Here is a 55,814-nt window from a genome sequence, read left to right on the forward strand (position 1 = left end):
TTGCCGTACCGCGGCCGGGACCGCGCCCGCCGCCCGGGCGGCGGCCGTGCCGACAGCAACCACCCTCACCTGACAAGGAGTCACTCATGTCCGTACGCACCATCGCCCCGCGTCTGATCGCCGGCGCCGCCGCTCTCGCCGCTCTCATGGGCACCGCGGCCACCCCCTCCGCCACCGCTGCCCCCGGCCGGGCCGCGCTGGCGCAGCAGATCCTGGCCACGAAGGGGATCGCACCGGCCACCGCCCACGTCGGCGGCCGGCACGCCGCGTCCACCGCCCGGCAGAACCTCGTCGACACCGCCCACGGCAAGGGCGCGCTCACCAGCCGCTGGGGCGACCGGCCGAACCGCCGGGTCGCCCTGGACACCCGGATGCTCAACGGGATGCTGAAGCTGCGGACCCGGTACGGCTACCGGATCGCGGTCTCCGAGATCGTCGGCGGTGACCACAGCAGCCGCTCCCGCCACTACGCCGGGCTCGCCTTCGACATCAACTACATCAACGGCCGCCATGTCGGCAGCGGCGCACCACACCGGAACCTGATGGCCGCCTGCCGGAAGCTCGGCGCCACCGAGGTCCTCGGGCCGGGGAGCGCCGGGCACGCCACGCATGTCCACTGCGGCTGGCCCCGCTGATCCCGCCGCGGCCGGACCGATCCCCGCCGGTGCCCGGCCGTCCGGAAAGGGCGGCCGGGCACCGGCATGCCGTCCCGCGGTGCCCTGATCAGCGGGAGCCGGCCATGACGAAGACGCCGACGAAGAAGACCATGTAGAGCAGCAGGATCGCCGCCGCGACGGCCGCCACGACGAGGACGCCCTTCATTACGGTGCCCGCGGTCCGATGGGCGTCGGCGGGTCGCGCAGGGACTTCGGGGGACAGCTCGTGCTCGCTCATGGAGCCATCCTGGGGAGCGCGGGGGCGGGAGGCCATCCGTAGACCTACTCAGATGTGCCGGGCTGCTCAGACCGAGTCGTCCGCCAGCTCCGCCACGCCCGTGATGCGGTGCAGCGGGTACGTACGCACCTCGTCGGAAGTGTGGTCGTACGCCGTCACAAAGCCGCCCTCGACCCGTACGGGCGCGATCACGCGCTGGCTGGCGGCTCCGTCGGCGTTGACATAGCCGATCCAGAGCGCGGAGTTGGTCAGCACCGCGGCCTGCATCGTGGCCAGGGTCTCGGCGGAGGTGGTGCGGGGGAGGGCACCGGGGGCCGGGGCGGGCGCCTGGACCGGTTTGCGTTCCGCGGTGGCCGCGAGGTCGCCGGCGCGGATGGCGCGGACCGCCGCCGAGAGCAGGGTGGGGTCGGGGGACGGCGGGCCGTCGGGGACCGGGGCGGGGGCGGTGCGCGGCGGGGTGCGGTAGGAGTCGGCGCGGGCGATCAGGACGTCACCGGCGGCCGACTCGGCGGCCGGGGCATAGCCCATCGCCCGGAGGCCGTCGAGGAGTTGGTCGGGGGAGGTCTGGGCGGCGAGCACGGTCGGGGCGAGGCGGCGCAGCCGGAGGGCGGCGGCGCGGCGGTCCGCGAGGATCTCGGCGAGCAGCGCGTCGTCGTCACAGCGGACATAGGCGGCGGCCGCACCGATCCGCAGCTGCCCGTGCTTACGGGCCACGTCGTCGATGAGGTAGGCGAGCGGCTGGGGGACCGGGGTGCGGGAGTGGGCGGCGAGGAACTCCTGTAGCTCGGCGGCCGAGCGGCCGGCGTCCAGGGCGCGGCGCACGGAGCCGGGGGTGAAGCGGTAGACCGTCGCACCGCCCTTGGACTCGATGTCGGCGAGCACGCCGAGCGCCTCGGCGAGCGGGCGGCGCAGCGGGCCGGGCGCGACGGCGGTCAGGTCCGCCTGGAGGAGGACGTGGTCGACGGGCTCGGGGAGGAGCGGGGCGAGCAGGGCGGCGGCGCGGGTCGCGGCGGCGGTGGTCTCGGCGGGGGTGGGGGCGGCGCTGTCCGACGGGCTGTCGATCAGGGTGCGGCCGTGGGTGGAGAGCGCGCCGCGTCCGGTCACGCCGAGCAACTCGGCCTCGGCCAGGGCCCATTGGGCCAGGCGCGAGCGGAGGTCGTCGGCGGGGTCGGGGCCGGGCGCGGCCGTGGCGCCGTCGCCGGCCGGCAGCCGGCCCGCGGCCGGTGCGCCGCTGCGCAGCGGCCGCTCCCACCGCAGCCGGGCCAGGACCGCCGACGCCGGGACGGCGGTGCCCGGCGGCAGCGCGGCGAGCAGGGCGAGGGCGCGGCGGCGGACCTCGGGGGCGGGGGAGCGGTCGAGGTGCGGGCCGAGGGCGGCGAGCGCGCGGCCCTTCGCGTCGGCGGTGCCGACGACCCCGGGGGTGCGGGTCGCGGCGAGCCAGCCGGCCGCCAGCGCCGCCCAGCGCTCGTGGTCGGGCAGCTGGAGCCACTCCTCGGCGGCCGGGGTGGCCGCGAACCGCTCGTCGGCCTCGCCGTCGGAGGCGATCAGCCCGGCCGCGTAAGCGAGTTCGAGCCAGAAGGCGGCGAGCTGCTCGGTGGTGTCCAGGGCGGTGGCGGTCCGCTTGAGGTCGCGGACGCTCATCCCGCCGGCGCGCAGGACGGCCGGCCCGCCCAGGTCCCACTCCTTGAGCAGCTCCTCGACGGTCGCGAGCGCGGTGAACGCCTGGCTCGCGGCGGCGTTGTCCACAAGCTGTGGATCGCGTTCCGTGGCGGGCGAGAGCGCGGGCGGGACCGGCTCGGGGGTGTGATGGGCGCGGCCGCCCCGCAGATGCAGCGCCGCTTCCCGCGGCAGCACGACATTCCGGGCGCCCGCCGGGATCAGCAGGCCCCGGTCCAGCAGCCATTGCAGATGCGGGGCCGGGCGGTCGGTGACCGCGCCGTAGGGTGGCCCCCACAGCAGCTTGTCGAGGACGGCGACGGAATCGGCGGGCGCGGTGTCCAGCAGCGCCGCCATCCGGACCCGGTCCGTGAACAGGCCGGCCAGCGCGGCGACCGCGGTGACCGGATCGTGGGTGGTGGGCAGCCCCGCCGCGGCGATGATCTCCTGGAGCCGCCCCGGCGACATCCCCGCCATGGCCTCGGCGACGGTCGGGCCCAGGCCGGTCGGCGACGGGTGCGCGGGGCTCGGCGTGAGCAGCTCACGGGCCGTCCGCACCAGCCGCAGCCGGTCGTCCGGGCCCCACACCAGCGCCTGCGCGCGCAGCTCCGCCACCGCCCGGGGCAGCTCGGCGGCGACCGCCGGGTCCCCGGCGTCCCCGCCCATCAGCGCGCCCAGCGTGTCGTACGGGCACGGGTCGGGCGCCACCGCCAGCGCCTCGGCGGTCTGGAGCACGAACCGGTCGAGCCGCTCCACGGCGCGGACCACCGACGCCCGCGTCCCGGCCCGGGTCGCGAGCTGGGTGACATCGCCCGGCACCGGATTGAGCAGGTCGGGCCGTGCCCGCAGCAGCCCGACGAGCCCGCGGTCGGTGCGGGTCCTGAGCTCCTCGGCGAGGGTGCGGGGTGTACCGGTCATTCGTCCTACGTTAGCGGGGCCGGGAAGGACGGGGGAGCGCGCGGCCGCACGCCGCCGCCCCGGTCCGCCCCGATCCGTGAGACACCCGCTGCGCCGCCCCCGGGCCGCCTCCGGCCCGGCCGCCGGTCGAAGCGGTACCGTCGGAGCAGCAACCAGCGGACGCCGCAGGGGATTTCGTGGGGATCGAGAGTGATCAGCTCGTCTTTGACTATCTGAGCCGGGTCGGCGACCTGGCCCAGCAGCGGGGGCTGCCCGCCGCCACCAGGATGCGGCTGGTGACCGGGCTCCGGGCGGAGATCGACGGCGGGCAGGCCGATTCGGTGTCCGGGGTGAAGCGGCTGCTGGCCCGGCTGGGCACCCCGGAGGCGGTGGTCGCGGCCGCGGGGAGCGCGGAGGACCGGGTGCCGGGGGCCGCCTGGAGCGGCGCGGCGCCGCGGCAGGAGCCGGGTGCCGGGGCCGCCGACGGGCCCGCCGTACCGCTCGGCCCACGGCCCGCCGAGCCGCCCAGGCGGTGGAGCGGCGCCCGCGACAAACTCACCGGCCTGGCCGCGCGCAGCGGACTGACGGGCAAGGCGGCCGGGAGCGGCGAGGCGTCCACGGGCGGCTCGGTCCCCGCACCGCGCGGCGGGGCGCCGGACCCCGCGCCGACGGTCGGCCTGCCCCCGCATCTGGCCGGCGCCGACGAGCTGGGTGACGCCGAGGACGCACCGGACTGGTGGCGGGTCGAGCCGGCGCCGTTCGGGCCGGGCGAGACGGTGCCCGGGTTCGTCGGCGGGATCGAGATCCCGGAGATGTGGGACCGGCCCGAGGACGAGCGCCCGCTGTCGCTGACGAAGGACGGCACGGACGGGGCCGCCGGGGACGACGGACAGGCCACGGCCGAGGACGCGTCGGCGGAACGCCCGCTGCCCCGTATGCTGCGGCGCGCGCTGGGCCGCCGGCGCGCCGCCCCCGCGCCCCCGGCCGAGGCCGAGGCCGCGGAAGAGGTCGTGGCGGTGCCGGCGCGGGCCCCGCTCAGCCCCGTCCTGACGCTGGCGGTGCTGCTGCTGGTGGCCGGTGCGGCCCTGGGCTCGTGGCTCGCGCTGGCGGGCGGCTGGGGGCTCGCCTACGTCTCCCAGCGGCTGACCCGCGCCGAGGCCAAGTTCGCGGCGCTCGGTGTGCCGGGCACCGTCGTCGGCGGCCTGGTGGTGTGGCTGTGGGGCCGGTTCGACGGGCGGTGGGGCGAGCCCCTCGCCCAGGGCCGGCTGGGGGAGGAGATGCTGGCCGGGCTGCCGGTGATGGCGCGGGTGGCGGCCGTCGCCTCGGCGCTGTTCCTGGTGTGGCGGATGCGGCGGATCCCGCGGTGAACGGGCGCGGTGCACCGGGCCGGGTGACCGGCGCGGCGCCGCAGGCACAATGGCAGGCATGGCTGCACACACCCTGACGGTCGGCTTCGACCTCGATATGACGCTGATCGACTCCCGCCCCGGCATCAGGGCCGCCTACCACGAGCTGTCCGCCCGGACCGGCACCTTCGTCGACGCCGACCTCGCCGTGAGCCGGCTGGGGCCCCCGCTGGAGGAGGAGATCAGCCGGTGGTTCCCCGAGGAGCGGGTGGCGGAGATCGCCGACCTCTACCGGTCGCTGTATCCGGAGTTCGCGGTCGCGGCGACGCCCGCCCTGCCCGGGGCCCGGGAGGCGATCGACGCGGTGCACCGGGCGGGCGGCCAGGCGATCGTGGTGACCGCCAAGTACGAGCCCAACGCCAAGCTGCACCTGGCGCACCTCGGGCTCGACGTGGACGCCCTCTTCGGCTCCTTGTGGGCGGCCGACAAGGCCGAGGCGCTCGACAAGCACCAGGCGCAGGTCTACGTCGGCGACCACATCGGTGACGTCGTCGGGGCGCACACCGCCGGCGCGCTGTCCGTCGCGGTCGCCACCGGCCCGTGTGACGCCACGGAACTGCGCGCGGCCGGCGCCGAGGTGGTGCTCGGCGACCTCACGGAGTTTCCGTCCTGGCTGGCGCGCTATGTGGCGGAGGGGGCGGACGGGGGCGAAGCCGCCGCCATCTGACGGCGCTGCGCGACCACGGAACGGATCACTCCGGCCGCCGCCACGAGAAAACCGGCGCCCATCAGCATGCACACGCCGTAGAAGGCGGACGGCAGCGGATCGGTTCCCAGGAACAGCGGGGCCACCGTGGCGAGAGTGGCCGCTGCGCCAACTAGGAACATGATCGCGCCGATTCGGACCAGCAGATCCCCGGCAAGGGGCGTTTCGTCAGACACCTGACCAGGGTAAGTCCGGGCCAGAAGCACGGAGGATCCACCCGGCGGCGTCTTGTCACCGGCCTTGGGACCATTAGCCTTGGGGTGGCGGGTCCTGCGGCCCGCTGCATTGCTCTCCAGACCTCTCCACCTCGGCCCCGCCCGGGCGGAGAGGAAGCCAGCCCGCAGATTCCGCAGTAGACCCGGCCCAGTTATTTTCCAACGAGTACGAGGACGAGGACAGACGTGCCTACCGGCAAGGTCAAGTGGTTCAACAGTGAGAAGGGCTTCGGCTTTCTCTCCCGCGATGACGGCGGTGACGTCTTCGTGCACTCGTCGGTGCTGCCCGACGGCGTAGCCGCACTCAAGCCTGGCCAGCGCGTCGAATTCGGCGTGGTCGCGGGCCAGCGCGGCGATCAGGCGCTGACCGTGACACTGCTCGACCCCGCCCCCTCGGTCGCCGCGGCGCAGCGCCGCAAGCCCGATGAACTCGCCTCGATCGTCCAGGACCTCACCACGCTCCTGGAGAACGTCACCCAGCAGCTCGAACGGGGCCGTTACCCGGACAAGGTGCACGGCGCCAAGATCGCCGGCATGCTGCGCGCCGTCGCCGACCAGCTGGACGTCTGACGCGCACGGCCGCGGACCGGCGCATCCCGCCCGCGGCCGTCACACCCGGCACTTCTTACACAAAGCTCAGCGCATCGCGGCCGAGGGGCGGAACGAGCCCCTCGGCCGCGGCGCGGGTGAGCAGCCCGCGCACCGCGGCGTAGCCGTCCTCGCCGAGGTCGGCGGTGAACTCGTTGACGTACAGCCCGATGTGCTGGTCGGCGACCTTCGGGTCCATCTCCTGGGCGTGCTCCAGGACGTACGGCCGGGACGCCTCCGGATCGTCCCAGGCCATCAGGACCGAACTGCGGATCGCCGCCGCGAGACCGCGCAACGTCCGTTCGCCCAGCGACCGCTTGGCGATGATCGCGCCGAGCGGGATCGGCAGCCCGGTGGTGTGCTCCCAGTGCTCGCCCATGTCGGCCAGGCAGCACAGGCCGTAGTTCTGGTACGTGAAGCGCGCCTCGTGAATGACCAGGCCCGCATCGACCTTGCCGTCGCGCACGGCCGGCATGATCTCGTGGAACGGCAGCACCACGATCTCCCCGACGCCGCCCGGCACCTCGGCCGCCGCCCACAGCCGGAACAGCAGATACGCGGTGGACCGCTCACTGGGCACCGCGACCGTCTTGCCCGCCAGATCCGCCGCCGCGCCCTGCTCCCGGGTCAGCACCAGCGGCCCGCAGCCGCGCCCCAACGCCCCGCCGCAGGGCAGCAGCGCATAGTCCTGGAGCACCCACGGCAGCACCGCGTACGACACCTTCAGCACATCGAACTCACCGCGCTCGGCCATGCCGTTGGTGACGTCGATATCGGCGAAGGTGACCGCCAGCTCCGGCGCGTCCGGGACCCGGCCGTGCGCCAGCGCGTCGAAGACGAAGGTGTCGTTCGGGCACGGCGAGTACGCGATGTTCAGCGGCCGGGTCACGGGGCCCTCCTCGGGACGTGGGAGTCCCCCCGCGTGAGCGAAGCCGAGCGTGGGGGAGGTTCCGGAGCCGGTCCGGCGGGGGCCGTGAGGGCTTCGGGGAGCGTACGGAAGGCGCCGGTCAGCGCGGTGAGGGCGTCCCCGATCCGCCAGGCGGCTCGGTCGCGGGGGCCGACGGCATTGGAGACCGCCCGGATCTCCAGCACCGGCACCCCGTGGGCGGCGGCCGCCTCGGCGACCCCGAAACCCTCCATCGCCTCGGCCAGCACCCCCGGGTGACGTTCCGCCAGCTCGGCGGCGCGGGCCGCGCTGCCGGTGACCGTCGAGACCGTGACGACGGTGCCGGCCGCCGCGCCGGCCGCCGCCGCGACGGTACGCACCAGCGCCGGGTCGGGGCGGTGCGCGACCGTCCCGAAGCCGAGTTCGGTGACCGGGACGAAGCCGTCGGGGGTCTCCGCGCCGAGGTCGGCCGCGACGATCGCGTCCGCGACCACCACCGACCCCAGCGGCGCGCCGGAGCCGGGACCGGGGGAGAAGCCGCCGCCGATTCCGGCCGAGACCACCAGGTCGTACGGCTGCCCGGCGAGGGCGGCGGCGGTCAGCGCGGTGGCCGTCCCGGCGGCTGCGGCGGCCGGACCGACGCCGGCGGCCAGCACGTCGAGCGCCACCGGAAGCCCGGCCGCCCGCCGCAGTTCCTGCCCGCCGGGCAGCGTCACCGCCGCGCAGGATCCCGCCACGGCACACACCGCGTCACGCTCGGCGGCCACCGCCGTGACGACCAGCACCCGCGTCATGCGGCCGGCGCTCCTAGTTCTCCTGCTTCAGCGTGAAGTGCCACATCGTCTTGGGTCCCTCGCCCGCGCCCAGCTCGGCGACCTGGAGGGTGACGTCCTTGGAGTACGTGGTCTGGCCGGTCTGCGGGTTCTGCTGCATGAAGAGCGTGTCCGCGTCGAAGCTGCGGTACGTCTGCTTGCTGGGCTCGCGCATGACCGGGCCGGCACCGATGACGATCCAGCCGGACTTGGCGACCTCGGGGTCGACGCCGACGCGCACCTTCTCACCGGGGTGCACCGTGATCGTCTTGCCGCCCTTCTTGGTCAGGCAGGCCGAGACGTCCTTCTTGGACAGGACCTTGCCGTCACCGTCGCAGCCGGGGGTGGCCTCGGCCGTCACGGTCGACGAACCGACGGTCACGGTGGCGAGCGCGGTCGGCTTCTCGCAGGCGGAGAGGGTGATGAGACCCAGGGACACGGCACCGATGGCGGCAGCGGCACGGCGGCCCTTGCCCCAGGAGATCAACGCAGCGGTCATACGGGCAGGCTATCTGGCGCCTCAGCTCACGCCACGCCCGGGTGCGGCGTGCCGCGCCGCCCGTCGCCGGTCAGGCCACCCGGGCGCTGCGCGTACCGCCCCGCCGGGCCGCGCTCAGCAGTCCCCGTACGGCCAGCGCCACGCCCAGCGCCACCAGTCCCGCGGCCACCGCCAGCCCCAGCGTGCCCATCAGCGGCAGCGAAATCCCGATCGCGCCGCCCACCACCCACGACATCTGCAGCGCCGTCTCGGACCGGGCGAACGCGGAGGTACGCACCTCCTCCGGCACATCGCGCTGGATCATCGCGTCCAACGACAGCTTCGCCAGCGCCTGGCACAGTCCCGCGGCGGCCGCCGCGGCGGTCACCACGACCACCGCCACCGCCTGGTAGAACACCGCCGCGAGCACCGTCGCACAGAGCGCCAGCCCCAGCATCGCGGCGATGATCCGCTCCGGTCCGCGGGCCTTCAGCCAGGCGCCGACCGCCGTCCCCAGCGCATTGCCGGTACCGGCCGCCACGACCACGAGCCCGAGCGAGGCCGCCGGACCCAGCCCGCCCAGCGGATGCTCCCGCAGCAGGAAGGCCAGGAAGAACGTCAGGAAACCGGAGAGCGCCCGCAGACAGGCATTGGCCTGGAGGCCGTGCAGCACCGACGGCCCGACCGTGCGCAGTCCGGGCTTGCGCCCGCCGCCGGCCTCGCGCGCCACCGCGTCCCGGGACGCCAGCCGGGCCGGGCGCTCGCCTTTCGCCGAGTCGACCTTGTGCGGCAGCGAGAACGACAGCACCGTCCCGGCCACGAACACCACACACGCCCCGTACAGCGGCCAGCCCGGCCCGATCAGATGCAGCCCGGCCGCCGCCGGGGCCGCCGCCCCCGTCGCCAGCAACCCCGCGAGCGTCACCCGTGAATTGGCCTTGACCAGCGAAATCCGCGGGGGCAGCAGCCTCGGCACCACGGCACTGCGGACCACCCCGTACGCCTTCGACGACACCAGCACACCCAGCGCCGCCGGATACAGCTCCAGCCCCCCGGTGGCGACCGCGCCGGACATCGTCAGCGCCAGCAGGGCCCGCGCCAGCATCGCGCCCGCCATCGCCGCCCGGCGGCCGTGCGGCACCCGGTCCAGCAGCGGTCCGACCACCGGTGCGAGCAGGGCGAACGGCGCCAGCGTGACCGCCAGATACAGCGCGACCCGGCCCCGCGCCTCATTCGTCGGCACCGAGAAGAACACCGTCGAGGCCAGCGCGACGGTGATCAGCATGTCGCCGGCGGAGTTCACCGCATGCAGCTCGATCAGCTTGCCCAGGCCCGACTCCCCGGCGCCGTGCGCATGCGTGGCGCGCCGCACCCCGCGCGCCGCGCCGGTGAACGGCCGGTGCAGCGCTCGGCCGACGGCCCGGCCCGCCCGGCGGACCCGGCCGGTCCCGTCCCCGCCGCGCGTCGAGGCGCGCGAGGCCCGTGACGATTTCCCTGCTGTCCTCGACACCTTCGACACCTTCGACGCCCGTGCGGCAGCCATCCGGTCATAGTGCCCCAACTCGCCCAGGAGGGGGCACTTTCTCCGCCCTGCCGCGCGGGGCGTACCGGCCCGTGGTCGCGGCCGGGGACATTTGCCGCTCCCACCGAGGGGTCGTCCACCGTTGAAGGGGTAGCGTGTGTAGCGCGCCACCGGCGGTCGTTCTTGGCCGCGTGCCTCCGCGCGATCCCGCAGAATGGGACGTAAGAGGTGCGCTCGACCGAAACGACCGGGCGCGGACGTCGACGCGGTCCCCAGGTCCGCTCCGCCCGCCCCGGCACCGCCGGTCGTCCGGACAGGACAAGGACAGCTCCGGCTGGCGCACTCGTGAGACGGCGTGGAAGAGAGAATCGATTCTTGTGAGTGCTGCGATGCGAAGCCGTACCCCTGACCGCCTGTGCGCCGAGGCGGTTGACCTTGCCAGGGCGGCGGCGGAGGAAGCCGCACTGCCCGGCATGGTCGGCGAGCACATCGAGGCCGTTGCCGACGGAGACCGCGTCGTCACCCACCTCTTCGCCTGCAACGAGCCCGGCTACCGGGGCTGGCGCTGGGCCGCGACGGTCGCCCGGGCCTCCCGCGCCAAGATCGTCACGCTCGATGAGGTGGCCCTGCTGCCCGGCCCCGACGCCCTGCTCGCGCCCGAGTGGGTGCCATGGAGCGAGCGGCTGCGCCCCGGCGACATGGGCCCCGGCGATCTGCTGCCCACCGAGGCCGACGACCTGCGCCTGGAGCCCGGCTTCACCGGCGAGGACATCCCGCCCCCGAACTCCGTGGTCGCCGAGGGCATGGCCGCCGACGTCGCCGACTCCGAGGAAGCGGACGTCGTCCCGGGCTCGCCCGCCGTCCAGCCCGCCCCCGAGCGCGGCAGCATCGCGGCGGTCGCCGAGGAACTGGGCATGCGCCGTGCCCGGGTGCTCTCCCGCTACGGTCTGCACACCGCCGCCGACCGCTGGGAAGAGGCCTACGGCGCCCGCACCCCCATGGCCCAGGCGGCCCCCGCCACCTGCGTGACCTGCGGCTTCCTCACCACGCTGCCCGGCTCCCTGGGCCAGGCGTTCGGCGTCTGCGCCAACGAGTTCTCCCCGGCGGACGGCCGGGTGGTCTCCCTCGCGTACGGGTGCGGGGCGCATTCCGAGGCGGCCGTCATGCCGAAACCGCCGCGGCCGGCCGCGCCGGTTGTGGACGAGACGGTTGTCGAGCCGTTGTCGCTTCGTCCCGAGCGGGATGGTGGGTCCGTCGAGGAGACCGGGCCTGCTGAGGAGCTGGGGCACAGCTAAGCGCTGGGGGCTCATTCCCACGTTTTCGGGTGGCACCGCCGTGCCTGTTTTCGCCTGTCGGCGGGGGTGGGGGTGTTTGGGCGGGGGCCGCGGTTGTTGGTGGTGGGTGGCGGGGTCGGTCCTCCGGGGGCGGGTTTCCGGACTGCTTCGCTTTACGTCCGGAAACCCGCCCCCGGAGGACCGACCCCTCCCGTACGGATGGCGGCCTCCGTCCGGTGGGGGAGTTGTCAAAGACCAGTAGTGCGGCCGCATGGTGGTGCGGCTGCGGGTGCTGGTCTTTGTCTTTCCTTCACCTCCACCCCGGAGGCCCCGCCACCGGCACCCACCACGAACCGGGGCCCCACCCCGAACAACCCCCTCCCCGCCGACAGGCGGGGAAACAGGCCGCGGCGGGCCACCCGACAACGTGGGGCGATACCGTCGGCCCACCGACATTTAAGGGAGACGGACAGTGACAGCGACGTCGTGGGTGCGAGGCGCAGCCGGAGACCCGTTCGGGACGGCCCGACTGCGGCGTGGCGTGCTGGATGCCTGGGCCGCCTCGCCGGCCCGGTTCCGGGAGGACGCTAACGCCGAGGAGGACCTCGCGCTCGGCGGCTACCGCGACCGGCTGGCCGTGGAGCTGGCGCAGAACGCGGCGGACGCGGCGGCCCGGGCCGGCGTCCCCGGCCGGCTCCGGCTGACCCTGCACGCGGCCAACGGCGACGCGCCCGCCGTACTCGTCGCGTCCAACACCGGTGCCCCGCTGGACGCCACCGGCGTCGAGTCGCTGTCGACGCTGCGGGCGTCCGCGAAGCGGGAGCCCAGTGTGGCGGCCGGTGCGGTCGGCCGGTTCGGTGTGGGCTTCGCCGCGGTGCTGTCGGTGAGTGACGAGCCGGCGCTGGTGGGCCGTACCGGCGGTGTCCGCTGGTCGCTGGCCGAGGCGCGGGCGCTGACGGAGGAGGTGGCGGCGCACAGCCCGGGGCTGGGTGGTGAGTTGCGCCGACGGGACGGGCATGTCCCGCTGCTGCGGCTGCCGCTGCCCGCGGAGGGCGGGGCGCCCGAGGGGTATGACACCGCCGTCGTGCTGCCGCTGCGGGACGTCGCGGCGCAGGATCTCGCCGAGCGGCTGCTGACCGGGATCGATGCGGCGCTGCTGCTGACGCTGCCGGGGCTGGCCGAGGTCGTGGTCGAGACCCCGGAGGGCGTACGGGAGTTGCGGCGCAGCCAGGACGGCCCGTACGTCCTGATCGAGGACAGCGAGCGGGGCGCGACCCGGTGGCGGGTGGCGAGCGACGGCGGGCCGCTGGATCCGGCGTTGCTGGCGGACCGGCCGGTCGAGGAGCGGCTGCGGCCGGCCTGGTCGGTGACCTGGGCGGTGCCGGTGGACGACGAGGGCGCACCGGCCCGGCCGGGGACCGCGGCGGTGGTGCACGCCCCGACGCCGACGGACGAGCCGCTGGGGCTGCCCGCGCTGCTGATCGCGTCGTTCCCGCTGGAGCCGACCCGGCGGCATGTCGCGCCGGGTGCGCTGACGGACTTCCTGGTGGGGCGGGTGGCCGCGACGTATGCGGCGCTGCTCGGCGACTGGCAGCCGGTGTCGGTCGGCACCCTCGATCTGGTGCCGGGCCCGCTGGGCAAGGGCGGTCTGGACGGTGAGCTGCGCCGCCAGGTACTGGAACTGCTGCCGCGGGTGCGGTTCCTGCCGAGCGCGGGCGCCCCGGCCGGCGGGCGTACGGCGGAGCCCGAGGCGGCGCCGGCGGACGAGTGGGACGAGGGCGACGGCGGGGTGGACCGGTACGTCCTGCGCCCGGTGGACGCCGAGTTGGTGGAGGGCGCGGGCGCGGCGGCCGTGGCCGTGCTGGCCGAGCTGTTCCCCAGCCTGCTGCCGGCCGGGCTCGAACGCCGGCCGGAGCTGCGGGCGTTGGGCGTGGCCCGGGTCCCGCTCGGCGAGATGATCGACCGGCTGGCGGGCGTCGAACGGTCGCCCGGCTGGTGGTGGCGGCTCTATGACGCGCTGGCCGGTACCGACCCGGACCGGCTCAGCGGGCTGCCGGTCCCGCTCGCGGGCACGGCCGGTCAGGGCCCCGGCGGCGCGCAGGGCGGCGTACGGACCACGATCGGGCCGCGTCAGGTGCTGCTCCCGCTGCCCGGCGGCGGCCCCGAGGAGGACGCCGCGGCCCGGCACCGTACGCTCGCCCGGCTCGGTCTGAAGGTCGCCCACCCCGACGCGGTGCACCCGCTGCTGGAGAAGCTGGGCGCCACCCCGGCCGCGCCGCGCGCCGTGCTCACCACGCCCCAGGTGCGGGCGGCGGTGGCGAACTCCCTGGAGGCCGACGAGGACGCGTACGACGTCTTCGCCGACGAGCTGGGCGAGGGGCCGGGGGCCCCGCTGGGCGCCGAGGAGCTGGCGGAGACGGTGCTCGGTCTGGTCCGGGACGCCAATCTCACGCCGGGCGACGAGCCCTGGCTCGGGGCGCTCGCGCTGCCCGACGAGGACGGTGAGCTGGCGCCGGCCGGCGAGTTGGTCTACCCGGGCAGCGCCTTCGAGCGCGTCATCCGGGAAGGCGAGATCGCGGCCTGTGACGCGGAGTGGGCCGGACGGTGGGGCGAGCAGCCGCTGACGGCCGTGGGCGTCATGGCCGCCTTCGCGCTGGTCCGGGCCACCGATGTGGTGCTCGACCCGGACGAGATGGAGCCCCGGGAGGGCGACTTCGCCGAGCCGGACGATGTCGGACTGCTGGACGCGGTGGACGTCTGGTGTGAGGACATCCTCGACGCGCTGCCGGAGACCCCCGTCCCGCCGGTGGTGACCGAACTCGTCGCGGTCCGCGACCTCGACCTGGTCGACGACGACGCCTGGCCCCAGGTGCTGGCGATGCTGTCCCAGCCCCCGCTGCGCGACGCCCTGACCGCGCCCGTCCGGGTCCTGCTCCCCGACGGCACCACCGAATCCGTCCGCCCGTACACCGCCTGGTGGCTGCGCGGGCACCCGGTGCTGGACGGCCGCCGGCCCGCCGGTCTGCGGTCGGCGGGCGGCGACCCGCTGCTGTCCGGGCTGTACGAGTCCGCGGACGCGGGCGATGTCGATGCCCAGGTGCTGCGGGCCCTCGGCGTCCGCACCTCGGTCGCCGCGCTCCTCGACGAGCCGGGCGGCGCGGCAGAACTGCTGGCCCGGCTCGCCGACCCGGACCTGACCGTCGGTGCCGCGCAACTGCACGCGCTCTACGGCCTGCTGGCGGATCTGGACCCCGACCAGGTGACCCTCCCGGACGAGTTGCGGACCGTGCGCGACCAGGAAGTCCAGGTGGTCGACGCGGCCGACGCCGTGGTCGCCGACGCCCCGGACCTGGTGCCGCTGGCGGCCGGCCGCGCCCTGCTCCCCGTACGCCCGGCCCGCGCCGCCGCGCTGGCCGAACTGCTCCAGGTACGGCGCCTGAGCGAGGTGGTCAGCGCCGAGGTCCGCTCCGAGGGCGTACGCCACGAGGTCCCCGGGGCCGTCCGCTCCCTGCTCGGCCCCGCCACCCCGGACACGTACCTGGAACACGAGGAACTCCTCGTCGGCGACGGCCCCGACGACACCGCCGAACTCGACTGGCGCTACACCCCCGACGGCACCCTCCACGCCGCCACCCTGGAGGGCGTCGCCGCCGGCCTCGCCTGGTCCACCGGCCAATGGCCCCGCCGCTTCGAGGTCGCCGCCCTCCTGGAAGACCCGGACCGGGGGGAGGAGCTGGCGCGGGCGCGGTGGTTCGACTGAGGGAGGCGCAGTCGGTCCCCGCTGTCGCTTCGGTCCTGTTCCGGCTCCTCCGGAACGGGAGGGCGGAGGCCAGCCGATGTTGGCGTTTAAGCCACGCCCTCACAGGGGTCGACGTCCTGCTTCTTGGAACAGGACTCGAACCGCTTGGCGTACTCCTTGACGGCTGACTCGAACACGTCCGTGGAGGAGACGATCGTCCACTGCGTCGTTTGCACACCGAAGTCGCGGTCGAGCGTCAGCCGGGTTCGATCTTCGGAGAGGGCGCCCGTGACGACCCCGTAGTCGGTCAGTCCGTCGAACTCAAACGTGCTGTCCGAGCCGCGTCCGTTGAAGTCGGTCTTCTCCCGGACTTCCTTGCCCTGCCCGTCGAAGTGCACCATCGTGTACTTCCCGATCAGCTGGCCACCCTCGGGGTGGACCTGGAAGGCCAGCATGGCGTGCAACTCCCCGTCCACGGCCATGGCGGCATATTTGCGGGGTTGGGCTGCCTGCGTCGTACTCGTGGCTCGGCTGTCGGCGGCCGAGCCGGCGTTAGCAGCAGGTTGCTTGTCGCCGCCGGAGCAGCCAGCGGCCGATGCAACCAGCAGTGCAGTCAGACCTACGATGGCGGCAGCGTGCATCCGCACGCGCAGGAGCAGACGCCGTAACTTCGTTACCCGACCCACGAGACCCCCGGTGTTGCAGTCGCTGGAGTGACGGTCTACGGCTGAGCAAGGTAGCAGCGCCGCCGACTGACGTCGATTGCGTCGGCAGCCGCACCGTGTACACCTCGCGGCAGTTGGGGTATACCCCAACTATTGTGTCGGTGCAGGAAGTTGCCGGCGAGGCCCGCACGGGCTGTTTGGCCTCTGCGCGACGCACGTGGACCGGCAGCAGCAGTGGGGGTGCTCAGCACGGTGGTCGACGATCGACCTGATGCAAACACACCTGGCCAGGGCGACAACCATGTGGACGGTGCACACCGTGCATCGGCGCCCCCACCGCCGGCAGACCCGCCGACGCCGGACGGTGGGCAAGGCGATGGTGCGGGTGGAGGCTGGTTCAGCAGACATCAGCAGGCAGCCTGGATCGCTGCCGGGGCGACGGTCCTCGCCGCCCTGATCACGGCGGTGGTGCCTGTTCTCGGCTCCTCCGGTGACGACAACGCCGACGGTGCCCAGACCATCGTGCCGACTTCATCGACTCCCACTTCGGCGCCCGAATCCATACCCGCCTCCGGCTCGCCATCGAAGCAGACCGGGACGCCCGAGCCGGATCACAGTTCTTCGCCCGCGGGAAGCGAACTTTGGCGAGGCTCATTGCTGCTGGACACCGTAGCCAAGGACCTGGACGCCGGACAGCCCGTCGCTGTTGGCTATGCCGACGAAGGCGATGTGTACATGACGCCGGAGAACCAGATCAACGGTGGGAACGGCACCGTGATCTCTCTCTGGTCAGGAGGCACGACCAGTCTCCCTGGATATGAGGAGTGCTCGAAAACGATCACTGCGGAAGGAGCCAACGAGCAGCAACTCACCAAGAACGTAGTGCTGTGCATACGCACCAGCGCCGGGAACATCGCCCGGCTCAAGCTCACTGAGCTCGGCTCCAACGGCATTGGCAGCGATTACCGCAACAAGTTCGACGCCGTCATATGGGACGCGAGCTGAGCCGGCTGCATGGTGCTGGATCTCGTCGCGGTCGACGTCGGTGATCGGTCGCCTCGCCAGGGCGGTCAGCCGTTCGTAGTCGCGGGCCAGCCGACGGTTTCGGACCAGCCAGCCGAAACTTCGCTCCACCACCCAGCGGCGGGGCAGGACCTTGAAGCCCTGACGTCGTCGGTCCGCTTCACGATCTCGACGACGATGTCCAACGCGTCGCGGGCCCATGAAAGCAGAGCGGAATCAACGGAGTTGGCGTATCCGCCGTCGGCCCACGCCAGACTGATCGTGCGGAAGCCGGCCGCGAGCTGGGCCAGGATGGCGTGGCCGCTCAGGGAACGGGCTTGAAAACTGTTGGTCGCCGTCCGGGTCCGTGAGCGATGCTGCACGCGTGATGGAGCGAGATGCCGCCGTTCGGTTAGTCGAAGAAGAGCTGGAACGCGACTATCAGCGGGAGCTGTCGGCGGGGCTGGACCCGATGCGGATGGCTGTGGCGCACGTACGGGAGCACGAGCTGGCGTGGATCGTCTCGTGGACGTCCGAGGAGTACCTGCGGACCGGCAACTCACGCTTCATGCTCGCCGGAAACGGGCCGTATCTGGTTGACCGCGTCGACGGGGGCCTGCACCGGATCGGCGTCGTCTCCGCGGTCAGCGGGGCCTGGGAGGTGGACTACCGAGTCCGCATCCGAGGTCAGGCCGTACGGACCGCGGTGGACGAGCTGCACGAGGAAGTGCGGGCCGTGGCGGCCGCCCGGGCACCACTCCGGGACCGGGAGATGATGCCGCCCATGCCTCTCGCGATCACTCCCGCCCTCCCCGCCGGAGACCTCTCGGCCACCCCGCAGCCTTCTCTCCCCTCACCCGGCGGCGAGTTGCTGTTGCGGCCCTGGGAGACGGCCGACGCCCCCGTCCTGCAAGCCGCCTACCAGGACCAGGCGATCCGGCGCTGGCACATGCACCACGTCACGTCCCCGGCGGAGGCGCGGGAGTGGATCGCGGCCTCCCACCGCTCCTGGCAGCAGGAGCGGGACGCCCAGTGGGCCATCACCCGGGCGTCCGACGGCGAGATCCTCGGCCGGGCGGGCCTGCGCCGGATGGACCTGGACCACGGCGAAGCCGAGTGCGCGTACTGGGTCCTGCCGCCCGCCCGCGGCACCGGCATCGCCCCGCGCGCCCTCGCCACGCTGGCCGCCTGGGCCCTGGACGAGGCCGGCTTCCACCGCCTCGAACTCGCCCACTCGACCGCCAACGAGCCCTCGTGCCGGGTGGCCACCAAGTCCGGCTTCACCCTGGAGGGCACCCGCCGCAGCGCCCATCTCCAACAGGACGGCTGGCATGACATGCATCTTCATGCCCGTGTGCAGGGCGATGTGTGAGGGGCAGGGGGCGGCCCCCGTCGCGGTGGGCGTGACGGGGGCCGGTCGCGCGTGATGCGTGGTGCGGTGGCTCAGTTGCCGAACTCGCCGCCCTTGACGGCGTTGAGGAAGGCGGACCAGCCGGCTTCGGGGAAGACGCAGGCCGGTCCGTGCGGGTTCTTGGAGTCACGTACCGGTACGGCGCCGGGCACGCCGTCGGCCACCTCGATGCACTCGGCTCCTTCGCCGTTGCTGTAGCTGGATTTGCGCCAGCCGGTCAGAGCGGACGCGTCAGGAATCGTCATCATCCTCGTACTCTCGCAGGTAATCGCGAATCAGGTCGAGAGTTTCACGTTCCGGCAGCGCCTTGGAGCGAGCCACGTCAAACCTCTGCGTGAGCTCAAGAATTCTTTCCGGTGACTCGACCGGCAGGCCAGAGGCGAAGCTTTCGACATAGGCGAGAGTGGACCCGTTCCGCAGGGTGTGCAAGCTCAAGCTTCCACCCAGCATGGGGTGCGCGCCCTGCGCAAACGGCAACACCTGCACCGAGACGCGGGGTGACTCAACTGCTTTGAGCACATAGCGAAGTTGAGTCCGCATAGTGGAAATGGGGCCGATCGGACGCTTTAACGCCGCTTCATCCATGATTGCCCAGTAGTACGGCGCTTGCTCCTTCTCGAAGACGCGCTTACGGCGCATTCGCGTGGCGACCCGCCCGTTTCTCCGCTCCTCGGATTCGCCGGGAAGTGACTCGCGAAACAATGCGTGCGCGTAGTCCTCGGTCTGTAGAAGTCCTGGAATCAGACTGCTGCCGAATACCTGAATGCGAGCCGCCTTGCGCTCGCTGTCGACGACGGCCCGGCCGTAATCCGGGATCGAGGCGTCCTGCGCCATGGCGAGCAACTCGACAAGGAGTCCATCCGTGGCGAAATGCGTGTCCAGGTGCTCGGCGAGCGCCTCCGACGGCAACTGCTCCCCCCGCTCCACCCGGCTGAGGTACGTATGCGGGTAACCGACCTTGTCGGCGAGGGCGCGCTGTGAAAGGTCAGCGGCCTCCCGCAGGCGGCGTAAGCGCCGCCCGAGTACCGAGCGCGGGGTGGCCCTGTCGTCGTCCTCGTTGTTCAGCTCCATTGCTCGAACACACCTTCAACTCGCTGTCCACTGACGGACTTTGGTGACGTCTCTAGCGTGCACCCAGCGTATTTCGTCGGCAATGCTGAGTAACGACGGAAAGCCCCCGCGACCGCTGCAACGGCCCGGGGGTGTGGTCATCAGCCCCGATGAGGTCGACGACATGAATCACGATATCGCGAAGCATTTCGAGCCTTCGTCCGAAGGCGATGGTGCGGTCGAACATCCCGACCCTGCCCGCCTCCTGCCATGGTCCAGCGCCGACGGCAACCCCTGCTATCTCCTGGGGGACGGCACGGGCCATGTCTCCCGTGTCGCCGATGACATCGAGCGCCTTCAACTCGGCATGGCCGACGACCTCATCGGTCATGCGGACCAGCTGCTCGCCTGTCAGGGGGCGAGCACCCGGGAACTGCGCTTTCTGGCCCGGGGGCTGACCGACTCCCTGCGGGATGTGCGGCGCGTCGCGGAGAGCCGGGGGGCGCGGCTGCGTGCCGTTGGCCGGTCGTCGGGCGACGAGGGCGGGAATCGGGAATGAGGGTGGGGAGGAGAGGTAGGGGCGGGCTACGCCGCTGGCGTGGTTCGCCTCCGGCGGCGCCAGATGATGAGCGGCACCGCGCCCGCGAGGCCCAGCGCGGCCGGAGCCGCCGCGACGGCCTTGTTGAGTGCGGGCTGGTCGAAGGTGTCCGGCACCGGCAGCCACGACCAGCGGTTGACCGGCCATGCGATCGTGAAGGCACGGCCCACGACCTGCTTGGTCTCGACGGTGCCGTTGCCCTTGAGGTTCATGTGGTACCGGGAGTCCTGGGACCTCTGCCGGTGGTCACCCATGACCCAGATGCTTCCCTTGGGAACCTTGATCGGCCCGAATGCCTTGTCTCCGCAGGGGGTGTTGCCGGGGAAGAGGTACGAGTCTTCCTTGAGGGCCTTGCCGTTGACCTTGACCGGGCCGGTGCCGTGGCACTCGACCGTGTCGCCGCCGACTGCGATCACCCGCTTGATCAGGTCCTTCTCCTCCGCTGACGGCATCAGGCCGATGAAGCTGAGGACCTGCTGGACAGCGTTGGGCTCAGCGGGCGGCGTCTCGTTGAGCCAGCCGCCCGGGTCGTGGAAGACCACGACCTCGCCGCGCTCCGGCTCGGAGCCGAACCATGGCGTCAGCTTGTCCACCAGGACCCGGTCCCCGCGCTGGAGGGTGTCCTGCATCGAGTCGGACGGGATCAAGAACGCCTGCACCAGGAAGGTCTTGATCAGCAGGGCGAGGAGAAGAGCGACACCGATGAGTATCGGCAGCTCTTGCCAGAAGCCACGCTGCCTTTTGGCCTTCTTCACGCTGCCGCCCGCTTCCTCGTCCCATGGCCGTTCCTGGTCCGTCGACACCCCCCCCGGACCGGTCGGTCCGCCCCGGGCCCGCCAACAGACGCACGTATCCCGCACGTTAAGCGGCACGTGTCTCGATCGTCCCGAGGCCGTGTATCAGGCATATCTCGATCTTTTGCCGGGATCGTGACAGCCAAGCCACCGGGAACGGCGTCCGGCCCGATGCGCCGGCTGCACCCCGGCCGTCACCGTCCCCTCAGTCCGAGCTGAACTTCTTCACCAGCGACCAGATCACCGCGACCGCGCCGACGACCAGGATCAGCCACTCCCACCAGTGGAGAACGCCGTCGCCGCCGGAGTGGTAGTGGTGGGAGTGATGGGTGCGGGCCAGAACCTCGTAGGTGAGGTCCCCGTGGAGGAAGGTCATGGGGCGGAGAGTAGGGGGAGGGGCGGGGGGCCGCCATGGCGGGGCGGGTTCTGTGACCGGGCCGAGACGCGGTATGTGGCGGCGGTCGGAGAGCCGTGCGGCGCGGCGGTCCAAAGGTGCGCGGCGGCGGTCGGAGAGCTGTGTGGCGGCGGTCAAAAGGGTGCGCGGCGGCGGTCGGAAAGGTGTGCGGCGGTGGTCGGAAAGGCCTCAGGCCGGGAAGCGGCGGCCCACCCAGCGCCAGGTGAGCTCCAGCAGGACGGCCGCCAGTACGGCGATGGCGACGGCGGCCCAGGGCATGGTCGTGCCGACCAGGCGCAGGGCGAAGAAGGTCTGGAGCCAGGGGGTGGCCAGGACGATGAGGAAGGCCAGGCCCATGGCCAGGACCAGGGCGATCCGCCACCAGGTGTAGGGGCGGGCGATGATCGCCAGGACCCAGATCGCGGTGAGGAAGAGGGTCAGCGTCGCGGCGCTGGTCTCGGCGGGCAGGGCGCCGGGGCCGGTGTAGTAGCTGCGGGCGAGCAGGTAGGTGACGAAGGCGGCGGCGCCGGTGATGAGGCCGGACGGGATCGCGTAGCGCATCACCCGGCGGACGAAGTGCGGGCGGGCGCGTTCCTTGTTGGGGGCCAGGGCGAGGAAGAACGCGGGGACGCCGATGGTGAGGGTGGAGAGCAGGGTCAGATGGCGGGGGAGATACGGGTAGGGGATCTGCCAGCAGGCGACCAGGATCGCGAGGAGGACGGAGTAGACGGTCTTGGTGAGGAAGAGGGTGGCGACGCGGGTGATGTTGCCGATGACCCGGCGGCCCTCGGCGACGACGGACGGCAGCGTGGCGAAGCTGTTGTTGAGCAGCACGATCTGGGCGACGGCGCGGGTCGCCTCGGAGCCGGAGCCCATCGCGACACCGATGTCGGCGTCCTTGAGGGCCAGCACGTCATTGACGCCGTCGCCGGTCATCGCGACGGTGTGACTGCGTGTCTGGAGCGCGGCGACCATGTCCCGCTTCTGCTGCGGGGTGACCCGGCCGAACACCGCGCCCGCCTCGATCTCGGCCGCCATCGCGTCCCGTTCGCCGGGCAGTGCCCGCGCGTCCACCGGGGCGTCCGCGCCCGGCAGCCCCAGCTTGCCGGCCACCGCGCCCACCGACACCGCGTTGTCGCCGGAGAGCACCTTGGCCCGGACGCCCTGCTCCTCGAAGTAGCGCAGGGTGTCGGGGGCGTCCGGGCGCAGCCGCTGCTCCAGGACGACCAGCGCGGCGGGCCGTACGTCCCGGGTGACGTCGGGGTCGTCCAGCTCCCGTGTGGCGCGGGCCAGCAGCAGGACGCGGAAGCCCTGCGCGTTGAGCGCGTCGGTCTCGGCGAGCCGCTGGTCACCGGCCGGCAGCAGCACGTCCGGGGCGCCGAGCAGCCAGGTGCTGCTCTCGCCGTCCGGGTCGTTGAAGGCCCCGCCGCTGTATTTCCGGGCGGAGGAGAACGGCAGTGACTGGACGCAGCGCCAGCCGCCGTCCGCCGGATACGCCTCGATGACCGCTTGGAGGGAGGCGTTGGGCCGGGGGTCGGACTCGCCGAGTGCGCCCAGCACCTGCCGGAGGTAGCCCTCGTCGCCGTCGAGCGTCCGCAGCCCCTGGACGTCCATGCCGCCCTCGGTGAGCGTGCCGGTCTTGTCCAGGCAGACCACATCGACCCGGGCCAGGCCCTCGATCGCGGGCAGCTCCTGGACCAGGCACTTCTTGCGGCCGAGCCGGATGACGCCGATCGCGAAGGCGACGGAGGTGAGCAGCACCAGGCCCTCGGGGATCATCGGCACGATGCCTGCCACCATGCGGCGGATGGCGGCGTCGCCGGGCAGCCCGAGAGTGAGCAGATGGCTGAGGATCAGGCCGATCGCGGTCGGGATCATCATCCAGGTCACGTACTTGAGGATCTGGCTGATGCCGGTCCGCAGTTCGGAGTGGACCAGGGTGAAGCGGCTGGCCTCCTCGGCGAGCTGGGCCGCGTACGCCTGCCGGCCGACCTTGGTCGCGGTGAAGGCGCCGCCGCCCGCGACCACGAAGCTGCCGGACATCACCTGCTCGCCGGGCTTCTTCACGACCGGGTCGGCCTCGCCGGTCAGCAGCGATTCGTCGATCTCCAGGCTGTCGCTCTCCAGCACCTCACCGTCGACGATGACCTTGTCGCCGGGCCCGAGTTCGAGGACGTCGTCGAGCACCACCGCGGAGGTGGGGATCTCCTCGGTGACCCCGCCGCGCCGGACGGTCGGCCGGGCCTCGCCGATGACCGCCAGCTTGTCCAGGGTCTTCTTGGCGCGCAGCTCCTGGACGATGCCGATACCGGTGTTGGCGACGATCACGAAGCCGAACAGGCCGTCCTGGAGGGGGCCGACGATCAGGATGATGACGAAGAGGACGCCGATGATGGCGTTGAAGCGGGTGAAGACATTGGCCCGGACGATCTCGGCGACCGAGCGGGAGGAGCGTACGGGGACGTCGTTGACCTCGCCCCGGGCGACCCGCTCCGCGACCTCGGCGGCGGTCAGTCCGGGGTTGACCGGTTGTCCCGCGGCCCGTGGGGCGGGCTCGCCACCCGGCCCGGACTGCTCGACGTCGGTCCTCGCCCGCTCCGTCATGCCCTCGACGTTACGGGCGGAATGCGCACTTCACCCGCTGACCGGGCGGAGGGGCCAAGGAGGTGGCCGCCGGGGCGGTGCGGAGGGAGTCAGGAACGGTCGGCCGCCGCGGCGCGCTTGAGCGCGGCATCCCGTCCGCGGACGTACCAGATGCCGATCAGGCCCAGGCCGCCGCCGGCCAGACAGGTCCACACCCACCAGGCGTGGCCGTTGTCGGCGAACCAGCCGTAGAACGGGAGCTGGCCGAGGAAGAGGACGAACCAGATGATGGTGCCGCCGGTGATCGTGCCGACGACGGGTCCCTCAAGAGGCGCCGGGGCCTCGCGCAGTTCGGACTTCTTCCACATGGTGCTCAGCTTACGGGGAGCGGGTGACGGCTCCGCGGGCGGCGGTGGGCAGGGGGCCGGTGGCCGTGCGCGGGGGCGCCGGCGGCGTGGGGTGCGGGGGCCGGGGCCATGTGCCGCAAGGGTCTACGCGCGGAGATAGCGATCAACGCATTGTTTATTCATACTGAACCTTTCTGGATTCGGCTGGTTTCGCTTGTCCCTTCCTCCAATCCGATCCAGTTGCTTCCGTTTTTGTTCGTGTTCCGGGCCCTCGGGCCCCCGCGCCTGCCCAGGCCCGTACGACTGAGGTCCCCGCATGTCCCCCTCGGCCACCACGCCGGTCGACACCCTTGAGAACCCGGCTCCGAAGCCTCCCAAGAACGGCTTCGACGCCTTCTTCAAGATCTCCGAGCGGGGGTCGACGGTCAGCCGCGAACTCCGCGGCGGGCTGGCGACGTTCTTCGCGATGGCCTACATCATCGTGCTGAACCCGATCATTCTCAGTTCCGGAGTCGATAAGTTCGGCCACCATCTCGACAACGCGCAGCTGGTCACCGCCACCGCGCTGATGGCCGGACTGAGCACGGTCCTGATGGGCGTCATCGGCAATGTCCCGATCGCCATCGCCGCCGGCCTCGGCATCAATGCCGTGGTGGCGCTTCAGCTCGCCCCCAAGATGAGCTGGCCGGACGCCATGGGCATGGTCGTGCTCGCGGGTCTGGTGCTGATGCTCCTGGTCGCCTCGGGTCTGCGGCAGCGGGTGATGGACGCGATCCCCAACGGGCTGCGGCGGGCCATCGCCATCGGCATCGGCCTGTTCATCTCGCTGATCGGCCTGGTCGACGCGGGCTTTGTGACCCGTAACCCGGACGCCGCGCACACCACCGTCCCGATGGGGCTGGGCCAGGGCGGACAGCTCAAGGGCTGGCCGGTGCTGGTCTTCGTCATCGGGCTGGCGCTGATGTTCGTGCTGATCGTGCGCAAGGTCCGGGGCGCGATCCTGATCGGCATGGTCTCGATGGCCGTCGTCGCGATCGGCATCAACGCCCTCGTCACCATCCCGGACGCGGCCTGGGGCCTGGCGGTCCCCAATGTCCCGGAAAAGATCATCGACACCCCGGACTTCGGTCTGATCGGTCAGATCAGCCTCTTCGGCGGCTTCCGGGAAGTCGGCGTGCTGACCGGCTGCCTGTTCGTCTTCACCGTGCTGCTCTCCGGCTTCTTCGACGCGATGGGCACCATCATCGGCGTCGGTGAGGAGGCCGGGCTGCTGGACAACGAGACCGGCAACCTGCCGAACATGGGCCGGATCCTGATGGTCGACGGCATCGCGGTCGCGGGCGGCGGCTTCGGTTCCGCCTCCGCCAACACCTGCTTCGTGGAGTCCACCGCCGGGGTCGGCGAGGGCGCCCGCACGGGTCTCGCGAACCTGATGACCGGCGGCCTCTTCCTGCTCGCGCTGATCTTCACGCCGCTGGCGACCGTCGTCCCCGCACAGGCCGCGACGCCCGCGCTGGTGGTCGTCGGCTTCCTGATCATGGCCTCGAACGTCCGGGACATCGACTGGGGCGACTTCACCATCGGCATCCCGGCGTTCCTGACGCTCGTCTCGATGCCGTTCACCTACAGCATCACCAACGGCATCGGCATCGGCGTGCTGGCCTTCATCCTGCTGCGCGCGGCGACCGGCCGGATCAAGGAGGTCCCCTGGCTGCTGAACGCGGTCGGCCTCTGCTTCCTGGTCTACTTCCTGCTCGACCCGATCGAGCAGGCGCTCGGGGTCAAGTAGCGGGCCAGCGGACCCCCAGCTTCTCCGTCTCGTCGACGGAGGACTGGAACCGCTCGTCGAAATCCTCGCGAATGAGCGTCCGGACCACATAGTCCTGGACGCTCATTCCGCGTTTTGCGGCGTGCTGCCGGATGCGGTCCAGCAGCTCCCCGTCCACCCGCAGACTGAGCACCTTCGATCCCATCCGGACACGGTCCCGTCCGTACGCGGTCAGGCGGGTCATTTTCGGCGGCGTCCTCACTCATATGGGTGAGCCATGACGGACCGAACCCCTTGGCTTTCCTTAGGGAGGGTAATGAGTTATGCTAAAGACCATGCCGGAACTGTCCTCCCTTCAGCCCGACGGGCCGGAGGTGCCCCCTGACGACGCGGCCGCGGTGAACGCGCTGCGGTCCGCCGTGATGCGCCTGTCGCGCCGACTCAAGCACCAGCGGGTCGACGAATCGCTGAGCCCCACCGAGATGTCGGTGCTCGGCACGCTCGCCCGGTGCGGCCATGCCACCCCCGGCGAGCTGGCCCGCAAGGAGCATGTGCAGCCGCCGTCGATGACCCGCATCGTGGCCATGCTGGAGGCCAAGGGACTGGTCCGGCTCGAACCGCACCCCGACGACCGCCGTCAGAAGGTCGTCACGCAGACCGAGCAGGCCGAGGCGATGCTCGAAGAGAGCCGCCGTAAGCGCAACGCCTGGCTCGCCGAGCTGGCCTCCGGGCTGGACGCGGACGAGTGGGCGAAGGTGCGGGCCGCCGCGCCTGTGCTGGAGAAGCTCGCACAGCTGTAGAACCCGAGGCCGAGGAGGCGAACCCACTTTGAGTACGGGATCCGGAGCACACTCCGCCCCCGCACCGAACTCCCACGACGACACGGTTTCCGACGACGCGACCGCGACCGCTCCGGGCACCGCCCCGGCTGTCGCCGCCGGCCCCGCCGCCACACCGCGCAAGGGCACGTTCAGCTCGCTCCGTATACGCAACTACCGCCTCTTCGCCACCGGCCAGATGGTGTCCAACACGGGCACCTGGATGCAGCGCATCGCCCAGGACTGGCTGGTGCTCAGCCTCACCGGCTCGTCCACCGCGGTCGGAATCACCACCGCACTGCAATTCCTGCCGATGCTGCTCTTCGGGCTCTACGGCGGTGTCATCGCCGACCGCTTCGCCAAGCGCAAGCTGCTGCTCCTCACCCAGTCCGCCATGGGCATCACCGGCCTGGCCCTCGCCGCGCTCACGCTGAGCGGGCAGGTGCAGGTCTGGCACGTCTACCTGACCGCCTTCGTGCTCGGCCTGGTCACCGTCCTCGACAACCCCGCCCGGCAGGCCTTCGTCGCCGAGATGGTCGGCCAGGACGAGCTGCGCAACGCCGTCAGCCTCAACTCCGCCAACTTCCAGTCCGCGCGGCTGATCGGACCCGCCGTCGCCGGTGTCCTGATCACCGCCTTCGGCAGCGGCTGGGCCTTCCTGCTCAACGGTCTCTCGTTCATCGCCCCGCTCACGGGCCTGCTGATGATGCGCACCGCCGAACTCCACAAGGTCGACCGCGTCCCGCGCAGCAAGGGCCAGCTGCGGGAGGGCCTGCGGTATGTGTCCGGCCGCCCCGATCTGATCTGGCCCATCGTCCTGGTCGGCTTCATCGGGACCTTCGGCTTCAACTTCCCGATCTGGCTGACCGCGTTCGTGCACCACGTCTACCACCAGGGTGCGGGGACATACTCCCTGTTCAACGGGCTGATGGCGGCCGGTTCGCTGATCGGCGCGCTGCTCGCGGCCCGCCGCGCGAGCTCCCGGCTGCGGCTGGTGGTGGGGGCGGCGATGCTCTTCGGCGCCCTGGAGATCGCGGCCGCGCTGGCCCCGTCGTTCTGGGTGTTCGCGGCGCTGCTGGTGCTGATCGGCACGGTCGGCCTGACGATCAATGTCACGGCCAATTCGAGCATCCAGATGGCCACCGATCCGGCGATGCGCGGCCGGGTGATGAGCCTGTTCATGATGGTCTTCGTGGGCGGCACCCCGCTCGGCGCACCACTGGTCGGCTGGATCACCGACACCTTCGGCCCGCGGATCGGCTTCATGGCGGGCGGTGTGGTCTCCCTGGCGGCCGCCGTCCTCATCGGCCTGATCCTCGCCAGGGTGGGCGGTCTGCGCCTCAAGATCGACCTGCGGCGTGGTCATCAGCACCTCGCCTTCGTGCCCCGGGCCCCGGGCGACGCCCAGTCCGCGGAGCGGGCGCTGGCGCCCGCGGCGTAGTCCACGCACCCTGGCCCGGCCCCGCCGCGGGGCCGGGCCATGGCACGTCGTGTCCCGCCGGGCGGCCGGTGTGCTGGGCCACACTGGCCGCATGAGACTCTTCGCCGCCGTCCTGCCCCCCGCTCCCGCGATCGAGGAACTGGCCGCCGAGGTGGCGCAGTTGAAGAATTTTCCGGCCTCCGGCAGGCTGCGCTGGACCGGCCGGGAGAGCTGGCACTTCACCCTCGCCTTCTACGGGGAGGTGCCCGAGGAGACCGTCCCCGACCTGGCCGAGCGGCTGGCGCGGGCCGCCCGCCGCCGCGACCCCTACGAGCTGCGGATCGCCGGCGGCGGCCGCTTCTCGGACCGGGTGGTGTGGGCCGGGGCCGACGGCGACCGCCCCGCCATGCGCCGGCTGGCCGACGCGGCCTCCGCTGCGGGCCGCCGGGCCGGCCTCGCCATGGACGACGAGCACCGCCCGTACACCCCGCACCTCACCCTCGCCCGGAACCGCGTCCCCGGCCTGGACCTCCGCCCGTACGCGACGGCCCTCAAGGACTTCGCCGGCACCGCCTGGACGGTCGAGGCGCTTGCCCTGGTGTGCAGCCATCCCCCCGTCGCGGGCGTGGCGGGCAAGCAGCCCCGGTACGAAACGGTGGACTCCTGGCCGCTGGGCCGCTGAAGCCCGTACGGCCGCCGGCCCCGGCCCGCTGAAGCGTTCGGGTCCGCCCCGGTTACGCTCAGAGGGTGGATCCCAAAACCCGTAACCGGATCATGTCCGGTCTGCTTGCCGTGCTGCTCGTCGTCGTGATCGTGGCGGCGGCGCTGCGCTGACGGCTTCCCCGGGCCCCGCGGGGGCGCCCGGCGGCCCGGCCGGAACCGGCCGCCGGGCGCCCGGCCCGTTCACCAGGCGAAGGCCTCCGGGCTCGGCCCGGGGCCGGGGAAGATCTCGTCGAGCGAGGCGAGCAGCTCGTCCGGGAGGGTCAGTTCGACCGCCCGCAGTGCGGAGGCGAGCTGGTCCGCGGTGCGCGGGCCGACGATCGGGCCGGTGACCCCGGGCCGGGTGAGCAGCCAGGCCAGGGCCACCTCACCGGGCTCCAGACCGTGCTTGTCGAGCAGATCCTCGTACGACTGGATCTGGGCGCGGATCGCGGAGTTGGCGAGCGAGTCGGCCGAGCGGCCGGCGCCCGAGCGGGCCGCACCGCCCTCGCGCTCCTTGCGCAGGGCGCCGCCCAGCAGCCCGCTGTGCAGCGGGGACCACGGGATGACGCCCAGGCCGTAGCCCTCGGCGGCCGGGATGACCTCCATCTCGGCGCGCCGCTCGGCGAGGTTGTAGAGGCACTGCTCGCTGACCAGGCCGTACGAGCCGCGGCGGGCGGCGGTCTCGTTGGCGCGGGCGATATGCCAGCCGGCGTGGTTGGACGAGCCCACGTAGAGGATCTTGCCCTGCTGGACGAGCACGTCCATGGCCTGCCAGATCTCGTCCCAGGGCGTGTCCCGGTCGACGTGGTGGAACTGGTAGACGTCGATGTAGTCGGTGCCCAGCCGCTTGAGGCTGGCCTCCACCGACCGCCGGATGTTGAGCGCGGAGAGCTTGTCGTGGTTGGGCCAGACCTTGCCGTCGTCCGGCGCCATGTTGGCGTAGAGCTTGGTGGCGAGCACGGTCTTGTCCCGCCGGCCGCCGCCCTTGGCGAACCACGAGCCGACGATCTCCTCCGTACGGCCCTTGTTGGCACCCCAGCCATAGACATTGGCGGTGTCGAAGAAGTTGATGCCGGCCTGCTGCGCCGCGTCCATGATGGTGTGGCTTTCGGCCTCGTCCGTCTGAGGCTTGAAGTTCATCGTCCCGAGGACGAGTCGGCTGACCTTGAGTCCGGTGCGTCCGAGCTGCGTGTACTTCATGGTGGTCCAGCCAACGCCTTGAAGTGCGCTCGAAGCAAGGACCGTTCGGGCGTCAGCGTGCGTCCGGGCCGACCGGCCTGCGCGCCGCGCGCCTCACCCGGCCGGTACGGCCGCCCCGGACGCCACCCCGGCGCGGTACGGCCCGCCGACGCCCCACGCCTGATGCATCGCCTGGGCGAACGCGCCCGCCAGCAAGTGCTCGCCGTGCTCCGACGGATGGGTCCCGTCGTAGGTGGCGCGGCCGGTCTCCCATCCCTCCGGTTCGGAGGCCAGCAGCAACGGCGAGGCGGGGGTGGAGAGATCGGCGACGGCCTTGGCCAGGAGTTCGTTGAAGCGGGTGCATTCGGTGCCGAAGGCGGGGTCCGCCGCCGCCCGGACGTTGGGGATCACCGGCATCAGCACCGCCCGGATGTGCGGCGCCGCCCGGCGTGCCCGGGTCACGAAGTGCCGTACGTTCTCCGCGGTCTGCTCGGCGTTCGTGTAGAAACCGAGGTCTATCAGGCCGAGCGAGACCAGCAGGGTGTCGGCGCGGTGCCCACGCACCGCGTCGCCGATCAGCGGGGCCATGTGCAGCCAGCCCTCGCCCCAGCCCGCGAGATGGCGGCGGGCCTCGTCGGGGAAGCCGGGGTCGGCGTAGGCGGTGGAGGCGGCGGTGCCCCCGGCGGGGTCATGGAGCGTGTGGCGCGGTCCGACGATGCGGTAGGGCCCGGCGCAGGTCGCGTTCAGGTGCTGCCACATGCGGTAGCGCCAGGTGAAATCGCCGGTGGCGCCGATCGTCATGGAGTCACCGACGAACATGATCCTCATCCGGACATGATGGCCGAGAATCCTTACCCGCCGGTACGTGACGCTGGACACGCCGCGCTCGCCCACCACGGGGCGCCGGGGGCCAGGCGGCCGCCGCGCGCCCGCGCCGCGGCCCGGGATGGCAGTCTGTGCCCATGCGTTCGCTTCTGTGCGCGGCCGGTGCCGCGGGAATCCTGTGGGCGGCGGCCGCCGTGCCCGCGGCCGCCGACGAGCCCGACGGCTTCACCATCGGCGACCCCCGGATCACCGAGGCCAGCGGCCTGGCCGCCAGCCGTACGCACCCCGGGATCTACTGGACCCACAACGACAGCGACGACGGCCCGTACGTCTACGCCGTCGACGGCAAGTCCGGCCGCGTGGTCGCCCGGATCACGCTGCGCGGCATCGGCGCGCCGCGCGATGTCGAGGCGATCTCGGCCGGCCCGGACGGTGCCCTCTACGTCGGCGACATCGGCGACAACCTCGGCGGCAGCTGGAACCACGTCTGGATCTACCGCTTCCCCGAACCGAAGCGGCTGCGCGATACCACCGTCACCGCCACCCAGTTCGATGTGAAGTACGCCGACGGGCCGCGGGACGCCGAGGCGCTGATGGTGCATCCCAAGACCGGCCGGGTCTATATCGCCAGCAAGAAGCAGGGCGGCGGTGGCGCGCTCTACGAGGGCCCGCGGCGGCTGACCACCTCCGGTGTCAACACCTTCCGCAAGGTCGCCCCGGTCGATCTGTGGGTGACCGACGGCGCGTTCTCCCCGGACGGCAGCCGTCTGGTGCTGCGCAGCTACTTCGGTGCCCGGATCTACCGCTGGCAGGACGGCCGCCCGAAGGACCTCGGCAGCGTGGGCGTACCGGTGCAGCAGCAGGGCGAAGCGGTCACCTTCACCGCGGACGGCCGCACCCTGATGTACGGCTCCGAGGGCGCCGACAGCGCGGTGGAGCCGGTCGGGCTGAGCGATGAGCAGCTGCCGGACGCGGCCGAGGACGACCCGGCGAACGGTGACGGCGCCAACGGACAGGGCGGAAAGGGGAGTTCGAAGACGGACCTGGACCCGAGTTTCATCAAGGGGGCCATGGTCCTCGCCCTGGCCACGGGGCTGGTCGTGGCGCTCCGCAGGCTGCTGCGGCGGCGGTAGGCCCTCCTTGGCGGGGGGCCGAGCCACGGGGAGGCCGTGGGCCCGTCAGGCTCCCGCCGGCCCGTCCCCCTCGGTCAGCCGCAGTTCGTAATGGAGCGTCCGCTGCTTCTTCAGCCGGTGCACCAGCGGCACCACCAGCCCGTGGAGCAGCGGATACTTCCGGGTCAGCGAGCGCTCGGCCCGCCGGTACTCCCGGGTCTGCGGATCCAGCAGCCGCACCCGCGCCTTGACGGCGGGTCCGGTGGGCCGCCCCCGCCAGGTGGAGGGGCAGATCTCCACCTCGGGGAAGTTGCGCATCCGCTTGGCCTTCCAGGCGTCGCCGTAGGTGCGGAAGTAGGCGTGGTCGCCGTCGACGGCGAGGTTCATCGGGGTGCCGACGCCGGTGCCGTCCCGCTTGTACGAGGTCAGCAGAATCGCTCCCTGCCGCTCGAAGGGGGCGAGGCCGGGGCTCGGGGGATTCGTCATGGCTCCCATACAGGCACATCCGTCCTGTTTCGTCACCTCATGGTGCGTCCGTTCGGGCGGTACGGGCGGCGATGAGCGCCGCGAATCCGTCCAGGAGCGCGGCCAGGCCCAGTTCGAAGACGGGGGCGTCGCCCTCGGCGAAGGTGTCCTCGTCCAGGGCGGCGAGGGCGGGGTAGCGGCCGCTCAGCATCGCCCGGGACAGCACCGGCTCCTGTGACTGCCAGAAGTCCGCGTTGCTGATGCCGGTCCGCTTCTCGGCGAGCGCGGAGTGCAGCTCGGTGCGGGCGATGCCGGTGAGGAAGCCGCCGAAGGACACCAGGACGTGCATCTTCTCGCGGTCGGTCAGACCGGTGCCGGCCAGGGCGCGCACCGAGTACTCCAGGGAGTCCAGGGCGTTGGGGCCGAGCAGCGGGCGGGCCTGGTCGACCTGGAGCAGCCAGGGGTGCCGGTGGTACTGCCGTCGGCTGGCGTGGGCGAGGGCCTCCATCGCGGGGCGCCAGCCGGCCGCCGGGTCGGGATGGGCGTCGGTGTCGAACTCCGCGACCTTGTCGAGCATCAGGTCGAGGAGTTCGGCCTTGCCCGGGATGTAGCGGTAGAGGGACATGGTGCCGACGCCGAGGTCGGTGGCGACCCGCCGCATGGACAGCGCGCCGAGCCCGTCGGCATCGGCGACCGCCACCGCGGTGGTGACGATGCGGTCGAGGGTGAGGCCCGGCTTGGGTCCGCGGCTGGGCCGGTCGCCGAGGCCCCAGAGCAGCTCCAGGCTGCGCGAGACATCGCCGCTGCCGCTGTGTTCTGTCGTCGTCATCGTGCGGTCATCCTATGCCGCCGGGGGAAAACTGGGTACGCCGTACGCGCAATCGGGTACGGTGTACCCAGTTTCCGATCCGGAGGGGAGCGGCGATGGCCGTCAGCACGAGCGGGACAGGGCGCGATACGCGGAAAGAGGCGGGGCCGGGCGGGACGGTGCGGATGCCGCCGGATGTGGCGGTGCTCGCGGAGGGACTGGAGAAGCGGTACGGCGACAAGCGGGCGCTGGACGGCCTCGACCTCACCGTCCGCCGCGGCACGGTGCACGGCCTGCTCGGACCGAACGGTGCCGGCAAGACCACGGTCGTCCGCATCCTGGCCACCCTGCTGCGACCGGACGGCGGACGGGCGACGGTCGCCGGGCACGAGGTGACCCGGGCGCCGGAGCGGGTGCGCGCCAGGATCGGGCTGGCCGGTCAATACGCCGCCGTGGACGGGATATTGACCGGACGGCAGAACCTGGAGATGTTCGGCAGGCTCTTCCACCTCGGCGCACGCCGGGCCCGCCTGCGGGCCACCGAGCTGCTGGAACAGTTCGGGCTGGGCGACGCGGCCGGGAAGCCGGTCAAGGGCTACAGCGGCGGGATGCGCCGCCGCCTCGACCTCGCCGCGAGCCTGATCCTCGCCCCCGAGGTGCTGTTCCTGGACGAGCCGACCACCGGCCTCGACCCCCGCAGCCGCAACGAGGTCTGGGAGGCGGTCCGCGGGCTCGCCGCGGCCGGCACCACCGTGCTGCTGACCACCCAGTACCTCGACGAGGCGGACCGCCTGGCCGACCGGATCTCCGTCATCGAGCACGGCCGGACGATCGCCGACGGTACGCCCGCCGCGCTGAAACGGCAGGTCGGCGGGGAGAGCCTGCATGTGGTGCTGCACGACCCGGCCGGCCTCCCGGACGCGGTACGGGCCATGGCGCGGGTCGCCGCGGACGGCGTACGGCCCACGGCCGACGAGGCGGAGCGGCGGGTCGGGGCCCCGGTGACGGAGGGCGTGGCGGCGCTGACCGAGGTCGCGCGCACCCTCCAGGACGCGGGCGTCGGCGTCGAGGACATCGGGCTGCGCCGCCCGACGCTCGACGAGGTCTTTCTGCGGCTCACCGGCCGCCCGGCGGCCGGGGCCGGCGAGGAGGCGGCCGCATGAGCGCAGGAACCGTGCTGCACATCCCGCACGACGGCCGTCCCGGCCCGGACGGCCCGGACGGCCCGGACGACGGCCCCGCGCGCCGTCTCTACTGGGCCGTCGCCGACTGCCTGACCATCGTCCGCCGGGATCTGACCCATCTCGTCCGGCAGCCCGTCATCATCGCCTGGCAGCTGGGCTTCCCGGTCGTCTCCGTGGTGCTCTTCGTCTATGTCTTCGGCAGCGCGATGGATGTCGGCGGCGGGGTGGACTACCCGACGTTCGCGATGCCCGGCATCTTCGCGATGACGATCTCCTTCGGTTTCATGAACACCGCGGTGGCCGTCGTCGTCGACCGGGACCGCGGTGTCACCGACCGTTTCCGTTCCCTGCCGATGGCACCGTCGGCCGTGGTCAGCGGGCGCGGGGTCTCCGATGTGATCGGCGCGAGCGTCGATCTCGCGGCGCTGGCCGTGATCGCCGTGATCGTCGGCTGGCGCTCCCACGGCAGCCCGGCCGCCACCCTCGCCGCCTTCGGGCTGCTGCTGCTTCTGCGCTTCGCCCTCATCTGGATCGGTGTCTATCTCGGCCTGCTGGTCCCCAGCCAGGAAACGGCCGGCGGCCTCTACGCCGTCGCCATGCCGTTCGGCATGATCTCCAGCGTCTTCACCCCGCCGTCGATGATGCCGGACTGGCTGGGTGCCATCGCCCTGTGGAACCCGGTCTCCTCGACGGCCGGTGCCATCCGGGAACTCTTCGGCAACCCGGTTGCCACGGGCGGCAGTTGGGTCGAACAGCATGCGGTGCTGATGGCGGTGCTCTGGCCGGTCGCCCTCACCGCGGTCTTCCTGCCGCTGGCGGTACGGCGCTTCCAGCGACTGAGCCGCTGAGCCGGGAGCGTACCCGCACAGCGCACGAGCCCCGGCGGTCATCCGCCGGGGCCCGTGGTGCGCGTACGCCGAGTGCTACAGCTTGCCGATGACGTGGTCGATGCAGGCCGTCAGGGCCTCGACGTCCGCCGGGTCGATCGCCGGGAACATCGCGATCCGCAGCTGGTTGCGGCCGAGCTTGCGGTAGGGCTCGGTGTCGACGATGCCGTTGGCGCGCAGGGCCTTGGCGACGGCGGCGGCGTCGATGCCCTCGTCGAAGTCGATCGTGCCGATGACCTGCGAGCGCTTGGCCGGGTCGGTGACGAACGGGGTGGCGTACTTGGCGTCCTCGGCCCAGCCGTAGAGGGTGCGCGAGGAGGTGGCGGTGCGGCGGACCGCCCAGTCCAGGCCGCCCTGGCCGTTGAGCCACTCCAGCTGCTCATTGAGCAGGAAGAGGGTGGACAGCGCCGGGGTGTTGTACGTCTGGTTCTTCAGGGAGTTGTCGATCGCCGTGGGCAGCGAGAAGAACTCCGGGATGTGCCGGCCGGAGGCGTGGATGGCGCGGGCGCGCTCCAGGGCGGCGGGGGAGAAGGCCGCCAGCCACAGACCGCCGTCCGAGGCGAACGACTTCTGCGGGGCGAAGTAGTAGACATCCGTCTCGCTGATGTCCACGGGCAGACCGCCGGCGCCGGAGGTGGCGTCGACCAGGACCAGCGCGCCCTCGTCCGCGCCCGCGACGCGCTTGATGGGCGCGGCGACACCGGTCGAGGTCTCGTTGTGGGTGAGGCCGTAGACGTCCACGCCCTGCTCGGCGACCGGGTCCGGGTGGTCGCCCGGGTCGGCGGAGATGACGGTGGGCTCCTCCAGCCACGGCGCCAGCTTGGCGGCCTTGGCGAACTTCGAGGAGAACTCACCGAAGCTGAGGTGCTGGGACTTGCGCTCGATCAGACCGTGCGTCGCGATGTCCCAGAAGGCGGTGGAGCCGCCGTTGCCGAGGACGACCTCGTAGCCCTCGGGGAGCTGGAAGAGGTCACGTACACCGTCGCGCACCTTGCCGACCAGGTTCTTGACCGGGGCCTGGCGGTGGGACGTGCCGAGAAGGGAGCTACCGGTGGCGGCGAGGGCGCCGAGCGCCTCCGTACGCACCTTGGAGGGGCCCGCGCCGAAGCGTCCGTCGGCGGGCTTGATGTCAGCGGGAATCTGGATATCAGCCACGGGGGAAGCCTAATCCGTCGCGCTGCGGGCTCCGGCGGCGCGTCCAGCGGGTGAGATGCCGGCCGCCCATACGGTGGACGGCCGGTGGCGGCCTACACGGACGGGGCGTCCGCGGCGTAGACGGCGGTGAGCGCGGCCGCGGCCTCGGCCATCACCCGGCGGGCCTCCGGCGGCGCGAGCACTTCGAGGGAATCGCCGAACTGGAGCAGCTGCCGTACCGCGGGGAGGACGGGGTAGGCCAGGTCGAGGACGGCCCAGTCACCGGACCCGGGCCCCTCGCCGTCCCCCGCCCCGTCGCCCTCACCCGTACGGGGCGGCCCGGTCAGCGCCCCGCCGAGGATCCGCACCGCCAGATCCAGCCGCTCGCGGCGGATCCGGGCGGTCACCCGTACCTCCGCCGGCCGGTCCTCCACCTGGCGCCGCAGCTGCTGCCACACCGCGGCCAGCTCCACACCCGCGCGGCGCCGTACGGGGACCTCGGTGAGGGTCGCGGACGCCACCCGGTCGGCCCGGAAGAGCTGCGGTCTGCCGCGCCGGTCCGCGACGAGGTACCAGGTGCCTGCCTTGGCCACCAGCCCGTACGGGTCGACCGTGTAGGTCCGCAGCCGGGTCTCGCCGCTGTGGCGGTAGCGGATCCGCAGCCGCAGGTCGGTGAAGACGGCGGAGTGCAGCACATCGAGGTCCACCGCGGGGCCGCGGCCGGAAGGCCCGCCGTCCGGGGCGGCGGCGGACGACGGGCGGGGCATCCACTTGTCCGGGTCGACCAGGATGCGGCGGCCGGCCAGCTCCGCGGCCGGCCGGTGCGGGGCGGGCAGCGCCGCCATCACCTTGCGCAGCGCCGACCGCAGCGCGTCGTCCAGACCGAGCGCGGAGTGGGCGCCCTGCGCCGCCAGGATGAACAGGGCCCGCGCCTCGTCGGCGGTCATCCCCGTGACATCCGTACGGAAGCCGGGCAGCAGCGCGATACCGCCGTGCCGCCCGCGCTCGGCGTAGACCGGCACACCGGCCGCCGACAGCGCCTCGACATCGCGGTAGACGGTCCGGGCCGAGACCTCCAGCCGCTCGGCGAGCTCCGCGGCCGGCACCCGGCCGCGGGTCTGGAGGAGCAGGACGATCGAGAGCAGACGGGCCGACTTCACACCCGGATTTATATATGACGGCCGGTGTCAGGTTATCGCGGCAGAGTGCCGGGCATGGAGATCAACGACCTCGTCCAGCCGTCCGCCCCCGCACTCGACCCCGCCGCCCTCGCCGCGCTCACCGACCGGGTCCGGGGCCCGGTCCTGTTCCCCGGCGACGACGGCTACGACGCCGAACGGTCCGGCTTCCAGCTGGCCCGCCGGCACCGGCCCGCCGTGATCGTCGGCGCCCGGTGCGCCGAGGACGTCGTCGCCGCGGTGCGCTTCGCCCGCGCACAGGGCCTGCCGGTCGCCGTCCAGGCCACCGGGCACGGGCTGTCCGCGGCCACCGACGGCGGGCTGCTGATCAGCACCCGGCGGATGGCCGGGGTGCGGGTGGACGCGGCGGCCGGCACCGCGCGGGTCGAGGCGGGCGTCGTCTGGGGCCAGGTCGTCGACGCGGCGGCCCCGCACGGCCTCGCCCCGCTCAACGGCTCCTCCCCGGGCGTCGGCGTCATCTCGTACACCCTCGGCGGCGGCGTCGGGGTGCTGGCCCGGACGTATGGCTTCGCCGCCGACCAGGTCCGGTCCGTCGACCTGGTCACCGCCGACGCCCGGCCGCGGCACGTCACCGCGGACACCGACCCCGAGCTGTTCCGGGCGCTGCTCGGCGGCGGCCACGGCCTGGGGGTGGTGACCGCGATGGAGTTCGGACTGGTGCCGGTGGCCCGGCTGTACGGCGGACAGCTGGTCTTCGGCGGCGAGCAGATCGACGAGGCGCTGGCGGAGTATCTGCGCTGGACCGAAACCGTGCCGGACGAGCTGACCTCCTCGCTCGCCCTGATCGCCTACCCGGACCTCCCCCAGCTGCCCGGGTCGCTGCGCGGCCGCTACCTGGCACATATCCGGATCGCCTATACGGGGAGTGCCGCGGAGGGCGAGCGGCTGGTGGCGCCGCTGCGGGCGGTGGGGCCACGGGTGAGCGACGACCTGCGCGAGATGCCGTACACCGAGTCGCACACCATTCACCGGGACCCGGCCGATCCGCATGCCTACGACGGTGACAACGCGCTGCTCAGCGGGCTGGACGCGGCCGCGCTGCGCCGGGTGGCGGCGCTGACCGGACCGGCCGCCCCGGCCATGTGTGTGGTCCAGCTGAACCATCTCGGCGGCGCGATGGCCTCCGGCGGCGCCGCGGCCGGCACCGTCGGCCACCGGGACGCCCGGTTCGCGCTGCGCGTGCTGTCGCCGCTGGCCGGCGCCGCGGAGGACGGCTCCGGCAGCGAGGGGGCCGACGCCGCCCTGTCGGCCGTGCGGGCACTGCACGCCGAGGCGCTGGCGGCCGTCGCGCCCTGGCGGCTCGGCCGGAGCGTGAACTTCCTCTTCGGCCGGCACGGTGACCGGCCGGACGCCGAAGAGGTGGCACGCAGTGTGCACGACACCGGCGCGCACCGGCTGCTGGCCGGGCTCAAGGCCCGCCACGACCCGGCGAACCTCTTCCGCTTCCACCCCGCCGCCGCGCCGGCCGCGGCCGCCGTTCCCGCCTGACGGCACGGAAACTCTCCCGGCGATCGGGCCTGCCGACCCCCATGAACCCGCCCCAGTGGGCAGGCTGGAGTCATGGCTGATCGTACGGAGACGGAGAAGCGGGATCTGGCGAAGGAGTTGGCGGCCGCGGTACGGGGCGAGGTCTCGTTCGCCGCGGCCGACCGGGCACTGGTGACGATGGACGCGTCCAATTACCGGCGGGTGCCCAGAGCGGTGGTCGCGCCCCTGGACGCCGAGGATGTCGCCGCGGCGCTGCGGGTGTGCCGGGAGCACGGGGTGCCGGTGGTGCCGCGCGGCGGCGGGACCAGCATCGCGGGGCAGGCGACCGGCGTCGGGGTGGTGCTGGACTTCACCCGCCACATGCGGCGGATCGTCTCGCTGGACCCCGCCGCCCGCACCGCCGTCGTCCAGCCGGGCGTCGTCCTGGACGACCTGCGCTCGGCGGCCGCCGCCCACGGACTCACCTTCGGCCCCGACCCCTCCACCCACAGCCGCTGCACCCTCGGCGGCATGATCGGCAACAACTCCTGCGGCTCGCACTCGGTGGCCTGGGGCACCACCGCCGACAGCGTCCGCGAGCTGGAGCTGCTGACGTACGGCGGCGAGCGGGTACGGGCCGGCCGCGGCACGGACCCCACCGGCGCCCCCACCGGACTGCCCCCGCGCCTGAGGGACGGCGTCAAAGCCCTGGTGGACGGCGAGTTGGCGCTGCTGCGCACCGGCTACCCCGACCTCCCCCGCCGGATCTCCGGCTACGCCCTGGACGCGCTGCTCCCGGAGAACGGCACCGACCTGGCCCGCGCCCTCACCGGCAGCGAGGGCACCCTCGGGGTACTGACCGCGGCGACCGTACGCCTCGTGGAGACCCCCGCCGCCCGGGTCCTCGCCGTCCTCGCCTACCCCGACGAGAGCGCCGCCGCCGAGGCCGCGCACACCCTCCTCCCGCACCGGCCGATGACGGTCGAGGGGATGGCCGCCGACCTGGTGGGCGCCGCGACCGGGCTGCCCAAGGGCGGCGCCTGGCTGTTCGTCGAGATGGGCGGCGGCAGCCCCGGCGAGGCGGCGGCCCGTGCCGAGGCGCTCTGCCGGGCGGCCGCCGCCGACGGCAGCACCGACCACACCGTCGTCACCGACCCGGCCGGCCAGCGCGCCCTGTGGCGGATCCGCGAGGACGCCTCCGGCACCGCCACCCGCCTGTCGGACGGCAGCGAGGCCTGGCCCGGCTGGGAAGACTGCGCCGTACCCCCCAGCCAACTCGGCCCGTATCTGCGCGACTTCCGCGCCCTGCTCACCCAGCACGGCCTGCGCGGCACCCCCTACGGCCACTTCGGTGACGGCTGCATCCACATCCGCATCGACTTCGACCTGCTGACCGCCCCCGGCATCCGCCGCTTCCGGGACTTCTCGACCGACCTGGGCGACCTGGTCGTCTCGTACGGCGGCTCGCTCTCCGGCGAACACGGCGACGGCCAGGCCCGCGCCGAACTGCTCCCGAGGATGTACGGCCCCGAACTCGTCGGCGTCTTCGAGCGGTTCAAGTCACTCTGGGACCCGGCCGACGGCCTCAACCCCGGCATGCTCGTCCGCCCCGCCCGCCTCGACGAGAACCTCCGCTTCGAGGTGCTGCCCAAGCGCCCGGTCCCGGTGGAATTCGGCTACCCGCACGACCACGGCGACTTCTCCGCGGCCGTACGGCGCTGCGTCGGCGTCGCCAAATGCCGCAACGCCGCCACCGCTCCGGGCTCGGCGGACGTCATGTGCCCGTCCTTCCGCGCCACCGGCGAGGAGCAGCACTCCACCCGCGGCCGGGCCCGCCTGCTGCACGAGATGCTGGCCGGCGAGGTGATCACGGACGGCTGGCGGTCGCCCGAGGTGCGCGACGCCCTCGATCTCTGCCTCTCCTGCAAGGGCTGCCGCAGCGACTGCCCCGTGGGCGTCGACATGGCCACCTACAAGGCGGAATTCCTCCACCACCACTACGAGGGCCGGGTGCGCCCCGCCGCCCACTACTCGATGGGCCGCCTCCCCCAGTGGCTGCACGCCGCCGCCCCGCTGGCCCCCGCCCTCAACGCCCTCGCCCGTACACCGCTGGCCACCGTCGCCAAACGCCTCGGCGGCATCGCCCCCGAACGCCCGATCCCGCCACTGGCCACCGAGACCTTCATCCGCTGGTGGTGGCGCCGCCGGAAGACGACGGCCGGGGCCGGGGCCCCGTCCGGCGGCCGCACGGTCATCCTCTGGCCCGACACCTTCACCAACCACCTCTCCCCGGAGGTCGGCCGCGCCGCCGTCCGCGTCCTGGAAGCCGCCGGTCTGCGCCCCCTCCTGCCACCGACCGCCCCACTACGCCAACCCGGCGGTGCCCTTCCACAGCCCGCCCTGCCCCGCCTCCACCGCCCACCCCTGTGCTGCGGCCTCACCTACGTCTCCACCGGCCAACTCGACCAGGCCCGCCGCGTCATGCGCCGCACCGTCGAGGTCCTCAGCCCGCTCCTCCAGGACGGCCACCCCCTGGTCGTCCTCGAACCCAGCTGCGCCGCCGCCCTCCGCACAGACCTCCCCGAACTCCTCGCGGACGACCCCCGAGCGGCCCAACTGGCCAACTCGGTCCGCACCTTCGCCCAAGCCCTCGAAGAACTGGCCCCCGACTGGCAGCCCCCACGCATCGACCGCCCCGTAGCCGGCCAGACCCACTGCCACCAGCACGCGGTCCTCGGCGACGCCCCCGACCGCCGCCTCCGCGAACGCGCCGGCCTCACCGGCAACCTCACCGGCGGCTGCTGCGGCCTGGCCGGCAACTTCGGCTTCGAACGCGGCCACTACGACGTGTCGGTGGCCTGCGCGGAGGACCAACTCCTGCCCGCGGTCCAGCAATCGCCCGAGGACGCGGAAATCCTCGCGGACGGCTTCTCGTGCCGCACCCAGCTCGACCAGCTCGGCGACCGGCCGGGGCGGCATCTGGCGGAGGTACTGGCGGAGGCGTTGGGGGAGGCGGGGGAGCCGGGGACGCCGTGAGAATTGGGGAGGTGAGCAGAGACCGTGGGGGCCTTCCCGGACCGGTGGTAGATCTCGCGATCCACACCGGTCCGGAAGGCCCCGTGCCGCCCGCCACGGAAGGGAAGCGGCGGGCGGTGTGCTGTGCGGCCGGCAGCGTCAGGCGGGGCTCTTGTTGCCGCAGAGGGTGGTTATCTCCTCTTCGGTCATCGGGCGGGACTGCTTCCGGAACGCGTAGTACGTCACGTCGGCCTCAACGTCCGTGAACTCACGCGGCGGGAGACCCTTGACGGAATCCCCTGCGTACGACCAATTTCCGCGCAGTGTGTTGGTGACCGGAACCCTGTCCAGCCAGTAGCGCGTGTAGGTCTTGTCCTGAGTGACCGTGTCGGTCATGCCCGTGGTCTTGGTGTGGACCCGGTTGTAGTCGATCCTCGGCGTGGCTTCCACGCCCATGACGGCGGGAACCTTCAGGCCCATGCTGATGACGATGCCGTTGCTCTCGGTCTCCGACTGCGTGTAGCTGAAGTTGCCGAGGCTGTCGCAGGCATCGTGGAAGTCCCCCATCCTCTCCGGCGTCCCCTCGGTCGCCTCGCCGACGAACGTGCCGTTGGTGACGGTGCACTTGTCACCGCAGGTCGAGAGGAACTCAGCGCGCTTCTGAGGGTCGTCCATCGGGTCGGGCCCGGGCGCCGGGTTGTAGGAGCCCTGCGCCGACGACATGAGCCCCCCGCTGCTGCCGAAGCCGCCAGGCCCATCCGCCTGGGCCGGGGTGACGGTCAGGCCCAGTGTCGCCGCGATGGCCATCGCTCCCACCGCGGCCGCTTTCGCCCGCCGGCCTCTGCTGGACGGGAGAACGTTGCGTACTCGTCCGTTCATTTCTGCTCCCCTTACTTCCACCTGTAACGCGGAGTGCGTCCTGCTGCCGACCACGCAGCGGATACGGATTGCCACTGCGGCCGGCACGCAATGAGAATCGGCCGCGTCACTCACAGCCGGCTCACAAGCCGCTCATGTGGCGCCGTTCGCTCGTCGAGCCGATCCGTCCGAATGCGTATGTGCACCCCTCCGCAGCAACTGACCGCAGAGCGCCGTGGATTGCTGCGGCAAGGCCATCCGTGGCCCAACGGAATTCAGCATGCTGAGGACGCACCGCATGCAGAAGCTGTCGCGGCGCCCGCAGGCAGGGGCATCAGGCTGAAGAGATGGAGGTTGATGGCGTGAATGTATTGCGGATTCAGGTCAACGCTTCGAGCGCCCTTTGAATGAGCGCCCGCGCCTCGACGCCGTACACGGCCATGCTGCGCAACTGCTCGAAGGACTTCAGGTAGAGAGAGATTTCGGAGGGCTGCTTGACTCGTACCCGTGCTGACACCAGCTCGACCGACACCAGAGTGTCGTCGTAGACGTGGAAAGTCTCGCGTGGTCCCAGCACGCGGTCGTGGGTTGCCATGGGGATGATGCCGAGTGACACGGATGGCAGGGAACCGGCCGTAAGAATGGAGCCGAGTTGGCCGGCCATCGTGTCCGCGTCTCCGATGCGGTAGTGGAGCACTGCCTCTTCCAGGAGCAGTACGAATCGGTGTCCGGGCTCGTGGATGACGCGGGAGCGCTCGACCCGTGCCTGCGCGGCTTCCGCGCTGTCGTCGTAACCCAGCCCCCGGAATTCGGCGGCCCTCCGCAGAACCGCGGCCGCGTAGCCCTCGGTTTGCAGAAGGCCGGGAACGAGGGTTGAGGAGTAGACCCGGAACAGCGTGGTCTGACGGAAGAACTGCACGGAGCGGTTCTGCAATTGTTTGAGGCCGTCGCGCACCTGGTGGCGCCATTCGGTGTACATCGACTCGGCGTGCAGCGACAGAGTGATCATGCCGGCCGCCTCGCCCTCTGCACCACAAGCGTCGCACCACAGTCTGATGTCGTTGGGGGAAGACGCGGTGCGGGCGTTCTCGATGCGGGACGTCTTGGCATGGTGCCAGACGCACCGACCGGCCAGGTCGGTGATCGTCAGTCCTGCCTCTTTGCGGAGGTCGCGAAGCCGCACGGCGACGGCTTCGCGTGCGGCTTGCGCGGACGAGGAAGGAGAGGCGGGCATGAGGGAGCGTGGTGGCCTTTGCTAGCGGATTTCGTACTGCTCATGCGGGACGGCGCGTGCCCACACAGCCTCGAAGGCTTCCGAGCAGAGCTTCGCCGTGGCCGGGTCGTCGGCAATCTCCGGGCCTCCTGAGGAGCCATTACCAGCGAAGTGGTTCCACCGGATCAGGCGGCCGTCGAAGAGCCAGAAGTCGTTCCCCGGTAGAGCGATGTCGGAGGCGCGTCGACGGGACAGCCACCGAACCTGTTCGCCGGCGGAGAGATTGACTGTGGTCCCGGCGTACTCGAACCGAATGTAATCGGAGACCGGCTCGGAAACGATGCGTGCCCGCTGGACGATGACGCCCCGGGAGACGGCCCGTGAGACCAGGTCGACCCAAGGTGCCCAGTGGGCCGAATGGCGGTCGGTATCCCGCTGACCGGTGCGCTGCCACGTGGTGAAGTCATCGGCCTCGCCGCTGACTCCATAGGTGTCACGCATTTCGAGGTGCACCGCTGAGTGCTCAGCGGCCTCCAACATGCTGCTAAAGCTTGGCACGTTCTGCGGCATCGCACGCCTCCCTCAGGATCGGCACCAACCGGGGCGGGACACGGATGACCGACTCATGGTCAGGGATGAGCTGGGCGTGCCCGGGCGCATTGTTCTGCGCACACAGGGCTCGTGTGGCGTCGTTGGCCGTGTAGCTCTGGATCACGATGTCCGCGTTCTCAGGATCCACCCAAGCGGTCGGGGACTCGTCGATGTGTGAGTCCGGGTCGACTCCGATGAACTGGAGGTGCACGTCAGCCTCCAGTGAAGGGTTGGGCAGGGGGCCTCAGAGGTCGCCTCGCGGCCGGTGTCGACGACGTGTGGGGCCCTAACGGTCCTCTGGTTTCACAGGCTCCGCAATGTGCGCTGAGGTGCACCACAGTTGCGAGGAGAGACGGCTTGAGGCAAGGCGGAAGGCAGCCAACTCACCTGTATGTGGGGCTCTCTGCACATCGCTGCACATTGATGGCAACGGCATGCCTGACGCTTCTAGCGTCGTCATCCGGCGTAGCACTGTGCCCGCCATCGCGCGAGGCACCAGGTGGCGTCGTAAGCGCGATTCAAGAACGGGCCCGGCGCAGGTACGGCGGCCCGTAGAACCCGCTGGCTGTCACCCAGACGGCTCTGACGAAAACTCCCGCCCCGGCCGCCATTCCCTGGCAGGACACGGCCGGAGCGGGTGGGCCCACGAGGGGCCCTCGCAAGTGCACGACGACGCGCGGACCGACCGTGCGTCGACTCAGCACCCGAGGAGATGACCATGCGCTACCGCCTCGACCCGGTCAAGTACGGCGGCGACGAGGACGACAACCAGGGAGGCAACCCCAACGGTGGCTGCGGCGACGGACAGGGCTGTGGCCGTCAGTAGTCCGTGAACCGTGGGCGGCCCCGGCCCGGGCCTCGGGTGGGGGCCGCCCATTCGGACCAGTTCACGGAGTGGAACGTGCGACATCAGGGAGCGAGATGGCCGGACCTCACCACCACGCCTACGTCTGGCTCGGCAGCGGTGATGTCCTCGTGAAGCCGGGGGACGCGCACCGCCGGCCGGATCACCCGGAGTTCCGCTCCGCCCAGGTGATGCCGCTGGTGTGCGCGGACTGGCTGCTGAAGCCGGCCGACCGGATCGAGGCGACGTTCGAGGAGCCGAAAGAGGCAGCTGATTGGTACGCCGCGCAACTTGCCCACTACGCGGGGCTCTTCGTGGGCTCGTATCCGCCGGAACGGTCGTACGAGGAGACCGTAAGGGCGCTGTCCGCCGGTGAGGACCGGGTCGGGGGCTGGTGGGTGAGCGGCGGGCGGTTCCTCTCGCTGAACCTGATCGCCTGTAGTCCGCACCGGGTGCGACGGGATCTCGCGTGTCCGCTGAGGTAGCCGACCCAGGGGACCCCTCTTTGCCGTCCCCGGCCGGAGTGTCGCAGGGGGACGACCGTGAGGAGTTCGGTTAGTCGGCCGTGGTGAAGGCGTGGAGGGTGTCCTCGCCGGTGGACCACCAGACGCCGAGTCGTTGGCGGGTCAGGCGCCATCCGTCGGTGTGGCGGGTGTACTCCCAGGCGTAAGGGCCGCCCATGGCGTAGGGCGAAGTGGTCGTTTCGGGGCCGGTGACGGCCACGAACCACATGTAGCCGATGCCGGTCGCCCGGTCGCCCCGGACCTCGAAGTCCATGTTGAGGATGTGGTGCTGCATGGTGGTGTATGGCGCCTCGGCCTCCACGACCTTGGCCAGGATCGCCTCGCGGCCGTGGAGGTGTTCCCACGGACCGAACTCCAGGACCGCGTCCTTGGCCCAGCACTCGATCCAGGTGCGCCAGTCCTTGCGGTCCAGCGCCCGCCAGCCGTGGATCATCAGCGCCCGCAGGGACTCCTTGTCCTCCAGGCGCTGGAGACGTGGGGCGAGGGCATCGTCGTGGGCGGGGGTGGTGGACATGTTGCTCCTCTGAGGGGGCCGGATGTTCCGGAGACGCCGGATGCGGCAACTCTGTGCCGCCGACGGCTACTTCTCCAGGGCTGGCCGACGCCGGGTGCCGCACACCCAGGCACGGGGCGGGTGGCCGGAGCTCCCCTCGCGCCGCCCCTGAACGGCCCCGCTTGCCAGCCGCTGTGCCGCGCGCTCGCCGCGGCGGCCCACGGGCTCGACCACGTCGCCCTCCGCGGCGGCCGTGACCCGTCGCTCGGATATCGGTGCAATGCCCATGAGATTCTCCGTCCCCTTGGACGGCGACGCCATTCATGCTTGGATAGTTTCACTGTCCAATGGAGGTGCAAGAGCATGCGGCTGGCGGAGCTGAGCGAGCGCAGCGGGGTGTCGACCGCCACGATCAAGTACTACCTGCGCGAAGGGCTGCTCCAGCCAGGACGCCGGGTCTCCGCCACCCAGGCCGAGTACGGGGAGGATCACCTGCGGCGGCTGCGCCTGGTGCGGGCGCTGATCCAGATCGGCGGGGTTCCGGTGGCCGCGGCGCGCGAGGTGATCGCTGCCGCGGAGGACGAGTCGCTGGACCACCACCTGCGGCTGGGTGCGGCGACCCGGGCGCTGCCCTGCGCCGAGCGGCCCGCCGAGGACGACCCGGCGGTGGAGACCGCCCGCCGCTCGGTGGCGGCGCTGCTGGAGCGGCTGGGGTGGTCCTCCGGCCGCGGCCCGGACCTGCGCAACCCCGCCCACCGGCGGCTCATCGACTCGGTCGCCGCGCTGGTCCGGCTCGGCTACCCCTGCGACACCGAGCAATTGCTGCCGTATGCGCAGCTGGCGGCGCAACTGGCGGTCACCGACCTGGACATGGTCGAGGAGCAGCCGACCCCGACCGGGCAGATCGAGGCGGCCGTCGCGCTGACGGTGCTGTATGAACCGGTGCTGCTGAGCCTGCGGCGGATGGCCCACGCGGAGGAGTCGGCCCGGCGGTTCTGAGGCGTCTCCGCCCCGTACGGGACGGCCCCCGGCTGGGACGGCCCCGTCCGCGATGACCCCCGTCCGTGACGCCCCCCCGTCCGCGACGGCCACCGTCCGCGATGACCCCGGCTGCGACGGCCCCCGGCCCCCGCACCCCTGCCCCCCTCGCCCCCGCCCGCGCCCCACCCCCCCGAACCGTCAAACCCCGCCGCCCCGCGCCCCTACCACCCCCGACGCTCACAACCCCCCGCCGTGCCGCCCCATCACCTCATGGGCCAGCCGGATCAGGTCCGGGATCCGTGGATGCCCGGGGCCGTCGCGCCAGGCGATGACGACGGGGACGGGTGGGGCGTCGGTGAGGGGGACGTAGGCCATGGCGGGGTGGGGGTGCATCTCGGCGGTGGCGGAAGTGGTGACGCCGACGGCGCGGCCGCCGGTGATGGCGGCCAGCCAGTCGTCGGTGTTTCCGATGGTGATCGTGGCCGCGGGGCGGGCGGACGGCGGCCACAGGTCGAGGGAGGTGATCCCGGAGACGGTGTTGACGGCGATGGTGCGGTCGGCCAGGTCCGCGAGGGAGAGGGCGGTGCGGTGGGCGAGCGGGTCGTCGGCGGGCAGTCCGGCCACTCGGGGCTCGGTGGTCAGCCGCTCGGTGATCAGGCCGGGGGCCAGGACCTCGCCGCGCAGCAGGGCCGCGTCCACCTCACCGCGGGCGAGACCGGCCGTGCGGTCGTCGATACGGAGGAGTTCGAGCGGGGTCGCCGGGTGCTCCTCGTGCCAGCGGCGCAGCAGTGCGGTGGTGTCCGTACCGGCGCCCGCCCAGGCGTGGCCCAGCCGCAGCGGCCAGGCGGTGCGGTGGGCGTAGCCGAGCGCCCGGTCGAAGGCGGCCACCGCGACCGCGGCCCGGTCGCGGAAGGACAGCCCGTCGGGGGTGAGCGCGAGGTGATGGGTGGAGCGGTCGACGAGATGGACGCCGAGGGCCTGTTCCAGCTGGCGCAGGGTGCGGGAGACGGCGGGTTGGGTCAGGTGCAGCCGCTCGGCGGCGCGGGTGATGCTCAGGGTGTCGGCGATGGCGAGAAAGCAGCGGAAATGACGCAGCTCGATGCTCATGCGCGCGGAGCATAACAACAGGGGAAAAGGCATTTCACGGACCGGAACGGCGGGCCGTAGCGTGGTGGCGTGAACGCTTCGCCCGAGACTCCCGATGGCGGTACGCCCGCTACCCCCGCCCCTTCCGTCGACACCGCGCCCACCCGTGACGGGGGGCTTGCGCACCCGATACCGCCGTCGCCCGAGGTGCTGACGGCGGAGGCGCAGGCCGGGAGAGCCGGCCGGGTCGGGGCGGGCGGGCGGCTCGGGTCGGTGGCGCTGGTCATCGGCGGGATCGTCTCGCTCCAGTTCGGCTCGTCGGTGGCGGTACTGCTCTTCCCGCGCGCCGGTGCGCTGGGTGTGGTCACCCTGCGGCTGGTGGTCGCGTCGCTGGTGCTGCTGGTCGTCTGCCGTCCCAAGCTGCGCGGATATACGCGGGGCGACTGGGCCACGGTGCTGGCCTTCGGCGTCGCACTGGCCGGGATGAACTCGCTCTTCTACCAGGCCATCGACCGCATTCCGCTGGGCGCCGCGGTCACCCTGGAGTTCCTCGGGCCGCTGATCCTGTCGGTGGCGACCTCCCGCCGGCTGCTGAGCCTGGTGTGGGCGGCGCTGGCCCTGGGCGGCGTGGTGCTGCTGGGGCGTGAGGGGTTCGACGGGCTCAACCTCACCGGGGCGGCGTTCGCGCTGGCGGCCGGCGGGCTGTGGGCCGCGTACATCCTGCTCTCCGCCCGTACGGGACAGCGCTTCCCGCAGGCGGACGGACTGGCGCTGGCGATGACGGTCGCGGCGCTGCTCAGTCTGCCGTTCGGCATCCTCAGCGCGGGCTCCGCCCTGATCGACCCGGTCACCCTGGGGCTGGGCGCCGCGGTCGCCCTGATGTCGTCCGTCCTGCCCTACACCCTGGAACTGCTCGCCCTGCGCAAGCTGCCGGCCGCCGGTTTCGCGGTGATGATGAGCCTGGAGCCGGCCGCCGCGGCCACCGCCGGATTCCTCGTCCTGCACCAGGCGCTGGGCTGGGCCGAGGTGCTGGCGATCGGGCTGGTCGTGCTGGCGAGTGTGGGCGCCGTACGGAGCGCCGGGGCGCACAGCTGAGCCATGGGCCGCCCGCGGCTGCCCCGTTGGCAGCCGCGGGCGGACCGGAACCGTCGTGGGAAAAAATCATGCAGGCGTGCTTGATTGTTTCTGTCGGCGCTGCCACGCTCGGACCCGTACCGCACCAACGCCTGTCAACCTGCCCTGGCCGTAGGCCACATGGGGCCGATGAGGGGAGTGTCGCGTGTCCGATCCCGGCGCCGTACTGGCGGATCTCAGGGCGGAGAGCGAGGAGCTGGACGCGCTGGTCGCGGGGCTGCCGGCCGGGCGCTGGGCGGCCCCGACGCCCGCCGAGGGCTGGACGGTCGCCCACCAGATCGCTCACCTGGCCTGGACCGACCGGCAGGCGCTGCTCTCGGCCACCGACCCGGAGGGCTTCGTACGCGCCGCGCGGGAAGCCCTCGCCACGCCGCTGACCTTTGTCGACGAGGCCGCCGAGGCCGGTGCGCTGACACCTCCGGCGGAGCTGCTCGCGGACTGGCGGGCCGGCCGCGAGGAGCTGCTCCGGGCGCTCAGGGAACGGCCCACCGGGGAGAAACTGCCCTGGTACGGCCCGCCGATGAGCGTGGCCTCGATGGCCACCGCGCGGCTGATGGAGACCTGGGCGCACGGGCAGGACATCGCCGACGCCCTGGGTGCCGTCCGGCCGCCCACCGCCCGGCTGCGGCATATCGCCCGGATCGGTGTCCGGACCCGCGACTTCGCCTATGCGACGCATCAACTCACCCCGCCCGAGGAGGAGTTCCGGGTCGAGCTGCGGGCGCCCGACGGCACGGTGTGGGAGTACGGGCCGCCGGATGCCGCCCAGCGGGTGACCGGTACGGCGCTGGAGTTCTGTCTGCTGGTCACCCAGCGGGCGCACCGCGCCGATCTGCCCTCCGTACGGGCCGAGGGGGCGGACGCGGAGCGCTGGCTGGAGATCGCACAGGCCTTCGCGGGCCCGCCGGGCAAGGGGCGGACGCCGTCCGGGAAAGCCGCCACCTCATGAGCGACGACGGCGCGATACGCCCCATAGGCGCCGACCCCGCCGTCCTCCGTGTCGGCAATGCCTCCGGCTTCTACGGCGACCGCTTCGACGCCCTGCGCGAGATGCTCACCGGCGGCCCGCTGGACGTGCTGACCGGCGACTATCTCGCCGAGCTGACCATGCTGATCCTCGGCCGGGACCGGCTGAAGGACCCCACCCGCGGCTATGCCAGGACCTTCCTGCGGCAGTTGGAGGACGGGCTCGGGCTGGCCGCCGAGCGCGGCGTGCGGATCGTCGCCAACGCGGGTGGGCTGAATCCGTCCGGACTCGCCGACGCCGTAAGGGAGTTGGCGGACAAGGTCGGGGTGCCCGTGCGTGTGGGGCATGTGGAAGGTGACGATCTGCTGGCGCGCGGAGGGTGGGGCGAGGGGGTGCTGACCGCCAACGCCTACCTGGGCGGCGCGGGGATCGCCGCCTGTCTGCGGGCCGGCGCCGACGTGGTGGTGACCGGGCGGGTCACCGACGCCGCGCTGGTCAGCGGCGCGGCCCAGGCGCACTTCGGCTGGCGGCCACAGGATCTGGACCAGCTGGCCGGGGCGGTGGCCGCCGGGCACGTCCTGGAATGCGGCACCCAGGCCACCGGCGGCAACTACTCCTTCTTCGACGCCCATGACCTGCTGCGGCCCGGCTTCCCGCTCGCCGAGATCGCCGCCGACGGCAGCGCGGTGATCACCAAACACCCGGGCACCGGCGGCGCGGTCACCACCGGCACGGTCACGGCCCAGCTGCTCTACGAGACGGCCGGTGCCCGCTACGCCGGGCCGGATGTGACGGCGCGGCTGGACACCGTACGGCTGACGGAGGAGGCGCCGGACCGGGTCCGGATCGACGGCGTACGGGGCGAGGCGCCGCCGCCGGCCCTCAAGACCGGGCTGACCCGCCTCGGCGGCTGGCGCAACGAGGTCACCTTCGTCCTGACCGGGCTGGACGTACCGGCCAAGGCCGCGCTGGTCCGCCGGCAGATGGAGGCGGCCCTCGACGCGGCGGAGCACCGCCCGGCCGAGGTGCGCTGGACGCTGGCCCGCACCGACCGGGACGACGCGGCGGTCCAGGAGGAGGCCAGCGCACTGCTGCGCCTGGTGGTGCGGGACCCCGACCAGGACGCGGTCGGGCGGGTGGTCAGCGGCGCCGCGGTCGAGCTGGCGCTGGCCAGCTACCCCGGTTTCCATGTCACCGCGCCGCCCGGCAAGGGCACCCCGTACGGGGTCTTCGAAGCGGTGGCGGTGGACGCGGCCGAGGTGCCGCATCGTGCCGTACTGCCGGACGGCACCCATATCCACGCTCAACCGGCGCCCGAAACCCGGGAGTTGGTGCGACTGCCCGACCCGCCGCTCCCCGAGCCGCTGCCCGCCGGGGCCACCCGGCGCGGGCCGCTCGGCCTGGTCGCCGGAGCCCGCAGCGGCGACAAGGGCGGCTCGGCGAACGTCGGGGTGTGGGCCCGCACCGAGCCGGCCTGGCGGTGGCTGGCACACGAGCTGACCGTCGAGCGCTTCAGACAGCTGCTCCCCGAGACCGCGGACCTGCCGGTCGACCGGCACGTACTGCCGAATCTTCGCGCGCTCAACTTCGTCGTCGACGGGCTGCTCGGTGAGGGTGTCGCCGCGCAGGCCCGGTTCGATCCCCAGGCCAAGGCCGTGGGGGAGTGGCTGCGTTCGCGGCACATGGACCTACCGGAGGTGTTGTGGTGACCGTGCTCGGAACCGGGCTCGATCCGTCGGGCGCCGAGTACGCGGAGCGTCGTACGGCGATGCTCGCGAAGCTGGCGGAGGTCGAGGAGGCGCACGCCAAGGCGACCGAGGGCGGCGGGGAGAAGTACGTCGCCCGGCACCGCAAGCGCGGCAAACTGCTCGCCCGGGAGCGGATCGAGCTGCTCCTCGACCCCGACACCCCGTTCCTGGAGCTGTCGCCGCTCGCGGCCTGGGGCAGCGATTACCAGGTCGGCGCCTCACTGGTCACCGGCATCGGGACCGTCGAGGGCGTGGAGTGCCTGATCACCGCCAACGATCCGACGGTGCGCGGCGGCGCCAGCAACCCCTGGACGCTGAAGAAGTCGCTGCGGGCCCACGAGATCGCCTTCGCCAACCGCCTCCCGGTGATCTCGCTCGTGGAGTCCGGCGGCGCCGACCTGCCCAGCCAGAAGGAGATCTTCATCCCGGGCGGGGCGCTGTTCAAGGACCTCACCCGGCTGTCCGCGGCCGGTATCCCGACCGTCGCCGTGGTGTTCGGCAACTCGACCGCGGGCGGTGCGTACGTCCCCGGGATGTCCGACCACGTGATCATGGTCAAGGAGCGCGCCAAGGTGTTCCTGGGCGGCCCGCCGCTGGTGAAGATGGCGACCGGCGAGGAGAGCGACGACGAGTCGCTGGGCGGCGCCGAGATGCACGCCCGCACCTCCGGGCTCGCGGACCACTTCGCGGTGGACGAGCCGGACGCGCTGCGCCAGGCACGGCGGGTGGTCGCCCGCCTCAACCACCGCAAGGCGCACCCCGATCCGGGCCCGGCCGCCCCGCCGAAGTACGACGAGGACGAGCTGCTCGGCATCGTCCCCGGCGACCTCAAGGCCCCGTTCGACCCCCGCGAGGTCATCGCGCGGATCGTGGACGGCTCGGACTTCGACGAGTTCAAACCGCTCTACGGGCCGAGCCTGACGACCGGCTGGGCCGAGCTGCACGGCTACCCGGTCGGCATCCTCGCCAACGCCCAGGGCGTGCTCTTCAGCGCGGAGTCCCAGAAGGCCGCCCAGTTCATCCAGCTGGCCAACCAGCGCGACATCCCGCTCCTCTTCCTCCACAACACCACCGGCTACATGGTCGGCAAGGAGTACGAGCAGGGCGGCATCATCAAACACGGCGCGATGATGATCAACGCGGTGTCGAACTCGAAGGTCCCGCATCTGTCCGTCCTCATGGGCGCCTCCTACGGCGCCGGCCACTACGGCATGTGCGGCCGCGCCTTCGGCCCCCGCTTCCTGTTCGCCTGGCCGAGCGCCAAGTCCGCCGTCATGGGACCGCAGCAGCTGGCCGGGGTGCTCTCGATCGTCGCCCGCGCGTCGGCCGCCGCCAAGGGGCAGCCGTACGACGACGAGGCGGACGCCGGGCTGCGCGCGATGGTCGAGCAGCAGATCGAGTCGGAGTCGCTGCCGATGTTCCTGTCCGGGCGGCTCTACGACGACGGCGTCATCGACCCGCGCGACACCCGAACCGTCCTCGGCCTGTGCCTGTCCGCCCTCCACAACGCCCCGGTCGAGGGCGCGCGGGGCGGCTTCGGCATCTTCCGGATGTGAGGCAGAAGTGATCCGTTCCGTACTCGTCGCCAACCGCGGCGAAATAGCCCGGCGGGTCTTCCGCACGTGCCGTGAGCTGGGCATCTCCACCGTCGCCGTGCACTCCGACGCGGACGCCGGCGCCCCGCACGTCCGTGAGGCGGACACCGCCGTACGGCTCCCTGGCGACGCCCCGGCCGACACCTACCTGCGCGGCGACCTGCTGGTCCGGGCCGCACGCGCCGCGGGCGCCGACGCGGTCCACCCCGGCTACGGCTTCCTCTCCGAGAACGCCGGCTTCGCCGCCGCGGTGGCCGAAGCGGGCCTGGCCTGGATCGGTCCGCCCCCCGCCGCCATCGAGGCCATGGCCTCCAAGACGCGGGCCAAGGAGCTGATGGCCGAGGCCGGGGTGCCGCTGCTGGCCCCCGTCGACCCTCAGCGGGCCACCGAGGCCGATCTGCCGCTGCTGGTGAAGGCGGCGGCCGGCGGTGGCGGTCGCGGTATGCGCGTGGTCGCCGAACTTGACGCGCTGGAAGGGGAGTTGAATGCAGCCGGGGCCGAGGCGGAGGCCGCCTTCGGCGACGGCGAGGTATTCGTCGAGCACTACGTCGTCGGCGGACGCCATGTCGAGGTGCAGATCCTCGCCGACGGCCACGGCACGGTCTGGACCCTCGGCACCCGTGACTGCTCCCTCCAGCGCCGCCACCAGAAGGTCATCGAGGAGGCCCCGGCCCCCGGACTGTCCGAGGAACTGCGCACCACCCTGCACGGGGCCGCCGAGCGGGCCGCCCGCGCCATCGGTTACCGGGGCGCGGGCACCGTCGAATTCCTGGTGGACCGCACCGGCCGGGCGTACTTCCTGGAGATGAACACCCGCCTCCAGGTCGAACACCCGGTCACCGAGGCCGTATACCGCCTCGACCTGGTCGCCCTCCAACTGAGCATCGCCGAGGGCCGCCCCCTGGACACCGCCCCGCCCCAGCCCCACGGGCACGCCGTGGAAGCGCGGCTCTACGCGGAGGACCCGGCGGCCGGCTGGCAGCCGCAGACCGGCACCCTGCACCGGCTGGCGCTGCCCGACGGCGTCCGGCTCGACTCCGGCGTGACCGACGGCGACACCATCGGCGTCCACTACGACCCGATGCTGGCCAAGGTCATCGCCTGGGCACCGAGCCGCGACGAGGCCGTACGGAAACTGGCCGGCGCCCTGGCCCGAGCCGCCATCCACGGCCCCGTCACCAACCGCGACCTGCTCGTCCGCTCCCTGCGCCACCCGGAGTTCACCGACCCCGGCGCCCTGGACACCGGCTTCTACGACCGCCACCTCGCCGAGCTCACCACGAACGACCCCGACGGGGCCCCGGTCTTCGCCCTCGCCGCCGCCCTCGCCGACGCCCACGGCCGCTCCCGCTTCGGCGGCTTCCGCAACGTCCCCTCCGGACCCCAGACCAAGACCTACGCCGGCGCGGGCACCGAGCACACCATCCGCTACCGCCTCGGGCGCGACGGCCTGCGGGCCGAGGACTTCCCCGGCGTACGGCTGCTCGCCCTCGGCCCGGACGAGGTCGTGCTCGAAATCGACGGCCTGCGGCGGCAGTTCGCGGTCGCCCGCTACGGCGACCGCGTCCATGTCGACGCGCCACCCTCCCCGGGCGGGGCCACCACACCCACCTCCCACACCTTCACCGCCCTGCCCCGCTTCCCCGACCCCACGGCCCGCACGGAACCCGGCTCCCTCCTGGCCCCCATGCCCGGCACGGTCGTACGCATCGCCGAGGACCTCACCGAGGGCGACCAGGTCAAGGCCGGCCAGCCGCTGCTGTGGCTGGAGGCCATGAAGATGGAACACAAGATCACCGCCCCCTCCGCCGGCACCCTCACCACCCTCCCCGTCCACCCGGGCCAGCAGGTCGAAGTGGGCACCCTCCTGGCCGTCGTCA

General features: G+C 72.5%; 53 protein-coding genes and 2 pseudogenes (1 of these 55 running past the window's edge). 26 read left to right on the forward strand and 29 right to left on the reverse strand.

Annotated features, from left to right (window positions below; genetic code table 11):
- Positions 1–86 precede the first annotated feature (86 nt).
- The gene (locus tag TU31_RS00595; RefSeq protein ID WP_042147200.1) at positions 87–635 is read left to right on the forward strand and encodes a hypothetical protein; all 549 of its coding nucleotides are present in this window, start codon (positions 87–89) and stop codon (positions 633–635) included.
- An 88-nt stretch (positions 636–723) separates the two neighbouring features.
- Here TU31_RS00595 and TU31_RS38405 read toward each other — a convergent pair whose 3' ends face one another.
- A complete protein-coding gene (locus TU31_RS38405) occupies positions 724–894 on the reverse strand; it encodes a hypothetical protein (protein WP_018089693.1) in 171 nt (56 codons plus the stop codon).
- A gap of 66 nt (positions 895–960) precedes the next feature.
- On the reverse strand, positions 961–3,468 hold the full coding sequence (locus TU31_RS00600) for a helicase C-terminal domain-containing protein (protein ID WP_042147203.1): 2,508 nt from the start codon (positions 3,466–3,468) through the stop codon (positions 961–963).
- Positions 3,469–3,644: 176 nt separating this feature from the next.
- Here TU31_RS00600 and TU31_RS00605 point away from each other — a divergent pair, with 176 nt between their 5' ends.
- Entirely contained in the window at positions 3,645–4,814 is a 1,170-nt protein-coding gene (locus tag TU31_RS00605) for a hypothetical protein (protein WP_042147206.1), read from the forward strand.
- A gap of 58 nt (positions 4,815–4,872) precedes the next feature.
- Positions 4,873–5,520 carry an HAD family hydrolase gene (locus TU31_RS00610; RefSeq protein WP_042147210.1) on the forward strand — a complete coding sequence of 216 codons (648 nt, stop codon included), beginning with the start codon at positions 4,873–4,875 and terminating at the stop codon, positions 5,518–5,520.
- Here TU31_RS00610 and TU31_RS36310 read toward each other — a convergent pair.
- Positions 5,475–5,735 (reverse strand): hypothetical protein, encoded by a 261-nt coding sequence (locus tag TU31_RS36310; RefSeq protein ID WP_078885552.1) that lies wholly within the window; start codon positions 5,733–5,735, stop codon positions 5,475–5,477. The genes TU31_RS00610 and TU31_RS36310 overlap by 46 nt on opposite strands.
- A 225-nt stretch (positions 5,736–5,960) precedes the next feature.
- Here TU31_RS36310 and TU31_RS40170 point away from each other — a divergent pair, with 225 nt between their 5' ends.
- A complete protein-coding gene (locus TU31_RS40170; RefSeq protein ID WP_018089689.1) occupies positions 5,961–6,344 on the forward strand; it encodes a cold-shock protein in 384 nt (127 codons plus the stop codon).
- Between the two features lie 55 nt (positions 6,345–6,399).
- Here TU31_RS40170 and TU31_RS00620 read toward each other — a convergent pair whose 3' ends face one another.
- From TU31_RS00620 to TU31_RS00635, 4 genes are all read right to left on the reverse strand, one after another.
- On the reverse strand, positions 6,400–7,251 hold the full coding sequence (locus TU31_RS00620; RefSeq protein ID WP_042147216.1) for a 1,4-dihydroxy-6-naphtoate synthase: 852 nt from the start codon (positions 7,249–7,251) through the stop codon (positions 6,400–6,402).
- A complete protein-coding gene (locus TU31_RS00625; protein WP_042147218.1) occupies positions 7,248–8,042 on the reverse strand; it encodes a futalosine hydrolase in 795 nt (264 codons plus the stop codon). Before TU31_RS00625 ends, TU31_RS00620 begins: the two co-directional genes overlap by 4 nt.
- A 13-nt stretch (positions 8,043–8,055) precedes the next feature.
- Positions 8,056–8,559: a hypothetical protein gene (locus tag TU31_RS00630; RefSeq protein WP_042147220.1), complete on the reverse strand. Its 504-nt coding sequence runs from the start codon at positions 8,557–8,559 to the stop codon at positions 8,056–8,058.
- A gap of 70 nt (positions 8,560–8,629) precedes the next feature.
- Complete coding sequence (locus TU31_RS00635) at positions 8,630–10,081, reverse strand: MFS transporter (protein ID WP_306304245.1); 1,452 nt, start codon at positions 10,079–10,081, stop codon at positions 8,630–8,632.
- Between the two features lie 368 nt (positions 10,082–10,449).
- Between TU31_RS00635 and TU31_RS00640 the strand changes: the two genes are divergently transcribed.
- Positions 10,450–11,355 (forward strand): DUF3027 domain-containing protein, encoded by a 906-nt coding sequence (locus TU31_RS00640; protein WP_042147223.1) that lies wholly within the window; start codon positions 10,450–10,452, stop codon positions 11,353–11,355.
- A 520-nt stretch (positions 11,356–11,875) separates the two neighbouring features.
- Complete coding sequence (locus TU31_RS00645; RefSeq protein WP_370682700.1) at positions 11,876–15,094, forward strand: sacsin N-terminal ATP-binding-like domain-containing protein; 3,219 nt, start codon at positions 11,876–11,878, stop codon at positions 15,092–15,094.
- An 86-nt stretch (positions 15,095–15,180) separates the two neighbouring features.
- On the opposite strand, the gene TU31_RS00650 is transcribed toward TU31_RS00645, so the two are convergent.
- On the reverse strand, positions 15,181–15,555 hold the full coding sequence (locus TU31_RS00650) for a hypothetical protein (RefSeq protein ID WP_158894182.1): 375 nt from the start codon (positions 15,553–15,555) through the stop codon (positions 15,181–15,183).
- A gap of 423 nt (positions 15,556–15,978) precedes the next feature.
- Here TU31_RS00650 and TU31_RS38995 point away from each other — a divergent pair, with 423 nt between their 5' ends.
- Positions 15,979–16,743 (forward strand): hypothetical protein, encoded by a 765-nt coding sequence (locus TU31_RS38995; RefSeq protein ID WP_181018547.1) that lies wholly within the window; start codon positions 15,979–15,981, stop codon positions 16,741–16,743.
- 60 nt (positions 16,744–16,803) lie between these two features.
- On the opposite strand, the pseudogene TU31_RS36315 reads toward TU31_RS38995, so the two are convergent.
- Positions 16,804–16,962: pseudogene (locus tag TU31_RS36315) on the reverse strand (transposase); the annotation flags it as partial.
- Between the two features lie 166 nt (positions 16,963–17,128).
- Here TU31_RS36315 and TU31_RS40415 point away from each other — a divergent pair.
- Positions 17,129–17,341 (forward strand): annotated as a pseudogene (locus tag TU31_RS40415) (YrhB domain-containing protein); the annotation flags it as partial.
- A gap of 183 nt (positions 17,342–17,524) precedes the next feature.
- Positions 17,525–18,112 carry a GNAT family N-acetyltransferase gene (locus tag TU31_RS00665; RefSeq protein WP_042149688.1) on the forward strand — a complete coding sequence of 196 codons (588 nt, stop codon included), beginning with the start codon at positions 17,525–17,527 and terminating at the stop codon, positions 18,110–18,112.
- A 71-nt stretch (positions 18,113–18,183) separates the two neighbouring features.
- Here TU31_RS00665 and TU31_RS00670 read toward each other — a convergent pair whose 3' ends face one another.
- Both TU31_RS00670 and TU31_RS00675 read right to left on the reverse strand, forming a co-directional pair.
- Entirely contained in the window at positions 18,184–18,396 is a 213-nt protein-coding gene (locus TU31_RS00670; RefSeq protein ID WP_042147233.1) for a DUF397 domain-containing protein, read from the reverse strand.
- Positions 18,383–19,222: a helix-turn-helix domain-containing protein gene (locus TU31_RS00675; protein WP_042147236.1), complete on the reverse strand. Its 840-nt coding sequence runs from the start codon at positions 19,220–19,222 to the stop codon at positions 18,383–18,385. The genes TU31_RS00670 and TU31_RS00675 overlap by 14 nt, the downstream gene beginning before the upstream one ends.
- 133 nt (positions 19,223–19,355) lie before the next feature.
- On the opposite strand from TU31_RS00675, the gene TU31_RS00680 reads away from it, so the two are divergent.
- Complete coding sequence (locus tag TU31_RS00680) at positions 19,356–19,760, forward strand: hypothetical protein (RefSeq protein WP_181018502.1); 405 nt, start codon at positions 19,356–19,358, stop codon at positions 19,758–19,760.
- A gap of 26 nt (positions 19,761–19,786) precedes the next feature.
- Here TU31_RS00680 and lepB read toward each other — a convergent pair whose 3' ends face one another.
- The 4 genes from lepB to TU31_RS00695 form a co-directional block, all read right to left on the reverse strand.
- Positions 19,787–20,602, reverse strand: a complete 816-nt coding sequence (gene lepB / locus TU31_RS00685; RefSeq protein WP_370682686.1) for a signal peptidase I — start codon at positions 20,600–20,602, stop codon at positions 19,787–19,789.
- 196 nt (positions 20,603–20,798) lie between these two features.
- A complete protein-coding gene (locus tag TU31_RS39000) occupies positions 20,799–20,969 on the reverse strand; it encodes a hypothetical protein (RefSeq protein ID WP_181018503.1) in 171 nt (56 codons plus the stop codon).
- 207 nt (positions 20,970–21,176) lie between these two features.
- A complete protein-coding gene (locus TU31_RS00690; RefSeq protein ID WP_042147243.1) occupies positions 21,177–23,591 on the reverse strand; it encodes an HAD-IC family P-type ATPase in 2,415 nt (804 codons plus the stop codon).
- Positions 23,592–23,680: 89 nt separating this feature from the next.
- Positions 23,681–23,938, reverse strand: a complete 258-nt coding sequence (locus TU31_RS00695) for a DUF2530 domain-containing protein (RefSeq protein WP_042147245.1) — start codon at positions 23,936–23,938, stop codon at positions 23,681–23,683.
- 295 nt (positions 23,939–24,233) lie between these two features.
- Between TU31_RS00695 and TU31_RS00700 the strand changes: the two genes are divergently transcribed.
- Positions 24,234–25,706, forward strand: coding sequence for an NCS2 family permease (locus TU31_RS00700; protein WP_042147248.1), 1,473 nt, complete (start codon positions 24,234–24,236; stop codon positions 25,704–25,706).
- Here the strand turns inward: TU31_RS00700 and TU31_RS00705 are convergent.
- Positions 25,699–25,929 carry a hypothetical protein gene (locus TU31_RS00705; RefSeq protein ID WP_042147250.1) on the reverse strand — a complete coding sequence of 77 codons (231 nt, stop codon included), beginning with the start codon at positions 25,927–25,929 and terminating at the stop codon, positions 25,699–25,701. The two genes, TU31_RS00700 and TU31_RS00705, sit on opposite strands and share 8 nt — an antisense overlap.
- Positions 25,930–26,020: 91 nt before the next feature.
- Here TU31_RS00705 and TU31_RS00710 point away from each other — a divergent pair, with 91 nt between their 5' ends.
- From TU31_RS00710 to thpR, 3 genes are all read left to right on the forward strand, one after another.
- On the forward strand, positions 26,021–26,485 hold the full coding sequence (locus TU31_RS00710; RefSeq protein WP_042147252.1) for a MarR family winged helix-turn-helix transcriptional regulator: 465 nt from the start codon (positions 26,021–26,023) through the stop codon (positions 26,483–26,485).
- A 28-nt stretch (positions 26,486–26,513) separates the two neighbouring features.
- A complete protein-coding gene (locus TU31_RS00715) occupies positions 26,514–27,944 on the forward strand; it encodes an MFS transporter (protein ID WP_042147255.1) in 1,431 nt (476 codons plus the stop codon).
- A 91-nt stretch (positions 27,945–28,035) separates the two neighbouring features.
- Positions 28,036–28,605: an RNA 2',3'-cyclic phosphodiesterase gene (gene thpR / locus TU31_RS00720; protein ID WP_042147257.1), complete on the forward strand. Its 570-nt coding sequence runs from the start codon at positions 28,036–28,038 to the stop codon at positions 28,603–28,605.
- 221 nt (positions 28,606–28,826) lie between these two features.
- On the opposite strand, the gene TU31_RS00725 is transcribed toward thpR, so the two are convergent.
- Both TU31_RS00725 and TU31_RS00730 read right to left on the reverse strand, forming a co-directional pair.
- Positions 28,827–29,825, reverse strand: a complete 999-nt coding sequence (locus TU31_RS00725; RefSeq protein ID WP_042147260.1) for an aldo/keto reductase — start codon at positions 29,823–29,825, stop codon at positions 28,827–28,829.
- Positions 29,826–29,918: 93 nt separating this feature from the next.
- The gene (locus TU31_RS00730) at positions 29,919–30,623 is read right to left on the reverse strand and encodes a GDSL-type esterase/lipase family protein (protein ID WP_078885481.1); all 705 of its coding nucleotides are present in this window, start codon (positions 30,621–30,623) and stop codon (positions 29,919–29,921) included.
- Between the two features lie 143 nt (positions 30,624–30,766).
- On the opposite strand from TU31_RS00730, the gene TU31_RS00735 reads away from it, so the two are divergent.
- Positions 30,767–31,762: an esterase-like activity of phytase family protein gene (locus TU31_RS00735; protein WP_042147266.1), complete on the forward strand. Its 996-nt coding sequence runs from the start codon at positions 30,767–30,769 to the stop codon at positions 31,760–31,762.
- Between the two features lie 45 nt (positions 31,763–31,807).
- Here TU31_RS00735 and TU31_RS00740 read toward each other — a convergent pair whose 3' ends face one another.
- The gene (locus TU31_RS00740) at positions 31,808–32,227 is read right to left on the reverse strand and encodes a PPOX class F420-dependent oxidoreductase (protein ID WP_042149694.1); all 420 of its coding nucleotides are present in this window, start codon (positions 32,225–32,227) and stop codon (positions 31,808–31,810) included.
- A 37-nt stretch (positions 32,228–32,264) separates the two neighbouring features.
- Positions 32,265–33,035: a TetR/AcrR family transcriptional regulator gene (locus TU31_RS00745; protein WP_042147269.1), complete on the reverse strand. Its 771-nt coding sequence runs from the start codon at positions 33,033–33,035 to the stop codon at positions 32,265–32,267.
- A gap of 164 nt (positions 33,036–33,199) precedes the next feature.
- On the opposite strand from TU31_RS00745, the gene TU31_RS00750 reads away from it, so the two are divergent.
- Together TU31_RS00750 and TU31_RS00755 are read left to right on the forward strand one after the other, a co-directional pair.
- Entirely contained in the window at positions 33,200–34,177 is a 978-nt protein-coding gene (locus TU31_RS00750; protein WP_042147272.1) for a daunorubicin resistance protein DrrA family ABC transporter ATP-binding protein, read from the forward strand.
- Entirely contained in the window at positions 34,174–35,046 is an 873-nt protein-coding gene (locus tag TU31_RS00755) for an ABC transporter permease (protein ID WP_042147275.1), read from the forward strand. Before TU31_RS00750 ends, TU31_RS00755 begins: the two co-directional genes overlap by 4 nt.
- Before the next feature lie 75 nt (positions 35,047–35,121).
- Here the strand turns inward: TU31_RS00755 and serC are convergent, their stop codons facing one another.
- Positions 35,122–36,240 (reverse strand): phosphoserine transaminase, encoded by a 1,119-nt coding sequence (gene serC / locus TU31_RS00760; protein WP_042147278.1) that lies wholly within the window; start codon positions 36,238–36,240, stop codon positions 35,122–35,124.
- A 92-nt stretch (positions 36,241–36,332) separates the two neighbouring features.
- Complete coding sequence (locus tag TU31_RS00765) at positions 36,333–37,379, reverse strand: helix-turn-helix transcriptional regulator (RefSeq protein ID WP_042147284.1); 1,047 nt, start codon at positions 37,377–37,379, stop codon at positions 36,333–36,335.
- Positions 37,380–37,433: 54 nt separating this feature from the next.
- Between TU31_RS00765 and TU31_RS00770 the strand changes: the two genes are divergently transcribed.
- A complete protein-coding gene (locus TU31_RS00770) occupies positions 37,434–38,906 on the forward strand; it encodes an FAD-binding oxidoreductase (protein ID WP_042147287.1) in 1,473 nt (490 codons plus the stop codon).
- 72 nt (positions 38,907–38,978) lie between these two features.
- The gene (locus tag TU31_RS00775) at positions 38,979–41,921 is read left to right on the forward strand and encodes an FAD-binding and (Fe-S)-binding domain-containing protein (RefSeq protein ID WP_042147290.1); all 2,943 of its coding nucleotides are present in this window, start codon (positions 38,979–38,981) and stop codon (positions 41,919–41,921) included.
- A 138-nt stretch (positions 41,922–42,059) separates the two neighbouring features.
- Here the strand turns inward: TU31_RS00775 and TU31_RS00780 are convergent, their stop codons facing one another.
- The 4 genes from TU31_RS00780 to TU31_RS00795 form a co-directional block, all read right to left on the reverse strand.
- Positions 42,060–42,779, reverse strand: coding sequence for a hypothetical protein (locus TU31_RS00780; protein WP_158894185.1), 720 nt, complete (start codon positions 42,777–42,779; stop codon positions 42,060–42,062).
- A gap of 358 nt (positions 42,780–43,137) precedes the next feature.
- Positions 43,138–43,992, reverse strand: coding sequence for a helix-turn-helix domain-containing protein (locus tag TU31_RS00785; RefSeq protein WP_042147297.1), 855 nt, complete (start codon positions 43,990–43,992; stop codon positions 43,138–43,140).
- Between the two features lie 21 nt (positions 43,993–44,013).
- Positions 44,014–44,541, reverse strand: a complete 528-nt coding sequence (locus TU31_RS00790) for a DUF6879 family protein (protein ID WP_042147300.1) — start codon at positions 44,539–44,541, stop codon at positions 44,014–44,016.
- Positions 44,516–44,773, reverse strand: a complete 258-nt coding sequence (locus TU31_RS00795) for a hypothetical protein (RefSeq protein WP_042147304.1) — start codon at positions 44,771–44,773, stop codon at positions 44,516–44,518. Before TU31_RS00795 ends, TU31_RS00790 begins: the two co-directional genes overlap by 26 nt.
- A 710-nt stretch (positions 44,774–45,483) precedes the next feature.
- Between TU31_RS00795 and TU31_RS00800 the strand changes: the two genes are divergently transcribed.
- On the forward strand, positions 45,484–45,891 hold the full coding sequence (locus TU31_RS00800) for a hypothetical protein (protein ID WP_042147307.1): 408 nt from the start codon (positions 45,484–45,486) through the stop codon (positions 45,889–45,891).
- Positions 45,892–45,961: 70 nt separating this feature from the next.
- On the opposite strand, the gene TU31_RS00805 is transcribed toward TU31_RS00800, so the two are convergent.
- Positions 45,962–46,444, reverse strand: a complete 483-nt coding sequence (locus TU31_RS00805; protein ID WP_042147310.1) for a nuclear transport factor 2 family protein — start codon at positions 46,442–46,444, stop codon at positions 45,962–45,964.
- Positions 46,445–46,510: 66 nt separating this feature from the next.
- Positions 46,511–46,711 carry a hypothetical protein gene (locus tag TU31_RS38410; protein ID WP_158894188.1) on the reverse strand — a complete coding sequence of 67 codons (201 nt, stop codon included), beginning with the start codon at positions 46,709–46,711 and terminating at the stop codon, positions 46,511–46,513.
- Positions 46,712–46,786: 75 nt separating this feature from the next.
- Between TU31_RS38410 and TU31_RS00810 the strand changes: the two genes are divergently transcribed.
- On the forward strand, positions 46,787–47,422 hold the full coding sequence (locus TU31_RS00810; protein WP_042147312.1) for a MerR family transcriptional regulator: 636 nt from the start codon (positions 46,787–46,789) through the stop codon (positions 47,420–47,422).
- A 219-nt stretch (positions 47,423–47,641) separates the two neighbouring features.
- On the opposite strand, the gene TU31_RS00815 is transcribed toward TU31_RS00810, so the two are convergent.
- Positions 47,642–48,511, reverse strand: coding sequence for a LysR family transcriptional regulator (locus TU31_RS00815; protein ID WP_042147315.1), 870 nt, complete (start codon positions 48,509–48,511; stop codon positions 47,642–47,644).
- Between the two features lie 189 nt (positions 48,512–48,700).
- On the opposite strand from TU31_RS00815, the gene TU31_RS00820 reads away from it, so the two are divergent.
- The 5 genes from TU31_RS00820 to TU31_RS00840 form a co-directional block, all read left to right on the forward strand.
- Positions 48,701–49,585 (forward strand): EamA family transporter, encoded by an 885-nt coding sequence (locus tag TU31_RS00820; protein WP_245698409.1) that lies wholly within the window; start codon positions 48,701–48,703, stop codon positions 49,583–49,585.
- Positions 49,586–49,769: 184 nt separating this feature from the next.
- Positions 49,770–50,573: a TIGR03084 family metal-binding protein gene (locus TU31_RS00825; protein ID WP_042147321.1), complete on the forward strand. Its 804-nt coding sequence runs from the start codon at positions 49,770–49,772 to the stop codon at positions 50,571–50,573.
- Positions 50,570–52,300 carry an acyclic terpene utilization AtuA family protein gene (locus TU31_RS00830; protein WP_042147323.1) on the forward strand — a complete coding sequence of 577 codons (1,731 nt, stop codon included), beginning with the start codon at positions 50,570–50,572 and terminating at the stop codon, positions 52,298–52,300. Before TU31_RS00825 ends, TU31_RS00830 begins: the two co-directional genes overlap by 4 nt.
- Positions 52,297–53,895, forward strand: coding sequence for an acyl-CoA carboxylase subunit beta (locus TU31_RS00835; protein WP_042149698.1), 1,599 nt, complete (start codon positions 52,297–52,299; stop codon positions 53,893–53,895). The genes TU31_RS00830 and TU31_RS00835 overlap by 4 nt, the downstream gene beginning before the upstream one ends.
- Positions 53,896–53,902: 7 nt before the next feature.
- Positions 53,903–55,814, forward strand: the 5' portion of a protein-coding gene (locus TU31_RS00840) for an acetyl/propionyl/methylcrotonyl-CoA carboxylase subunit alpha (RefSeq protein ID WP_042147324.1). 8 nt of this gene lie beyond the right edge of the window; only the first 1,912 of its 1,920 coding nucleotides appear in the window; its start codon is at positions 53,903–53,905; its stop codon lies off the right edge, out of view.

Origin of the sequence: Streptomyces lydicamycinicus (assembly GCF_000829715.2) — a bacterium.
In the GTDB taxonomy this organism is placed as follows: Bacteria; Actinomycetota; Actinomycetes; order Streptomycetales; family Streptomycetaceae; genus Streptomyces; species Streptomyces lydicamycinicus.

What these genes read in the sequence shown, in the direction of transcription:
- TU31_RS00595 (WP_042147200.1), top strand. Translation starts at nt 87, where the DNA reads ATGTCCGTACGCACCATCGCCCCGCGTCTGATCGCCGGCGCCGCCGCT.
- TU31_RS38405 (WP_018089693.1), bottom strand. Translation starts at nt 894, where the DNA reads ATGAGCGAGCACGAGCTGTCCCCCGAAGTCCCTGCGCGACCCGCCGAC.
- TU31_RS00600 (WP_042147203.1), bottom strand. Translation starts at nt 3,468, where the DNA reads ATGACCGGTACACCCCGCACCCTCGCCGAGGAGCTCAGGACCCGCACC.
- TU31_RS00610 (WP_042147210.1), top strand. Translation starts at nt 4,873, where the DNA reads ATGGCTGCACACACCCTGACGGTCGGCTTCGACCTCGATATGACGCTG.
- TU31_RS00625 (WP_042147218.1), bottom strand. Translation starts at nt 8,042, where the DNA reads ATGACGCGGGTGCTGGTCGTCACGGCGGTGGCCGCCGAGCGTGACGCG.
- TU31_RS00630 (WP_042147220.1), bottom strand. Translation starts at nt 8,559, where the DNA reads ATGACCGCTGCGTTGATCTCCTGGGGCAAGGGCCGCCGTGCCGCTGCC.
- TU31_RS00635 (WP_306304245.1), bottom strand. Translation starts at nt 10,081, where the DNA reads ATGGCTGCCGCACGGGCGTCGAAGGTGTCGAAGGTGTCGAGGACAGCA.
- TU31_RS00640 (WP_042147223.1), top strand. Translation starts at nt 10,450, where the DNA reads ATGCGAAGCCGTACCCCTGACCGCCTGTGCGCCGAGGCGGTTGACCTT.
- TU31_RS00650 (WP_158894182.1), bottom strand. Translation starts at nt 15,555, where the DNA reads ATGGCCGTGGACGGGGAGTTGCACGCCATGCTGGCCTTCCAGGTCCAC.
- TU31_RS00665 (WP_042149688.1), top strand. Translation starts at nt 17,525, where the DNA reads ATGCCTCTCGCGATCACTCCCGCCCTCCCCGCCGGAGACCTCTCGGCC.
- TU31_RS00670 (WP_042147233.1), bottom strand. Translation starts at nt 18,396, where the DNA reads ATGACGATTCCTGACGCGTCCGCTCTGACCGGCTGGCGCAAATCCAGC.
- TU31_RS00675 (WP_042147236.1), bottom strand. Translation starts at nt 19,222, where the DNA reads ATGGAGCTGAACAACGAGGACGACGACAGGGCCACCCCGCGCTCGGTA.
- TU31_RS39000 (WP_181018503.1), bottom strand. Translation starts at nt 20,969, where the DNA reads ATGACCTTCCTCCACGGGGACCTCACCTACGAGGTTCTGGCCCGCACC.
- TU31_RS00690 (WP_042147243.1), bottom strand. Translation starts at nt 23,591, where the DNA reads ATGACGGAGCGGGCGAGGACCGACGTCGAGCAGTCCGGGCCGGGTGGC.
- TU31_RS00695 (WP_042147245.1), bottom strand. Translation starts at nt 23,938, where the DNA reads ATGTGGAAGAAGTCCGAACTGCGCGAGGCCCCGGCGCCTCTTGAGGGA.
- TU31_RS00700 (WP_042147248.1), top strand. Translation starts at nt 24,234, where the DNA reads ATGTCCCCCTCGGCCACCACGCCGGTCGACACCCTTGAGAACCCGGCT.
- TU31_RS00705 (WP_042147250.1), bottom strand. Translation starts at nt 25,929, where the DNA reads ATGACCCGCCTGACCGCGTACGGACGGGACCGTGTCCGGATGGGATCG.
- TU31_RS00710 (WP_042147252.1), top strand. Translation starts at nt 26,021, where the DNA reads ATGCCGGAACTGTCCTCCCTTCAGCCCGACGGGCCGGAGGTGCCCCCT.
- thpR (WP_042147257.1), top strand. Translation starts at nt 28,036, where the DNA reads ATGAGACTCTTCGCCGCCGTCCTGCCCCCCGCTCCCGCGATCGAGGAA.
- TU31_RS00725 (WP_042147260.1), bottom strand. Translation starts at nt 29,825, where the DNA reads ATGAAGTACACGCAGCTCGGACGCACCGGACTCAAGGTCAGCCGACTC.
- TU31_RS00730 (WP_078885481.1), bottom strand. Translation starts at nt 30,623, where the DNA reads ATGTTCGTCGGTGACTCCATGACGATCGGCGCCACCGGCGATTTCACC.
- TU31_RS00735 (WP_042147266.1), top strand. Translation starts at nt 30,767, where the DNA reads ATGCGTTCGCTTCTGTGCGCGGCCGGTGCCGCGGGAATCCTGTGGGCG.
- TU31_RS00740 (WP_042149694.1), bottom strand. Translation starts at nt 32,227, where the DNA reads ATGACGAATCCCCCGAGCCCCGGCCTCGCCCCCTTCGAGCGGCAGGGA.
- TU31_RS00745 (WP_042147269.1), bottom strand. Translation starts at nt 33,035, where the DNA reads ATGACGACGACAGAACACAGCGGCAGCGGCGATGTCTCGCGCAGCCTG.
- TU31_RS00750 (WP_042147272.1), top strand. Translation starts at nt 33,200, where the DNA reads ATGCCGCCGGATGTGGCGGTGCTCGCGGAGGGACTGGAGAAGCGGTAC.
- TU31_RS00755 (WP_042147275.1), top strand. Translation starts at nt 34,174, where the DNA reads ATGAGCGCAGGAACCGTGCTGCACATCCCGCACGACGGCCGTCCCGGC.
- TU31_RS00770 (WP_042147287.1), top strand. Translation starts at nt 37,434, where the DNA reads ATGGAGATCAACGACCTCGTCCAGCCGTCCGCCCCCGCACTCGACCCC.
- TU31_RS00775 (WP_042147290.1), top strand. Translation starts at nt 38,979, where the DNA reads ATGGCTGATCGTACGGAGACGGAGAAGCGGGATCTGGCGAAGGAGTTG.
- TU31_RS00780 (WP_158894185.1), bottom strand. Translation starts at nt 42,779, where the DNA reads ATGAACGGACGAGTACGCAACGTTCTCCCGTCCAGCAGAGGCCGGCGG.
- TU31_RS00785 (WP_042147297.1), bottom strand. Translation starts at nt 43,992, where the DNA reads ATGCCCGCCTCTCCTTCCTCGTCCGCGCAAGCCGCACGCGAAGCCGTC.
- TU31_RS00790 (WP_042147300.1), bottom strand. Translation starts at nt 44,541, where the DNA reads ATGCCGCAGAACGTGCCAAGCTTTAGCAGCATGTTGGAGGCCGCTGAG.
- TU31_RS00800 (WP_042147307.1), top strand. Translation starts at nt 45,484, where the DNA reads ATGGCCGGACCTCACCACCACGCCTACGTCTGGCTCGGCAGCGGTGAT.
- TU31_RS00805 (WP_042147310.1), bottom strand. Translation starts at nt 46,444, where the DNA reads ATGTCCACCACCCCCGCCCACGACGATGCCCTCGCCCCACGTCTCCAG.
- TU31_RS38410 (WP_158894188.1), bottom strand. Translation starts at nt 46,711, where the DNA reads ATGGGCATTGCACCGATATCCGAGCGACGGGTCACGGCCGCCGCGGAG.
- TU31_RS00810 (WP_042147312.1), top strand. Translation starts at nt 46,787, where the DNA reads ATGCGGCTGGCGGAGCTGAGCGAGCGCAGCGGGGTGTCGACCGCCACG.
- TU31_RS00815 (WP_042147315.1), bottom strand. Translation starts at nt 48,511, where the DNA reads ATGAGCATCGAGCTGCGTCATTTCCGCTGCTTTCTCGCCATCGCCGAC.
- TU31_RS00830 (WP_042147323.1), top strand. Translation starts at nt 50,570, where the DNA reads ATGAGCGACGACGGCGCGATACGCCCCATAGGCGCCGACCCCGCCGTC.